This is a genomic window from Streptomyces sp. ISL-98, from assembly GCF_018614055.1.
Classification (GTDB): domain Bacteria; phylum Actinomycetota; class Actinomycetes; order Streptomycetales; family Streptomycetaceae; genus Streptomyces; species Streptomyces spiramyceticus.
The window spans coordinates 169185-225996 of record NZ_JAGGPB010000020.1 but is presented as its reverse complement, the minus strand read 5'-3'; the positions used below and the strand labels follow the sequence as shown (position 1 = coordinate 225996).

Genomic DNA, 56812 nt, shown 5'->3' with positions numbered 1-56812 from the left:
CGACGGCGAGGCGCTTCACCCGTCGGTTGACCTTGCCCAGGTCGACGCCGACCACGCGGGCCGCCTGCTCGATGTGGGGGGTGTCGTCGGCGACGATGATGCCCAACTCCTCGTACGAAGAGTCGAAGGTCGTCATCACTTCGGCCGTGGCGATCAGAGTCTTCGACGGCACGCAGTCGGTGAGCACCGACGCCCCGCCCAGACCGTCGCTGTCGACGACGGTCACCTCCGCGCCGAGCTGGGCGCCCACAAGGGCTGCCTCATAACCGCCGGGTCCGCCACCGATGATCACGATCCGGGTCACGAAAAAGTCCGCCTCGCATTGTCAATCCCGGCCCGCCTGCCCGCTCGGCCGGGGATCCGGGGATCGCCCGGGGGGAATGCAGTACGTACTTCATTGTCCCGCATGCTTCAAGATGCTTCGCCCCGGGGCCCTCCATCCGGCCGTGACCTCTTGAGGCCCCGTCGCACGGACCCCTCCCGTACCCTCGACCTCATGTCGCTCTACGCCGCGTACGCCGGCAACCTCGACGCGCGGCTGATGACGCGCCGCGCCCCGCACTCACCGCTGCGCGGCACCGGCTGGCTCAACGGCTGGCGGCTGACCTTCGGCGGCGAGTCGATGGGCTGGGAGGGCGCGCTCGCCACGATCGTGGAAGCCCCGCGTTCGCAGGTGTTCGTCGCGCTCTACGACATCGCTCCCATGGATGAGGACTCCATGGACCGCTGGGAAGGTGTCGGACTCGACATCTACCGCCGGATGCGGGTGCGGGTGCACACGCTGGAGGGCGAGGAGCCGGCCTGGGTGTACGTGCTGAACGGTTACGAGGGCGGGCTGCCCTCGGCCCGGTACCTGGGCGAAATCGCCGATGCGGCGGAGTCGGCGGGCGCGCCGCACGACTATGTGATGGAACTCCGCAAGCGCCCCTGCTGACCTGTCCGGACCATTCTGACCTCGGCCTTTCGGGGTATTCGTTCGATCCGCCAAGGCAACAATCAGAACACCGTAAGCAGTGACATCTACGCGCGTAGGGCAGGAGCGGTTACCCTCGTCGGCGTGAACGCATCTGTTACCCCTGCCCCCGCCGACGGCTTCGCCGACCCCCACGCGGCTGCCGACGCCGCCGCCGCCCGCCTGCGCGAGCTGACCGGCGCCGAGACCCACGACGTCGCCCTCGTAATGGGGTCGGGCTGGGTGCCCGCCGCCGAGGCGCTTGGCGCGCCCGAGCACGAGTTCGCCGTCACCGAGCTGCCCGGCTTCCCGCCGCCCGCGGTCGCGGGCCACGCCGGTACGGTCCGCTCGTACAAGATCGGCGACAAGCGCGCCCTGGTCTTCCTCGGCCGTACGCACTACTACGAGGGCCGCGGTGTCGCCGCCGTCGCGCACGGCGTACGCACCGCTGTCGCCGCCGGCTGCAAGACCATCGTCCTCACGAACGGCTGCGGCGGCCTGCGTCCCGGCATGCGCCCCGGCCAGCCGGTCCTGATCAGCGACCACCTCAACCTGACGGCCACGTCGCCGATCATCGGCGCGAACTTCGTCGACCTGACGGACCTGTACTCGCCGCGTCTGCGCGCCCTGTGCAAGGAGGTCGACGCCAGCCTGGAGGAGGGCGTCTACGTCCAGTTCCCCGGCCCGCACTACGAGACGCCGGCCGAGATCAACATGGTCCGTGCCATGGGCGGCGACCTCGTCGGCATGTCGACGGTCCTGGAGGCCATCGCCGCACGCGAGGCGGGTGCGGAGGTGCTCGGCATCTCCCTGGTCACCAACCTGGCCGCGGGCCTGACGGGCGAACCGCTCAACCACGAGGAAGTCCTCCAGGCCGGCCGCGACTCGGCCGCCCGCATGGGCGAACTCCTGGCTCAGGTCCTGCGCCGCATCTGACGAAGCCCGGGCGGAGCTTTTCCACACCCCGCCCCTTCCCAAGTGCTCCAACGCCGGACGGGCTGAAATACCAGCCCCTCCGGCGTTTGAGGAGCGGGGTCTGGGGCGGAGCCTCAGTTCGGGAAGGGGCAGGTTGCGCCGCAGGCACCGGTGCGGTGCCGACCGGGTACGGGGTAGTAACCCCGGAATATGGGCGGGCGGGTGGGAAAGCCCGCCGCTAGGCGAATCTGATCGCACCCACACGAGAGGTGGACCACATCGTGCAGCAGGAGCAGGACCTGGTCGCACGGGCGCAGGCCTGGCTGGCCGAGGACCCGGACAGCGAGACCCGGGACGAGCTCGGCAAGCTCATCGACGCCGGAGACCTGGACGAGCTCGCCGCGCGCTTCGCCGGCACCCTCCAGTTCGGCACGGCAGGCCTCCGGGGCGAACTCGGCGCCGGCCCGATGCGCATGAACCGCGCCGTCGTCATAAGGGCCGCCGCCGGCCTCGCCGCGTACCTGAGGGCGAAGGGCCAGGAGGGCGGCCTCGTCGTCATCGGCTACGACGCCCGCCACAAGAGCGCCGACTTCGCCCGCGACACCGCCGCCGTCATGACCGGCGCGGGGCTGCGCGCAGCCCTCCTGCCCCGCCCGCTGCCCACTCCCGTCCTGGCCTTCGCCATACGGCATCTGGGAGCCGTCGCCGGCGTCGAGGTCACCGCGAGCCACAACCCGCCCCGTGACAACGGCTACAAGGTCTACCTGGGCGACGGCTCGCAGATCGTGCCGCCCGCCGACGCCGAGATCGCCGCCGAGATCGACGCCGTACGGGCGCTCGCCGACGTACCGCGACCCGAGGACGGCTGGTTCACGCTCGACGAGGAGGTCCTGGAGGCCTATCTCGCGCGTACGGACGAGGTCCTGACCAACGGGTCCCCCCGCACCGCCCGCGTCGTCTACACGGCCATGCACGGCGTCGGCAAGGAGGTCCTGACGGCCGCCTTCGCCCGCGCCGGTTTCCCGGAGCCCGTGCTCGTCGCCGAGCAGGCCGAGCCCGACCCGGACTTCCCCACGGTCGCCTTCCCCAACCCGGAGGAGCCGGGGGCCATGGACCTGGCCTTCGCCACCGCCCGCCGCGCCGAGCCCGACCTGATCGTCGCGAACGACCCGGACGCGGACCGCTGCGCCGTCGCCGTCCCCGTGCCCGTGCCCGGCAGTGACGAGTGGCGGATGCTGCGCGGCGACGAGGTCGGCGCGCTGCTCGCCGCGCACCTCGTGCACAAGGGCGCTCGCGGCACGTTCGCCGAGTCGATCGTGTCGTCGTCGCTGCTGGGACGTATCGCCGAGGCGGCCGGTCTGCCGTACGAGGAGACCCTGACCGGCTTCAAGTGGATCGCCCGCGTCGAGGGCCTGCGCTACGGCTACGAGGAGGCGCTCGGCTACTGCGTCGACCCCGAGGGCGTACGCGACAAGGACGGCATCACGGCGGCGCTCCTGGTCACCGAGCTCGCGTCCGAGCTCAAGGAGCAGGGCCGCACGCTCCTCGACCTGCTCGACGACCTCGCCGTGGAGCACGGTCTGCACGCCACCGACCAGCTGTCGGTGCGTGTCGAGGACCTGACGGTGATCGCCAATGCGATGAGCCGGCTGCGCGAGCAGCCGCCCACCTCGCTCGCGGGGCTCAGGGTCACCGGCTCCGAGGACCTGACGCGGGGCACCGACCGACTGCCGCCCACGGACGGGCTTCGCTACCAGCTGGACGGTGCGGTGAAGGCCCGCGTGATCGTACGGCCGAGCGGCACCGAGCCGAAGCTCAAGTGCTACCTGGAGACCGTGGTTCCGGTCGCCGACGCGAGCGAGCTGGCACCCGCCCGTGAGCGGGCGGACGGGATCCTCGCGGCGATCAAGCGGGATCTGTCGGCCGCCGCAGGCATCTGACACCACTGGCATCACTGACACCACTGCATTCGTACGGGCGGGTCGCTTCCCAGGTCGGGAACCGGCCCGCCCGTACGAGTGATTTACATACGGCAGTCGCCGCAGCGCCCAGTGCCCTCCCCCGATCACACGGAGAAGGGTGGCCGGTATCCCCCGCCGAGTCCTGGAGCGCCGCAGTGCCCCCGACCGCACCCCCGGTGACCCGACGGCCCTGGCCGGCCGTCCCTGCCGACCGCCGCCCGCACCAAGGCGCGCGGGAGCGGATCGCGTACTCACTGCGGCGGGCGGCTCCCGCACTGGTCGGTTACGTCGCCGTACGGCTGCTGGGCGTGCTGGTGCTCGCCAAATGGGCCCACCTGAGGGGTCACGGCCTGTGGCCCGCGCTCGCCACGTCCTGGGACTCCCTCTGGTACCTCCAGATCGCCGACCGGGGATACGACTCCACCCTCGGCACCACCCGTAACAGCAACAGCCTGGCGTTCTTCCCGCTCTACCCGGTCATCGTCAAAGCCGTCGCCGGCGTCACGCCCGGCTCGCGCGCCAGCGTCGGACTGCTGCTCGCCATAGCTTTCTCGCTCGTCGCCGCCTGGGGCATCTTCGCCGTCGGCGACCGCCTCCACGGACGCCGGGTGGGCACCCTGCTGGTCGTGCTGTGGGGCTCGATGCCCGCCGCAGTGGTCCAGTGGATGGGCTACACGGAGTCGCTGTTCACCGCGCTGACGGCATGGGCGCTGTTCGCCGTCCTCACCGGCCGGTGGCTGTGGGCCGGTTCGCTGTCCGTACTGGCCGGGCTGACCCGCCCGACCGGCGTGGCACTCGCCGCGGCCGTGTCGGTGACGGCGGCGGTGACGCTGTGGCGGTCGTGGCGGCGCGGGCACAAGCTCGAACCCGCCGTGCTCGTGGCCGGGCTGGCCGCGCCACTGGGCTGGTGCGGTTACGTCGCCTGGGTGGGCCTGCGCCTCGGCCGCTGGGACGGCTATTTCGCCGTACAGAAGCTGTGGCTCAACGAGTGGGACGGCGGGGCCGACACCCTGCGCGAGATGCGGCGTCTCCTGCTCTACAAGTCGATGCCGCACCTGTTCCTGGTGGTGGTGACGGTGGTGCTGCTGGCATCCGTCGTCCTGTTCCTGCTGTGCGCCGCCGAGCGCCTGCCGCTGCCGCTGCTGGTCTTCACCGGCGTACTGCTGCTGGTCGTCCTGGGCAGCGGCGGCGTCTACTTCCCGCGCGCCCGCTTCCTGGTCCCCGGCTTCCCCCTGCTGCTGCCGGTCGCGCTCGCGGTGACGCGGGCGAGAAGGCGGCTCATCGGGGTGCTGGTGGTGGGCGGGGCGGTGATGTCGTCGGTGTGGTTCGGGGCGTACATGCTGCTGATCTGGCCGGGCCCGCCGTAGAGCCGGGCCCGCCGTGGATCAGCCCGATCAGCCGGCGGCCAGCAGCACGGTCAGCGCCACCGCGCCCACGACACACGGCGCGATGATTTCGTACGCCCAGCGGACCTCCGGGTCCCCCTGAGCCGTCGGCCGCGCCGCGCACCGTTCCGCCTGCTCGCGCAGGTCCTCGACGGTCTGGTCGGCGGGCGCCCTGCGGGCCTGTGCGTCGGTGACGTCGGCGGTCACGGACGTCCTGCCGTACGGGTCGTCGTGCGCCTGCTTGGCCTGCTGGCGGGCGACGCGCTTGCGCTGGCGCAGCGAGACGGGCACGGCCCACAGCTGGTACTTCTTGCCGCCCGCGAGCACCTCGCTGGAGTACCCGGCGCGCACGCCGTCGACCGCCGCCCAGGGCAGCGTGATCGTACGGAACGGGTTGCGGATCCGGAGCCGGTCGTCGTTGGCGAAGACGGCGGGCCGCAGTGTGTACGCGACGACCAGCGGCACGGCGAAGAACAGACCGGCCAGCGCCACCCACGGCGTACGCCCCTCCCCGCGGATCAGCGCGTCACCGCCGACCCAGGCGGCCAGCAGGAGCACCAGGACGCCGCCGGCGAGCGCGCCGGGCGAGCGGAAGACGCGGTCGGCGTAGGTCGGCTCGGTGGGCTCGCCGGGCTGCCGGCCGGGGCTGCTGCTTGTCATGGGCCCGATTCTGCCTCACGTCACACCGCCTTGTTCGGGGCCGGGGCTGTACAGGTCGCTACGCGCGTAGATATGCTGCAGTAGTGACCATGCCCACCACTGCATCCGCACCTGCACCCGCATTCGCCGACGCGACGGCGTCCGACGGTGCGCTGCGCCGCTTCCTGCACGGGCTGCCCGGCGTAGACACCGTCGGCCTCGAAGCACGCGCCGCGTCTCTCGGCACCCGTTCGATCAAGACCACGTCGAAGGCGTTCGCCATCGACCTGGCCATTTCCATGATCGACCTGACCACGCTCGAAGGCGCGGACACCCCGGACAAGGTCCGGGCGCTGTGCGCCAAGGGCGCCAACCCGGATCCGACCGACCGTACGACGCCCAGGGTCGCCGCGATCTGCGTCTATCCGGACATGGCGGCCACCGCCAAGGAAGCCCTGGCCGGTACGGGCATCAAGGTCGCCTCGGTCGCCACCGCCTTCCCGGCGGGCCGCGCGGCGCTGCCGGTGAAGCTCGCGGACGTCCGCGACGCCGTGGCCGCCGGGGCCGACGAGATCGACATGGTGATCGACCGGGGAGCCTTCCTGTCCGGTCATTACCTGAAGGTCTACGAGGAGATCGTGGCCGTGAAGGCCGAGTGCGGCGACAGGGCCCGCCTCAAGGTCATCTTCGAGACCGGCGAGCTGTCGACGTACGACAACATCCGGCGGGCCTCGTGGCTCGGGATGCTGGCGGGCGCGGACTTCATCAAGACCTCGACCGGCAAGGTGGGCGTGAACGCCACGCCTTCCAACACCCTGCTGATGCTCGAAGCCGTACGCGACTTCAAGGCGCAGACTGGAATCCAGATCGGCGTGAAGCCGGCCGGCGGGATCCGCACGACCAAGGACGCGATCAAGTTCCTGGTCCTGGTCAACGAGACCGTGGGCGAGGACTGGCTGGACAACCACTGGTTCCGCTTCGGCGCCTCCAGCCTGCTCAACGACCTGTTGATGCAGCGCCAGAAGCTGAGCACCGGCCGTTACTCCGGTCCCGACTACGTGACGGTGGACTGATCACCATGGCATCTGTTTTTGAGTACGCACCCGCACCCGAGTCGCGGTCCGTCGTCGACATCGCCCCGTCGTACGGCCTCTTCATCGACGGCGAGTTCACCGACGCGGCCGACGGCAAGGTCTTCAAGACCGTGTCGCCGTCCACCGAGGAGGTCCTCTCCGAGGTCGCCCGGGCGGGCACCGAGGACGTCGACCGTGCGGTGAAGGCCGCCCGCAAGGCCTTCCAGAAGTGGTCGGCGCTGCCCGGCGCCGAGCGCGCCAAGTACCTCTTCCGTATCGCCCGGATCATCCAGGAGCGCTCGCGCGAGCTGGCCGTCCTGGAGACCCTCGACAACGGCAAGCCGATCAAGGAGACGAGGGACGCCGACCTTCCCCTCGTCGCCGCGCACTTCTTCTACTACGCGGGCTGGGCCGACAAGCTCGACCACGCGGGGTACGGGCCGAACCCGGCGCCCCTCGGTGTCGCGGGCCAGGTCATCCCCTGGAACTTCCCGCTCCTCATGCTCGCGTGGAAGATCGCCCCGGCGCTCGCGACGGGCAACACGGTCGTCCTGAAGCCCGCCGAGACGACCCCGCTGTCCGCGCTCTTCTTCGCGGACATCTGCCGCCAGGCGGGCCTGCCCAAGGGCGTCGTCAACATCCTTCCCGGTTACGGGGACGCGGGCGCCGCACTCGTCGAGCACCCGGACGTCAACAAGGTCGCCTTCACCGGCTCCACGGCCGTCGGCAAGGCGATCGCCCGCCAGGTCGCAGGTACGTCGAAGAAGGTCACCCTCGAACTGGGCGGCAAGGGCGCGAACATCGTCTTCGACGACGCCCCCATCGACCAGGCCGTAGAGGGCATCGTCACCGGCATCTTCTTCAACCAGGGCCAGGTCTGCTGCGCGGGCTCGCGCCTGCTGGTCCAGGAGTCGATCCAGGACGAGCTGCTCGACTCGCTGAAGCGCCGCCTGTCGACGCTGCGTCTCGGCGACCCGCTGGACAAGAACACCGACATCGGCGCGATCAACTCGGCCGAGCAGCTGGCCCGTATCACCGCGCTCACCGAGACGGGCGAGGCGGAGGGCGCCGAGCGCTGGTCCGCGCCGTGCGATCTGCCGTCCTCCGGCTACTGGTTCGCGCCGACGCTCTTCACGAACGTCACGCAGGCGCACACCGTCGCGCGCGACGAGATCTTCGGCCCGGTGCTTTCGGTCCTGTCGTTCCGTACGCCCGACGAAGCCGTCGCCAAGGCCAACAACAGCCAGTACGGCCTGTCGGCAGGGATCTGGACGGAAAAGGGCTCCCGCATCCTGGCCGTTGCCAACAAGCTCCGGGCCGGTGTCGTCTGGGCCAACACGTTCAATAAGTTCGACCCGACCTCGCCCTTCGGCGGATACAAGGAATCGGGCTTCGGCCGCGAAGGCGGCCGCCATGGTCTGGAGGCCTACCTCGATGTCTGAGCGCAGTGTCGAAAAAAGCGGCTCCGCCGCCGGGCGTCTGAGCGTCTTCAAGACCTACAAGCTGTACGTCGGGGGAAAGTTCCCCCGCAGCGAGAGCGGCCGGGTGTACGAAGTGCAGGACCACAAGGGCAAGTGGCTGGCCAACGCCCCGCTCTCCTCCCGCAAGGACGCCCGTGACGCGGTTGTCGCGGCGCGCAAGGCGTTCGGCGGCTGGTCGGGCGCGACGGCGTACAACCGGGGCCAGATCCTCTACCGCGTCGCGGAGATGCTGGAGGGCCGCAAGGACCAGTTCGTACGCGAAGTGGCGGATGCCGAGGGCCTGTCCAAGTCGAAGGCGGCCGTGGTCGTCGACGCGGCGATCGACCGCTGGGTCTGGTACGCGGGCTGGACCGACAAGATCGCCCAGATCGTGGGCGGCGCGAACCCGGTCGCGGGCCCGTTCTTCAACCTCTCCACGCCGGAGCCCACCGGCGTCGTCACCGTGCTCGCCCCCCAGGAGTCGTCCTTCCTGGGCCTGGTCTCGGCGATCGCCCCGGTGATCGCGACGGGCAACACGGCCGTCGTCGTCGCTTCGGAGAAGTCCCCGCTGCCCGCGCTCTCCCTCGGCGAGGTCCTGGCCACGTCCGACCTGCCGGGCGGTGTGGTCAACATCCTGACCGGCCGTACGTCGGAGATCGCGGCCCCGCTCGCGTCCCACCAGGACGTCAACGCGATCGATCTCACCGGCGCGGACAGCGAGCTGTCCCGCGACCTGGAGATCGCAGCGGCGGACAACCTCAAGCGGGCCTTCCGTCCACAGCCTGTGGACTGGGCGGCCGACCCCGGCACCCACCGCCTGACCGCCTTCCTGGAGATGAAGACGGTCTGGCACCCGACGGGCTCACTGGGCGCGTCCGGCTCCGCGTACTGAGCGGAGTCCCCACCGACACGACCTCGCCGGCCGGGCCGTCCCCCGACCGGCGGGGTCGTCTCATGCCTTCCCGATGCCGCATGATTGTGTCCCGTGAGTTCATCCCCCATACCCACTCGCGTCGTCCTGCTCGCAGGTCCCTCCGGCTCCGGAAAGTCGTCGCTCGCCGCCCGCACGGGTCTGCCCGTGCTACGCCTCGACGACTTCTACAAGGAGGGCGACGACCCCACGCTTCCGCAGGTCGCGGGCAGTACGGACATCGACTGGGACTCTCCGCTGTCCTGGGACGCGGACGCCGCCGTCGCGTCGATCGAGGAACTGTGCCGTACGGGACGCACGACCGTCCCCGTGTACGACATTTCCGTCAGCGCCCGCGTGGACAGGGAATCGCTCGACATCGAGCGCACCCCGCTCTTCGTGGCCGAGGGGATCTTCGCGGCGGACATTGTGGCGCGCTGCGAGGAGCTCGGCGTGCTCGCGGACGCGCTGTGTCTGCGGGGGCGTCCGGCGACGACGTTCCGGCGGCGGTTGCTCCGGGATCTGCGGGAGGGCCGCAAATCCGTACCGTTCCTGCTGCGCAGGGGCTGGCGGCTGATGCGGGCAGAGCGCGGCATCGTGGAGCGTCAGGCGGCGCTCGGGGCGCACCCCTGCGCGAAGGAGGAGGCCCTGGGCCGCCTGGCGGCCGCAGCAGCTGGCCGCCACCGCACCCCGGCGACACACGAGCCGGCGTAGCGGCCTGGGGCACGTACGGCTGGAACATCCAGTCCGTACGGCGTGTGAGGACTTCGAGAAGGGGCGGGTAGGGGAAGCCCTGCGCAGCGGCCCGCACCGGCACCCCCCACCGCACCGCCCCGCGTAAACGCACTGCAGGGCCGAACAGGCCCCCCCGGCCCGTCCAGCCCTGCTGCGTTTTCCCCCGTACCGACCGCCGTCTCCCCCGAGACCGCGGCCGTTCCTCCCCCGTATCCCCCGTGTCCCCCCGTACCTTCAGGCCACCAGCTCGCCGAAGGACTCTTCCTCGTCACGGCCGAAGCTGAGGACCTCGTCCTCGCGCAGCCGGCGCAGTGACCGCCAGATGCTGCTCTTCACCGTGCCGACACTGATGTCGAGGATGTCCGCGATCTCCGGGTCGGTGCGGCCCTCGTAGTAGCGGAGGACCAGCATCGTGCGCTGGAGTTCGGGCAGCCGGGCGAGCGCCTGCCAGAGCACGGCGCGCAGTTCGGTGCCGCGCATCGCGTCCGTGTCGTTCGCCGTCTCCGGCAGTTCCTCGGTCGGGTACTCGTTGAGCTTGCGCCTGCGCCAGGCGCTGATGTGCAGGTTCGTCATAGTGCGGCGCAGATAGCCGCCGACCGCAGCTTTGTCGCTGATCCTGTCCCAGGCGCGGTACGTCGAGAAGAGGGCGCTCTGCAGCAGGTCCTCGGCCTCGAAGCGGTCGCCGGTCAGGTGGTAGGCGGTCGCGTACAGGGAGGCTCGGCGCTCCTGGACGTAGGCGGTGAATTCCGCCTCCGACACAGAAGTCCGTTCCCCGGTGACCTCCCCGTACGCCGTTCCCCCCTGGCCCCCGTGTCCCCCCACAGAAGCGTCGAGCACCGCAGCCACATGCATGGTCTGCGTGCGCTGACGCCCGGTGCCGCGAGCACACCCCCGCAGTCCCCCAAGCTCTCGGCTCCGCTCGAGCAGGGAGGTACCCCCTACCGCACCGGACTTCTCGGTGTTCCTCGTGACGTCGTGGAGACGCGTGACAACTGCGCTGGAGGTGGTGCTGTGCAGTGCGTTCATCTTGCGCCCCCCGTCGGTGGAATCCGTTGCTGTCCGTTGCTGTCCGTGTGCCAATGAGCTTGCCGGGGCAGTTTCATCGCGGTGTCCGCCGACTGTCACAGGCCTGTCACAGCAATGGGAGGGCTCCAACTGTCGAAGTACTCCTCCCCCATGGGCCAGAATGACCTCTGTGCCTTTCCTGTTGCTGATCGAGGACGACGACGCCATCCGCACGGCCCTCGAACTCTCGCTGTCACGCCAGGGCCACCGAGTGGCCACCGCGGCGACGGGAGAGGACGGCCTGAAACTGCTGCGCGAGCAGCGGCCGGATCTGATTGTGCTGGACGTGATGCTGCCCGGCATCGACGGATTCGAGGTGTGCCGGCGCATCAGGCGTACCGACCAATTGCCCATCATTCTGCTGACCGCGCGCAGCGACGACATCGACGTCGTGGTCGGCCTGGAGTCGGGCGCGGACGATTACGTCGTCAAGCCCGTGCAGGGCCGGGTGCTCGACGCCCGCATCCGCGCGGTGCTGCGTCGCGGCGAGCGGGAAGCCAACGACGCCGCGGTCTTCGGCAATGTGACCATCGACCGCTCCGCCATGACGGTCACCAAGAACGGCGAGGACCTGCAGCTCACGCCGACCGAGCTGCGGCTGCTCCTGGAGCTCAGCCGCAGACCCGGGCAGGCCCTGTCGCGGCAGCAGTTGCTGCGGCTGGTGTGGGAGCACGACTACCTCGGCGACTCGCGGCTGGTCGACGCCTGTGTGCAGCGGCTGCGGGCCAAGGTCGAGGACGTACCGTCGTCGCCGACTCTCATCCGTACCGTCCGGGGCGTCGGTTACCGGCTGGACACACCTTCGTGAGTGCCGCCCCCAGGCGGGCGCTGCTGGCGGGGCTGCGCTGGACCAGTCTGCGGCTGCGGCTCGTCGTCGTGTTCGCCCTCGTGGCGCTGACCGCCGCCGTCTCCGCGTCCGCCATCGCGTACTGGCTCAACCGCGAGGCGGTGCTGACGCGTACGCAGGACGCCGCGCTGAACGACTTCCGGCAGGAGATGCAGAACCGCGCTGCCACTCTGCCGATACGCCCGACGCAGTCCGAACTCCAGGCCGCGGCCGCGCAGATGGCGGCCAGCAGCGGCCCCGGTTACAGCGTGCTGCTCGTCGACGAGCGTGCGGCGGGCAAGCCGATCGTCGGCAACTCCGACATCGACGCCTTCACGCTCGAAGACGTACCGCAGGAGCTTCAGGATGCGGTGAACCGCAAGCAGAAGGTCACGGACGCGAACGACTATGCGTACCACCTGTACTGGCTGCGGATAAGCCCGAAGGACAAGCCGTTCCTGGTGGCCGGTACGAAGGTCATCGGTGGCGGGCCGACCGGTTACATGCTGACCTCCCTGGAGCAGGAGCGCGCCGACCTCAACTCGCTCGCCTGGTCCCTCGCGATCGCCACCGCGCTCGCGCTCCTCGGCTCCGCGCTGCTCGCGCAGGCTGCGGCGACGACGGTGCTCAAGCCCGTGCAGCGGCTCGGGGACGCGGCGCGGCGCCTCGGTGAGGGGAAGCTCGACACCCGGCTGCGGGTGTCGGGTACGGACGAACTGGCCGATCTGTCACGGACGTTCAACAGGACCGCCGAGTCGCTGGAGAAGAAGGTCGCCGACATGACCGCGCGGGAGGAGTCGAGCCGCCGCTTCGTCGCCGACATGTCGCACGAACTGCGGACGCCGCTCACCGCGATCACGGCGGTGGCGGAGGTCCTGGAGGACGAGGCGGACAACCTCGACCCGATGATCGCGCCCGCCGTGCATCTGGTGGTGAGCGAGACGCGGCGCCTGAACGACCTGGTGGAGAACCTGATGGAGGTGACCCGCTTCGACGCGGGTACGGCCCGTCTCGTCCTCGACGACGTCGATGTCGCCGACCAGGTGACCGCCTGCATCGACGCCCGCGCCTGGCTGGACGCGGTGGATCTCGACGCCGAGCGCGGCATCATGGCGCGGCTCGACCCGCGCCGGCTGGATGTGATCCTGGCGAATCTGATCGGGAACGCGCTGAAGCACGGCGGTTCGCCGGTACGGGTGTCGGTGCGGCCCGTCGATCACGAGCTGGTCATCGAGGTACGGGACCACGGCCCGGGCATCCCCGAGGACGTACTGCCGCATGTCTTCGACCGTTTCTACAAGGCGAGCGCGTCGCGGCCGCGTTCCGAGGGCAGTGGCCTCGGACTGTCCATCGCGATGGAGAACGCGCACATTCACGGCGGCGACATCACGGCGTCCAACTCGGAGGAGGGTGGCGCGGTGTTCGTACTGCGGCTGCCGCTCGATGTGTCGCAGACGGCGGACGAGGGAGAGGACGACGGCGTGAGAGAGGGGGAGGAATGCGAAGAGCAGTGACAGCCGCGGAGAGCGTGACGCGACGCAGGCGGCTGGGCTCCGTCACGGGCCTCGCCGTGCTCTGCGCCGCCCTGGCCGGCTGCGGCATCCGGACGACGTCGGTGCCGGTCGACGCGGGCGCTGCCCCGTCGAGGGTGCCGTGCGAGCTGGCGCCGGAGGACATCGCCACGCAGTCGACGCCGGGCATTCCGCTCGAGGTGTACCTCGTCTGCGGGGCGCAACTGGTCTCGGTGGACCGGGCGGTGCGGATACCCGAGGAAAAACTGATGTCGGACCGGGTGCGGGTCGCGCAGACGCTCCTCGACGAGCTCCAGAGGGATCCGTCGGCCGAGGAGAAGCAGGCCGGTTTCACCACGGTCGTACGGGACACACTGGCCGTTTCCGGTCCGCGCGAGGGCGATGCGAAGAACGCGCTGCGGCTGAGCAGCCAGCCGGAGGATCTGCCCACGCACGCGCTGGCGCAGATTGTCTGTACGTACGCGGACAGTGCGGCGTCCGGGTCCGACGGGGCCGTGGTCCTCGGCGGGCCTTCCGACGACCCTGCGCGCGGCTATCAGTGCACGTCGGCGCTCAAGGACCGGCCGGACGCCGTTCCGACGGTGGGTGAGATCCGCCCGTCGCGCTGAACGGCGGCACTGTGGCTCGGTGGCACCTCGCACTGTGGTTCCGCACGCCGTGGAAGATGGCGGAACCGATCCCGCCGGTAGACGCGTCTTGTGGGGCGTGCGTCATGGCTCGGACGGCAGCGCCGTCATCATTCGCTTCCGCGTCGCCGGAGGTCTCCTCCTCCTCGCGCATCTGCTGCTCGTCGGGTGGCTGACGCTTCGGCCCCTGGACGTTCCATGGATGACGGCGCCGAACTTCCATCCGCTGGCCGGTATAAAGGCGGACCTGGCGCTCGGCCCCGCCGAGGCCGCGCGCCGTATCTGCGAGGGGCTGCTGCTGCTCGCGCCGCTGGGCGTGCTGCTGCCGATGGCCGGGGGCAGGCTGTTCGTCTCGCCGGTGGCCTCACTGTTACGTACGGTCGCGGCCGGGACACTGGTCTCGCTCGGGATCGAGCTGCTCCAGACCGGAGTGCCGGGCCAGGTCGTCGACGTCGACTCGGTGCTGCTGAACGCGGCCGGGGTGGCGCTGGCGCACCTGACGGTCGTACCGGCGGGGCGGGCGCGGCTGCGGCGCCGACGCCGGCAGCGGCGGGGGCGAGGCCGGGCACTGAGGGCGGACGAGGTGTCTCAGGGGCGTACCCCGACGATTCCCAGGGTCGGGATCGCCCCGTAGAGCGACGCCCCGCGGAGGGTGCCGGGAGCAGTATTGAGGCATCGGGAGGCACACCGGAAGTGACCCCCGGACCAGCTCGCGAGGAGCCCGCCATGACCGCCCTTGTCCGCCCCCGTAACGGCCGAATGATCGGCGGAGTGTGCGCTGCGCTGGCACGGCGCTTCGGTACCTCCGCGAGCACGATGCGGGTCATCTTCCTGGTCTCGTGCCTGCTGCCCGGCCCGCAGTTCCTGCTGTACCTGGCGCTGTGGGTGTTCCTGCCGGGCGAGAAGACCGCGACGACCGCCTGGTAGTCCGTGCAGTCCGTGCGCAATCCCGCACTCCGACGCCGAGGGGCGCTCACCGGAATCCGGTGGGCGCCCCTTCTGCGTGCCGTGTACGGGTGACACCTGTGCGGTGAATCAGCCTCCGATGACGGGCAGCCCTTGGAAGGGAAGGCCGCCGACCAGGCCCGGCTCCTGCAGAGGAACAAGAGGAACGTGGGAGAGGCCCTGACCGAGCTTCTGCTGGCCGACCGCCAGGCCCTCGGCGGCGCCGGGGGGAAGAAGCTCGGTCACCATCCCGGCGGGCACCGTGCTGGTCACCGTGCTCAGTGCGTCCGGGACCGCCGGGGCGGCCGGGGCGGCGGTAGCGCTGCCGGCGGCGGCAGCGGCGAAGGCGGCACCCAGGGCGGCGACGCCGAGAGTCTTGGCAGCAGACTGCTTCATGGAAGAAATGTCCTTGCGACGGGGATTGTGAGCGACTCTGCAAGCTAGCCAGGCAATCATGCCGCCTGCAAACACAGAAAAGCGGCCAGGAAATGCACTTCCCGGCCGCTTTTCTATAGGTGCGATCAGCCTCCGAACGAGGAAGAACCGCTGGTCGTGGCGGTCTGACGGAACAGCCATTCGGATTTCAGCTCGGCATATCCGGGCTTAATCACGTCATTGATCATGGCGAGTCGTTCGTCGAAAGGAATGAATGCTGACTTCATCGCATTGACTGTGAACCACTGCATGTCGTCGAGCGTGTAACCGAAAGCATCGACCAGGTGCTCGAATTCGCGGCTCATGCTGGTACCGCTCATGAGCCGGTTGTCGGTGTTCACCGTGGTCCGGAAGTGCAGCTTGCGCAGCAGGCCGATCGGGTGGGCGGCGTACGAGTCCGCGGCGCCCGTCTGGAGGTTCGACGTGGGGCACATCTCCAGCGGGATGCGCTTGTCGCGCACGTACGAGGCGAGGCGGCCCAGCTGGACGCTGCCGTCCTCCGCGACCTCGATGTCGTCGATGATGCGTACGCCGTGGCCGAGCCGGTCGGCGCCGCACCACTGGAGCGCCTGCCAGATCGACGGCAGGCCGAAGGCCTCGCCCGCGTGGATCGTGAAGTGGTTGTTCTCGCGCTTGAGGTACTCGAAGGCGTCGAGGTGGCGGGTGGGCGGGAAGCCCGCCTCGGCGCCCGCGATGTCGAAGCCGGTGACGCCCTGGTCGCGGTAGCGGTTGGCCAGTTCGGCGATTTCGAGGGCGCGGGCGGCGTGCCGCATGGCGGTCAGCAGGGCGCCGACGCGGATGCGGTGGCCGTTCGCCTTCGCGCGGCGCTCGCCCTCCCTGAAGCCCTCGTTGACGGCCTCGACGACCTCTTCGAGGGTCAGACCCTTTTCGAGGTGCTGCTCGGGTGCGTACCGGATCTCGGCGTAGACGACACCGTCCTCGGCGAGGTCCTCGGCGCACTCCGCGGCGACGCGGATGAGCGCGTCACGCGTCTGCATGACGGCGCAGGTGTGCGCGAAGGTCTCCAGGTAGCGGGGCAGGGATCCGGAGTCGGCCGCCTCGCGGAACCAGATGCCGAGCTTGTCGGCGTCGGTCTCCGGGAGTGCCTCGTAACCCGCCTCGCGGGCGAGATCGATGATCGTGCCGGGCCGCAGACCACCGTCGAGGTGGTCGTGGAGCAGCACCTTCGGGGCGCGGCGGATCTGGTCCGCGGTCGGGGTGTTCGGGGTCTCGCTCGTCATCTGCGCACTCTAATGCCTACGCGCGTAGATCACCTCCTGTCGATACGTAACAGTGACCGTGCGGACGGGTGGAGTACACCTGGGCTTCTGAGACTGTTCTGTCATGGCACAGCAAGCAATCCCGCTTCCGGAGCCCCGCCTCGGACGGGCTTACGGGGCTGCCGGGGGCAACGGGAGCAGGGGCAGCGTCAACGCCGTAGTACTGCTGCTTCCCGCCGGCGAGTCCCTCTCGGCACGCAAGCCGTCCCCCTTCGCCTACGCCGGCGCACTGCCGCTCGCCAGGAGCCTGGCCGGGGCGGGACGCACGGACGGGCTGGCCGCGCATGTCGTGCGGTACCGCAGCCGGGGCTGGAACGGGGCGGACGCGCAGCTCGCCGCGGATGCGAAGTGGGCGGCGGACGAGGTCGTACGGCGCTACGGCGACGTACCTGTGTGCCTCGCGGGGATCGACATGGGCGGGCGGGCCGCACTGCACGCGGCGGGGCACCCGGCGGTCAACTCGGTGCTGGCGGTGGCGCCGTGGCTGCCGGAGGACGATGTCGCGGCGGAGCCGGAGCCGGTGAAGCAGCTTGCGGGGCGGCATGTGCTGATCGTGCACGGCACCAACGACGAACGTACGGACCCGGAGCTGTCGTACCGGCTGGCGGCGCGGGCCAAGAAGGTCAACCGCGACACGTGCCGCTTCGAGGTCCACTCGGACGGCCATGCGCTGCGCCAGCACCGGCCGGAAGTGCTGGCACTGGCGTCCGACTTCGTGCTGGGGGCGCTGTTCGGGCGCGGGTACGCACGGCCGGTGGCGGATGCGCTGGCGGCGCCGCCGCCGCTGGGGCTGCGGATGCCGCTGGCCGTGGGCTTCGGGCGGGCGCTGCAGCGGTAGGGGAACAGAAAGGCCCCTCACGCTCCGCCCGACAACTCCGCCACCCACCCGTACGGCAGCTCCTCGCCGTCCAAGGTGATCGCTTCGACCGTACGAGTCTCGGGGTCGATCTCCGCCTGCACCCCCTCCCCCTCGTAGCGCGGGTAGCCACTCTCGCCCGTCCTCCCCGTCGCCTCCACCACCGCCGTGCGCAGCGTTGCTCCGTGGTTGGGGTGGCCGTCGGCGTCGGCCGCGCGGGGCTTGATCTCCACCGTGTAGCGGTCCGGGTGCGAAGGAGGCGTAGTCGACATGGGTCGACGCTAGCGCCGCCGCGGTCATTCCGGGAGCAGGCGGCCCCTGCGGGACAGCAGGAACTGCTTGAAGGCCGCCACCGGAGGCGTGTCCGGGTGGCCGTCCAGCCAGGCGACGCCGATCTCCCGTACCGCGCGGGGAGCCGTCACCGTCAGCTCCACGACGCCCGGGCGGGCCACCGCCGGCGGCGGCAGCAGGGCCACCCCGAGCCCGGCCGCCACCAGGCCGCGCAGGGTCTCGGCCTCCTCGCCCTCGAAGGCCACCTTCGGCTTGAAGCCCGCCTCGGCGCACAGGTCGTCGGTGATACGGCGCAGTCCGTAGCCGGGTTCCAGCGTCACGAAGGTCTCGTCCGCGGCCTCGGCCAGCCGGACGCGTTTGCGGGTGGCGAGACGGTGGTCGTCGGGGACCACCAGGCGCAGCCGCTGTTCATCGAGGCGCCGGGCCACCAGGTCGGGGGCGTCGGGGACCGGCGAGGTCAGGCAGAGGTCGAGGTCACCGGCGCGCAGGCGCTCGATCATCGCTTCGCCGTAGTTCTGGACGAGCTGGAACCGTACGCGCGGATGATCGGCGCGGAAGGCCCGGATCAGTCCCGGAACAGTCTCGGAGCCCATGGTGTGCAGAAAGCCGAAGGCGACCTTGCCGGTCGCCGGGTCGGCGTCGGCGCGTACCGAATCCGCCGCCCTCTCGACCTCGGCCAGTGCGCGTTCGACGGTGGTGAGGAAGGTACGGCCGGCCGGGGTGAGCGAGACGGTGCGGCCCTTGCGCGCGAACAGGGCGACTCCCAGGTCCTCTTCCAGCCTGACCATGGCGCGCGAGAGAGTCGACTGCGGTACGCCGAGTTCGTGCGCCGCGCGCGTGACGTGCTCGTGGCGGGCGACCGCGGCGAAGTACGTGAGCCGCGGGGCGAGTACCTGCTGGATGTCTTCTTCGTAACTGCTGGGTGACAGGCGTTGCCGTGAGCTCGGGTTATGCACCATGGGAATGATTATTGCCGGTCTGTGCATTGGACGCATGACGCTGCCCGGCCTACGTTCGATGCATGCCTCCTGCCAGTACCAAGGCGTCCACCACCCACGTGGGCGCCGACTCCGTCATTGACGCCGACTCGCGTCTCGCCCCTTCCGCCCCCGGCTACCGCCGCATGAGCTTCGCGCTCTTCGTCGCCGGAGTGGCGACGTTCGCCCTCCTCTATTCCACCCAGGCCCTGCTGCCGCTGATCTCCGGCGACTTCGGTGTGAGCGCGAGCGCCGCCAGCTGGACCGTCTCGGCCGCGACGGGTGCGCTGGCCCTGTTCGTACTGCCTCTCAGCGCGCTCTCCGAACGCTTCGGGCGGGCCCGGATGATGACGGCCTCGCTGGTGATCGCCGTCGTGGTCGGAATGCTGGTGCCCTTCGCGCCCTCCCTGGAGTGGCTGGTGGCGCTGCGCGCCGTGCAGGGTGCGGCGCTGGCCGGTCTGCCGGCCTCGGCGATGGCGTATCTCGCGGAGGAAGTACGGCCGAAGGCGCTGGTCGGCGCGATCGGCCTGTTCGTCGCCGGCAACTCCATCGGCGGGATGAGCGGCCGCATCGTCACCGGCTGGGTGGCCCAGCTGTGGGGCTGGCGGGCGGCGCTCGCCGCGGTCGGCCTGATGGCCGTGGTGTGCGTGGTGGTGTTCCGGCTGATGCTGCCGAAGGCCCGTCATTTCGCGCCCGGTTCGCTGAACCCGCGGGCGCTGGCGAAGACGGTCCGCGGTCATCTGGCCGACCCGCTGCTGATGCGGCTGTATGCGATCGGCGCGCTGTTCATGACCGTCTTCGGCGCGGTCTACACGGTGATCGGCTACCGGCTGGTCGAGGCCCCCTTCAGCCTCCCGCAGGGCGTCGTCGGCTCGGTCTTCCTCGTCTACCTGGTCGGTACGGTCTCCTCCGCCGCGGCCGGAAAGCTGGTGGCCCGCATGGGCCGCCGCGGCGCGCTGTATCTCGCGGTGTCGACCACCGCGGCGGGGCTGCTCCTGTCCCTCTCGGACGCGCTGGCCCTGGTGCTCCTCGGCCTGGTCCTGATCACCGCCGGGTTCTTCGCGGGGCACGCGGTGGCGTCGTCCTCGGTGAGCCGTACGGCGAAGACCGGCCGCGCGCAGGCATCGGCGCTCTACCAGTCGGCGTACTACCTGGGCAGCAGCGCGGGCGGGACGCTCGGCGCGATCGCCTTCCACGCCGGGGGCTGGGCGGGCACGGTGCTGCTCGGTCTGGTCGCGGTGCTCGTATCGATCACGCTGTACGGGACCCGGGCGGCCAGGGTCGAGCGGCGGAGGCCGGTGCCGGCGCGGCGGCTCACTGAGGCGCGGCGGCTCGCTGAGAGCTGAGAGCCGCCCGTTCCCACTCCGATTGTCAGTGGCCTGCGGTAACTTCCGAAGGGCTGGTGGCAACGGCGAGTGGGGTGGACTCGATGAGCGATGTCGTAGAGACGCAGGACCTGGATTCCAGGCTGGAGAAGCACCGGGTCGAGCTGACCGGGTACTGCTACCGGATGCTGGGCTCCGCCTTCGAGGCGGACGACGCCGTGCAGGACACGATGGTGCGGGCGTGGCGCAGCTTCGACAAGTTCGAGGGCCGGTCGTCGCTGCGGTCCTGGCTCTACCGCATCGCGACGAACGTCTGCCTGGACATGCTGAACGCGGGCAACCGCAGGGCTCGGCCCATGGACCTCACCGCCGCGACGCCGGTGGCGCAGGCCGCGCTCAATTCCCGCCCCGAGATCACTTGGCTGGAGCCGGTGCCGGACGGGCGGGTGCTGCCGTCCGTGGCCGACCCGGCGGAAACCGCCGTGTCCCGCGAGACCGTGCGGCTCGCATTTGTCGCCGCGCTGCAGCATCTGCCGCCGAAGCAGCGCGCGGTGCTGATCCTGCGCGAGGTGCTGGCCTGGAAGGCGAGCGAGGTCGCGGAGCTGCTGGACACGACCGTCGCCTCGGTCAACAGCGCGCTGCAGCGGGCCCGTGCGACGATCGCCGAGCACGGCTCGCGCGAGACGGACACCGCCGACCCGCTCGACGAGGAGCAGCGCAAGCTCCTCGAGCGGTACGTCGCGGCGTTCGAGGGGTACGACATGGCGGCCCTGACGGCGCTGCTCCATGAGGACGCCACGCTGTCCATGCCGCCGTACGACCTGTGGCTGCAGGGCCACGACAACATCGTCGGCTGGATGCTGGGCGTCGGCGAGGTCTGCCGGGGCTCGAAGCTGGTCCCGGTCGTGGCGAACGGCACGCCCGCGTTCGCGCACTATCACCCGAGCCAGTCGGGCGACGGCAGCTTCGACCCTTGGGCGCTCATGGTCATCGAGATCGTGGACGGCAGGGTCAGCGGGATCACGTCGTTCCTGGACACGAAGCGCTGGTTCCCGCTCTTCGACCTTCCGGAGCGCCTCGAAGTCTAGGGGGGCACCCCCTAGACGTAGCGGTACAGCCGCGAGTGGTCGAGGAGCTGCGAGGGCGGCACGTTCCACGGCGGCATCGGATCGTTGAGGGCGAAGACGCGCCCTGCCTGGGGATCCGATGCCGGCAGCTTCTCGCGCGGCAGGTAGCCGGACTGGGGGTGGGCCTTCTGCCATCGGTCCCAGAGCAGGTCCATGAAAGCGTGGTGGAGCCAGAAGACCGGATCGTTGGGAGAGGTGCCGCCCAGCATCAGGCCGCCGACCCAGCGGTGCACCCGGTTGTGATTGAGCCACCTGGCGCCCCCGTCGCCCTCCCACCCCTCGATCTTGTTGCGGAAGCCCGTGGTGACGGTGGAGTCCCACGGCGCGGAGTCGTACAGCGGGTCGCGCAGCGCCGCGACCACGTCCGCCCTGGTGGGCAGCGTGACCGGGTCGGCGGGGCGGTTGCCGAAGTTGCGGGTGAGGAAGCGGTTGTCGGAGACGCGCGTCTCGATGTTCCACTTGCCGTTGGCGTGGGCGAACGGCCCCGTCATGACCTTCCGGTCGCCGGTCCGGCCGTCGCCCCCGAGGAAGTCGTCCGCCCACAGCGACGCGGCGGGGGTGTTGTCCGTCGTCCAGTCCCAGTACGGAACCGACACCCCCGAATCGACGGCCTGCAGCTCGCGTTCGAACTCGAGGAGGAATTTGCGGTGCCACGGGAAGAAGGAGGGGGTCATATGGGCGGCCCGCTGCCGTTCCTCGGCATCGGTGACGTAGTACCGGCCGTGGATCCTGACGAACTCGTCGTACCGTCCGGAGCGCTTGAGCTCCAGGATGGCGTTGACCAGGCGTCTCTTCTCCGTACGGGTGAGGTTCCGCTGGTTCTTTCGGGTGTACACCGGTGTTGCCCTCCCGGTTCAGAGGCTGTGCGTGGGAGACATCGACAGCTGGGCGTCGCCCAGGGCGTCGACGGCGGCGCGCGCGACGTCGTGCAGCGTCGGGAAGGACTCGTAATGGTTCACCACGCTCAGATAGCTGCCGTCGGCCCGCCTCATGACGTGCAGTGGCCGACCGTCGATGAGGACCTCGACGCTCGGCATCGCGGGGACAGCTCTGGCACGGCCGGACCGGCCGGAGCCGCCGGTCCTCCTCGCCGTCCCCTGGATGTGCCGGCCGCGGTACGTCTCGGCGAACCGCTCCAGCTCCGGCCCCGGCGCGGGATCCGATCCGTTCGCCGCGTCCGCTCCGGCACCCGGTCCCGCTCCGGCACCGAGCCCGGGCCACGACCGGGGCCCGGCTTCCGGATCCTTGGTGAGGATCGGCGCAAGCGCCCCGGCAGTGCCCGCGACCATGCCGATCGCGAAGACCGTGCGCAGCACTGTGCGGCGAGTCGAAAAGCCCCGTCGCCGCATGGTCGTGGCGCTGCTGTGCTTGATCAGGCCCATGCCGTACACCCCTGACGATCCGGTGCTGACAACGACACCGCGACGCTACAACTGGCTCAGTCCCGAAGCGGCGGTGTCCAGGTAGCCCTCTCCGAGCGGCTTGTTCATGGGGGCCTCGACGATGTGGTCCGGCAGCGCGTTGGTGGCGGACGGCACGGGGGGCAACGACGCGTGGTCGGGCAGCAGGCGGCTCGTCAGCGGCTGGCCGGCGGGCACCGACGTCTCGGCGGCGGCAGGGGTGGCCACAGCCGCCGCCATGCATGCCATGAGTGCCGCTACAGAACCGCGGGTGGTCAACTTCATTGCTACGTACGCCCTCTCTGATTCACGGATGCTCTTTCGCCCTGCAAGAACGAGCCGGATGGCTGAACCAGTGCAAAGTTCCCCCGTCCGCAGCAATGCGGCGCGGAGAAGGAGCAGAGAATCCGTACGGCTTGGGCCAGCATGGCCGTCCGGAATCCAGGAGGGTGAAAGCAATGAACATCCATGTGCAGGCGTCCGCGGGGCACATTGGGCGGGTGCGGGGTGTCGATCTCGCCGACCCGCTGTTCTGGCAGTTGCCGCGCCCCGAGCGTCTGGCGGCCTTCGCGCTGCTGCGCCGGCTCGACACCCCCATGCGTTTCGGGGAGGGCACGGGCTCCTCCCGCAGCGCGGGCAAGGGCTTCTATGCGCTGGTCAAGTACGCCGACGTAAGGGAGGCAAGCAGGCTGCCGCGGCATTTCGCGAGCGCACCAGGTGTCACCACGCCGGAGCCGGCCGCATGGGCCAAGGCGGTGTTCGGGAATTCCATGGTCAACATGGACGGCGCCGAGCATGCCACGATGCGCCGCATCGTCTCCCACGCCTTTACGCCGCGCCTGCTCGCCGCGGCGGAGGCGGACGTACGGGAAGTCGCCGGGCGCGTCGTGGACAAGATGATCGCCCAGCGGCCGCACGACTTCGTCGCTTCCGTCGCTTCTCGCATGTCGTTCGACGTCATCTGCAACCTGATGGGGGTCCCCGAGCGCTACCGCACGGAAATCGCCCACCGCGTCGACCACGCGTCCGAGAACATCGGCGTGAAGCGCGGCGTACGCGCCAGATTCCGGGTGCCGGGGCGCGGGTTGCGCGCCCTGGCCCATATGCAGCTCGTCATGGCGAAACTCGCCCGTGAGCGCCGCCGCAACCCCACGGACGATCTCATCTCGGCCCTGGTGTGCGCGGACGTCGACGGGCAGGCACTCTCGTCTCGCCAACTCGGCGCCTTCTTCTCGCTGTTGCTGGTCGCCGGTGTGGAGACGACGCGCAATGCTATGGCCCATGGGCTGGCACTGCTGACCGAACACCCGGAGCAGTGCGCCCTGTTGGCGTCCGAATTCGACAAGTACGCCGATGGTGCGATGGAGGAGATCGTCCGCCATTCGACGCCGATCATCCAGTTCCGCCGGACAGTCGTCGGCGAATGCACACTGGGCGGGCGGGTGTTCGTGCCGGGCGAGAAGGTAGTGCTCTTCTACACCTCGGCCAATCGCGATGAAACGGTGTTCGCGAATCCCGATGCTTTCGACATCACGCGGAACCCGAACCCGCATCTGGGATACGGCGGGGGCGGGCCGCATTACTGCCTGGGGTCACATCTGGCGCGGCAGGAGATGAAGGCCCTGTTCCACGAGCTGCTCACCAGGCCGCGCGATCTGCGGGCGGTGGGAATCCCGGACCTGGTCGACTCGAATTTCGACAACCGCGTCCGTGCGCTGCCGTTCACTTTCTCAACCGGTGCCGATCCGGACCTGCCCCCTCCGCGCCACAAAACGGTGCAGCCCAAGGCCTGACCGGCCTTGGGCTGCACCGCTGCGAAAACTCACTTCCATGCGACACAGGGATCAACGACGCCGCATGGTCTTTGTTACTCCGTGAGCTGCCCACGATTCACCCGAACGGCCCTGATGGATGCCTTCTGTGTCGCCAATGGCCTACTGACGAGCACTCAGGCGGCCCATTAATAGGACTTCCTGCCTACTGTCGTATAGGTCGGTACGAGCGACAGGTCCTAGGAGGAGTCATGCCCAGACGGCGCCGTCTCACCGGCACCTGCATCGGGACGGTTGTCGTGAGCGTCCTCGCTGCCGGTGGTGTTCTCGGTATGGCGGGCGCGACGCCTGCCGGGGCCGAGCCGCCACCCCCGGCTCCCGTTCCCACTCCCCCTGCCGGCCGTGAGCCCGCTTTCGGCGCGTACCTCGACTACGGACCCGCCGGCATCGAGCGGATGGCCGAGCTGTCGCGCTGGCTGGGCGGCACGGAGGTGAAGGTCGGTCACACCTACCTGCCCGGCGACCTCTGGTCGAACATCGAAGGCCTCCCCGGATTCCTGGACGCGTGGGCGGACTGGCGACGCGGTGCGGACGACCGGATGTTCGTACTCAATGTGCCCATGATGGAGCGGAACGAGGCCCGCGTCTCCGACGACGAGGTCCGCGACCTGCTGCAGTCGGGCTCCGAGGGCAGCTTCGACCACCACTTCCGGACACTGGCGACTCGCCTGGTGGATCTGGGCGTGCCGGACACGGTGATCGTCCTCGGCTGGGAGATGAACGGCACGACGTACACGCACCGCTGCGGGCCGGACCCCGAGGCGTGGAAGGCGTACTGGAAGCGCATCGTCAAGACCATGCGGTCTGTTCCCGGCCAGAAATTCCGCTTCGACTTCGCTCCGAGCCGGGGGCTGGACGCGGTGCCCTGGACCGATTGCTATCCCGGTGACGATGTCGTGGACATCATCGGCATGGACTCGTACGACCAGCCTCCCGGTAAGAACTTCGACGACCATGTGAAAGATCCGTACGGGCTGCAGAAGCAGGTCGACTTCGCCGCCGAGCACCACAAGGCGATCTCGTATCCGGAGTGGGGGCTCTTCCGCAACGGTGACAACCCCGAGTACATGCGCCGCATGCTCGACTGGATCGACCGGCACAAGCCGCTCTACCAGACGATCACGGACTACTGTCCGCACGGCGTCTGGCAGTGCGACGAGAACCCGGAGTCGTCGGAGGTGTTCCGCTCGAAGTTGTTCGCGTCGCCGACACCGACACTTCCGCCCGAGCCGACACGTCCGCCCACGCCGACTCTGCCCGTACCCAGTCCCCCTGGGACGAAGCCGGACAAGCCCAAGCCGGACAATCCCGCGCACAAGCCGAACCCCGACGAGTGGTGCGTGCCCGTGAAGCTCGACGACTGGCTCAAACAGTGGGTGACGGACTTCAAGTTCTGCGTGAAGCTCCGCTTGCCGGCCGGCCGGCCCTCCCCCTCCCAGTAGCCGCCCGCAGGTCGTTCAGGCGGCCACGCCAGTGGCGCGCGGCCGGGAACCAAGTAGTCACGCTCTCCGCGACCCGGTCGCGCGCGGTCACTTGCAACCGGCGCAGACGCATCAGGGGTTCGAGGCCGGATCGGGCCAGCAGCAGGCGCTGGTTGGTGACCGTCTCGGGCCGCCACTGGTTCTTGTACGGCTCGGAGCCCCGCAGCAGGCTCAGCACGCTGCGGCCGGTGCCGACGGCCAGGTGCGCCTCCTGGCGCAGCAGCATTGTCGACACGTCCACCTTCTTCTCCCTGAGCCCCGGGTCGGCGCCGTACAGATAGCCGCCGGTCAGCCGGCCCGACTGGAGCGTCATGCTGACGGCCACCACGTCGCCGGCCAGCCGGAACTCCGTGACCGCGGCGTCGCCGTCCCTCAGCATGCGCCGGGTGGCGCGCGCCAGGTGCTCCTCGAAGCGCGGCCTGAGGTGCTCGACGTTGACGCCACGGCCCCGCCACTGGAGCTTGTGCAACCGCAGCAGATTGGCGACGGCGCCGGGCACTTCGGCCTCCCGCACCGCATGGCTCTCGATCTTCAGCGCATCGATGTGGCGCAGCTTGGCCCGTACGCGCTGCGCCCGGTTCGTCTGCAACCGCTTGACGAGCTCGTCGATGGGCTCGGCCGGGAGTTCCAGGCAGACCGAGTCGGTGAGGCGGCGCCGGGCTCCGGCCCAGGTGTCGTACAGCAGCTCGGCGGCCGCGCCCGGCCGTACCTCCCGGAGGTCGATCACCGCCTGCCGGGCGGCGCGGTCCAGGCCGCGTTCCAGGGCGATGATCGCGCTCTTCGCGTCCTCGTCGTCGACGAGGACGTCGAAGAAGTCGGAGATCGCGCCGCCCATGGGGACGAGCAGCGGCATCGGGCGGTGTACGAGCATCAGCGGCGCCGCACCGATCAGGCGCCCGTTCCGGCGGGCCAGTACGACGCGCAGCAGCCCGTTCGTCCCGTAGGACAGCCACCACGAGTGCAGCCAGGCGTGGCTCTGGAACGGCGTGGCGGTGGCGCAGCGGCGGTGCAGCGCGTCCCACTCCGCCTGGAGCTCGGCGAAGCGCCGGGGGTCGCGGCAGAGCGTGACGGCGAGCCCTTCCTGACGTGCGGCCATCACACCAGCTCCCGCTCGGAGGAGGAGGCGTTGTTGTGTGCGTGGTGCTGGTCCTGGCCTTGGGCCGGTGCGGGTACCGAGGCCGGTGCGGTGCCGCGCGCGCGGTGCGTGCGGCGCGGCCGTACGAGGAGGACAAGGCCGCCGATGAGACCGCCGGCGCACGTACCCACGGCCGCGCCGATCGGGACGGACGGGGAGGCCGGCTCCGTCGGGGTGATGGCCGGGGAGAAGACCAGCAGCTTGACTCCGGTGTTTTTGGAGATGTGATTGCTGCTCACGTAGACGGCGTTGGCGACGGCGTTGGCGATGTGCGCCGCCTGGCGCGGTTTGGTGGATGTGCCGGTGATGGCGATCATCGGCGAATCGGGAGACGTCTCGGTCTGTACGTGCGTACGGAGCGTGTGCGTGTCCGGTACTCCGGCGGCGCCGCGCGCGTAGGCGATGGTCGAGTCGCTGGTGGCGATACGGCCGTAGGCCTGGGCGTACCCGAGGGCCGAGCCGGGCTCGGCGTTCTGGGCGGGCACGGCGACGACGTAGCTGGTGGCGGCGTACTCGGGCGCCTTGAGGACGCCGTACGAAACACCGCACGCCGCGCCGAGGACTGCGCACAGGGGCAGGGGGGTGATCCTCGCGAGGAGCCGGCTGATCCGTCCGGGGGCGGCGGCGGGCTGCTGCTCGGGCGACTCGGTCATTGGCATGCTCCCTTGGTTGAGGGGGTGGTCGTGCTGGCGAGCGCGTGCGCGTAGACCTCCATGAGGCGTTCGCTGCTGCGCGCGATGTCGTAGTGGCTGACGACGGGGGGCGGCGAAAACCGGCGTACGTCGCCCTCCGTCCGCATCTGCTGCCGCTGCTGCTGGAGGGCCGCCGTCAGCTCGCCGGCATCGCCGCCGATGCGCCGGGCTCCCGGCGACTGACCGGCGGGGAGGTCGTCGATGGCCGGACAGGCGCTGTGCAGTACGGGCAGCCCGGCGGCCAGCGCCTCCACGACGGCCAGCCCGAAGGCCTCTTCGCGGGACGCGGAGACGAAGGCATCCATCGCGGAGAGAAGCGCGGGGATGCGGGGGGACAGGGGGCGCGCGCGGGCGGCGCGGGGGATGCCGCTGCGGGGGGCGCTGCTGCCGGGGGCGGCGTCGGCACCAGTACCGTCGGCCGCTGCCGGGCCGGTTGCGACGCACGTATGGCTGTACGGGGCGGCCCTGTCCGGCGTACGGCTGCGCGGGGCACTGCTGCCGGAGGCGCCGACCACTGCGTCGCAACAGCCGCTGCACCGGTCGCTGTCGGCGCGAGTACCGTCGGCGGCCGCCTTACCGGGTGCGACGAGGGTGCCCATGTCGGGCGTGCGGCTGCGGACGGCACTGCTGCCCGGGGAGGCGTCGGCACCAGTACCGTCGGCCGCTGCCGGGCCGGTTGCGACGCACGTATGGCTGTACGGGGCGGCCCTGTCCGGCATACGGCTGCGCGGGGCACTGCTGCCTAGGGCGGCGCCCACTGCGTCGCAACAGCCGCCGCACCGGGCCGCGTCGGTGGGAGAACCGTCGGCGGATGCGGGGCCGGTGGTCCTGTCGGGCGTACGGGTGCCTGGCACTGTGCTTGTGGCCGTGCGGATGCCGCCGGCCCGGGTTCCTGCGGCGCGTGTACGGGCCGCCGGCAGGCCGACGCCGGATTCGCCGGCTGATGCGTCGCCCGTACGGTCGGCCGGCGCGTCGTCGGACCTCGCCCCCTCCCCCGCGTCGCATTCGCCCAGGAAGCGGATCCTGTGTGCCGCGCCGAGCCGGGTCGCCAGGGTTCGCAGCGCGGGGCCTTCCGGGCCCTCGCCTGCCAGGAGCAGCCATGCGTCGGGCAGGGCCGCCACCGCGCGTACCAGTACGTCGAAGCGCTTTCCGGGGACCAGTCGGCCCACCCCGCCGACCACGAAGGCATCGGCGGGGATGCCCAGTTGTGTGCGGGTGGAGCGGCGGAGCTCGGGGTCGTAGCGGAAGCTCGCTGCGTCGATTCCGTTCGGTACGACGTGGATTCGCTCCGCCGGTACGCCCCAGTCGCGCAGGCGGGCGGCGACCGTGGCGGAGACGGCGACGGTCGCCGAGCCGAGGCGTTCGGTGCCGAGGTACAGCGCGCGCGTGCCCGGCGTCAGCGGGCGGCCCTCGATCTCCGCCTCGCCCAGCGAGTGCTCGGTTGCGACGGTCGCGCGGACCCCGGCCAGCCTCGCGGCGATCCGTCCGTAGACGCACGCGCGGTACAGGTGCGTGTGCACGAGGTCGTACCGTCCCCGGCGGATGAGCCGGGTCAGCCGCGGCAGCGCCGTCACGTCACGGTTGCCGATCATTCCGAGGTGCGTGACCCGGACGCCGTCCGCGCGCAGCCCTACCGCCACCGCGCCCGGATTCGTCAGCGTCACCACGTCGCAGGGCAGCGGAAGATGCCGCAGCAGCAGCCTCAGCTGCCGTTCGGCGCCGCCGACGCCGAGACCCGTGATGATGTGCAGCGCCTTCACCGGGCGGTCCGGCGGGCGAAGCGGTGCCGCAGGTGCTTCACGCCGAGGCGGACGCTCCGGTCGGCGTGACTGATGTGCGTACGGGGCAGGGCGTACGGGCCGAGCAGCGGGCCGGGGTCGATGGCGAAGCCGTACGTGTACCCGGCGTCGCGCACCGCGTCGGCCGCCCGCCGGTCGACGGTGCCGTACGGATAGCAGAAGGTGTCGGGGACAGTGCCCGTGAGGTCGCGGATCAACTCCCGGCTGTGGTGCGTCTCCTGGCGCAGTACGTCGTCGGAGGCCTCGGTCAGGGACCGGTGGTACAGGCCGTGCGAGCCGATCTGCATGCCGGACTCGGCGACCGCCCTGATCTCGTCCCCGGTCAGCAGCGGCTTGCGCGGGCCGAGCGGGTCCCACTCGTTGGAGCCGCCGAGGCGGCCCGGCAGGACGAACACGGTCGCCGTGCAGTCGTGCCGCCGCAGCACCGGCAGCGCCTCGTGGAGGAAGTCGGCGTAACCGTCGTCGAAAGTGAGGCCGACCAGGCCGCGGGAGCGGCCGGCCGCGTGGGCGCGCAGGAGCGTACCGACGTCGACGCCGGTGAGTCTTCGGCGGCGCAGGCAGGCCAGCTGGTGGTCGAGCCGGTCCCGGGCGACGGTGATGCCGTACGGGTCGTCCGTCGGGTCGCCCACCGAGTGGTACATCAGGATCCACGGCGGGGCATTGTGCGGAGGGCCGGCCTCGGCGGGCCGGGACTGGGGGTTGAGCTTGGGGGATGCGGCGCTACGGGTCGCCGTTTCAGGAGCCATGACGGAACCTCTGTCGGGTGAGGGCCAGCGCTTGAACGACCTCAGGAGCTCTTACGGCAACTCCGGTGAGGACGAATGCGGTAGGAACGAGGAGGCAGCCGACGGCCACACTCAGCAGGGCGTCGGGGATCAGCGGGCCGGTCGTCCAGCCCACCGCGCCCGCCACCGCCGCCGCCGCGGTCAGCCGCCCGAGTGCGGCGCTGACGGACCGGACGTGGATGGAGACCACGCGCGAACCGAGACCGCTGAGCAGCAGCAGCGCCGTCGCGCTGATGCCGGCGGCGTTGGCCGCCGCGATGCCGAAGACGCCGAAGCGGCCGACCGCGGCCGCGCCGACGGCGACGGTGACCAGGAGTCCGGTGGCCATCGCGGCGACCGGGTACCAGGTGGGCCGTCCCGTGGAGAAGAACGGCCTGCTCAGGGCGCCCGTCAGGCAGTGTCCGAGCAGCCCGGCGGCGTAGACCCGCATGACGGTGGCGGTCGTCGTGGTGTCCTGCGCGTCGAACGCACCCCGCTCGAAGAGGACTTCGATGATCTGGGGCGCGTATCCCAGGACGAGTGCGGTGCCGAGCAGGACGACCGCGCCGGCCAGCGCCAGGTCGCGTTCGACCCTGCGGCGGGCCCTTTCCCGTTCGCCGTCGGCCATCGCCTGGGCGACGACGGGGAAGGTCACCGTACAGATCATGAGCGACAGCGTCATCGGCATCTGCGCGACCTTCTGCGCGTAGTTCAGATGGGAGATGGCGCCGGCGGGCAGTGAGGAGGCGAGGAAGCGCTCCACGAGGACCTGGGACTGGCGGCTGAGCGCGAAGAGTACGACCGGGGCGAGGACGGCTGCGCCGAGCAGGGGGGCGGGGGTGGTCCGGCGGGGGCGGCGCGGGCGGCCTGGGCGGCGGAGGTGGCGGAGGTGGTGGAGGTGGTGGAAGGCGCTTCGGCGGTGCTTCAGCCGCACGAGGCTGGCGAAGGTGGGCAGTTGGGTCAGGATCATCAGCAGGCTGCCCACGGCGACCCCGGCCGCGGCGGCGCGCACCCCCCACAGAGAGTGCAGGGCCAGCATCGTGCCGATGATCCCGACGTTGTACGCGGCGTAGACGCCGGCCGGCGGGACGAACCTGCCGTGCGCGCGCAGGGCGGCGCTGAAGTATCCGGTGATGCCGAAGGTGACCACGGTCACCGCCGTCAGGCGCGTGCAGTCCACGGCCAGCCGGGGGTCGCTGAACCCCGGCGCGAGGGCCCGTACGACCAAGGGCGCCGCCAGGATCAACAGCCCGGCGGCGCAGGCCAGCAGGGCGAACAGCCGGGGAAGGCTGGCGGCGACCAGCGCGCGTACGGGGTCCTGCGACGGGGAGTGGCCGCCCTGCGCGCGGTGGGCGAGGGCGTAGCTGAACGCGGGGACGAGCAGCAGCGCCATCGCGTCCTCGATGAGGAGCGTGGACGCCATCTCGGGCACGGTCCAGGCGATCAGGAACGCATCGCTGTCGACGCTGGCGCCGAAGAGGTGGGCGATCGCCTGATCCCGCACGAGCCCGAGCAGCGCCCCTACCGCGGTCAGCCCGGCGGTTACCGCGGCGGCCCGGACGAGGAAGCGCCCCAACTGCGGCGGAGCGGGGGTGGCTGCTTTGGTGCCTTTGGCGGGCGATGCGGTACGCGATGCGCTTCGCGGGAGCGGGGTGGGCATGGGCGATGCGGTACGCGATGTCCTACCCGGGGGCGGGGCGGGCGCCGGCTCGGTGGCTTCGGGGGCGGTGCCGCGCTGGGGCGACCCCATCTCGGATGCCGCACTCGCGCCGCACGGCCCCTGCGGGCCTCCCGGGCTTCGTACGGCTGCGCCGGACTCCGTCCGCCGAGCTGCCGGGCGTGGCGCGGTGCCTTCGGCGGCGGTGCCGCGCCCGGGCGTCTCCTCGGGTGCCGAACGGGCGGGGGGGTGTGTTTGTACGCCGCCCAAACTGTGTTCGACACCCTGCGGGGAGCGCCCCTGCACGTCCCCTCCCGGCGGCTTCGTGTCGGCAACGGCGGGGGGCTTGTCGCGGTCCGTTCGCGGGTTCGCCGTGCCCCGCGTCGTGGCCTCCGAAGGCTGTGCGCTTCGCGGGAACGTGGTGGGTACGGACGTCGTGCCGGGGGGCAGTGCCGCGCTGGGGCGTCTCCTCGCGGGTCGAACGGTCGCCTGTGCCGCCGCACTGTGTTCTGCGTCCGGCACCTCCGCCTGCGACACGCGCGGCTCGTCCTGGACTGCGCACAGCACCTTGCCGGGGTCCTCCTGCGTCATGGGGTGACCGCCTCGTCCGGCTCCGCCAGCGCCCACCATGCCGCCAGGCCCAGCACCACTCCGGTCAGGACCGTCGAGGCGCCGCCGATGTCGGCGTACAGGAAGTCGACGGTCTGCCAGATCATCAGGCCGACGGCCACCAGGCCGCAGTCCGTGGCTCGCCCGCGGGAGTGGGTCAGTCTGCGCAGGCCGACCAGCAGGACCGCCGCCAGGCTGCCCACGAACGTGGTGAGGCCGATCAGGCCCTGCTCGCTGAGCACCAGCAGGTACATGTTGTGCGGCGAGAGCAGCGGCTGCTTCTGGAAGGTCTGGCCCGCGCCCGCCGTGTCGCTGCCCGAGGAGAGGCCGATCGACGCGTGCCCGTCGCGGTGGGCGGGGAATCCCTTGAGGCCGACCCCGGTGGCGGGCTCCTCGCGCCACATGCGGGCCGCCGCCGCCCACATCATGTACCGGTCGTTGACCGACCGGTCGGGGGCGTCGGTCACCTGGGTGATGCTGGTGAGGCGCTGGGAGATCATCTCGGAGCCGATGCCCAGGCCTCCGACGAGGATGACGGCGACGGCGGCGAGTACGGCCAGCGCGCGTACCGCCTGGCGCAGGCCGGTCAGCAGGATCACGGCGAGGGCGGCGACCGCCGTGGCGATCCACGCGCCGCGGCTGAAGGACAGCACCAGCGGGACGACGAGGGCTGCGGCGGCCGCGAGTGCGCAGGGGCGCAGCCAGGGGGGCGGGTTCGCGGGCGTACGGAGTGTCAGGGCGATGGCGGCCAGGAGGCCGTAGGCGACCACCGTGGCCATCCCCATGACGTCGGACGGGCCGAAGGTGCCCACGGCCCGGACGTCCGCGCCCATGTACGACGCGCCGGTCCCGGTGACGTACTGGTAGACCCCCGTCGCGCCCTGGAAGAGCGCCAGCGCGACCACGCACCAGGTGACGATCCGGAAGTCGCGCGCATCGCGGACCAGGAACACGACGGCGGCCGGGACCAGGACGAAGACCTGGAGGTAGCGGACGAAGCCTGGGAGGGCGGCCGCCGGGTCGGCGGCGGTGACCGTCGCCACGGCGAAGCCCACGGCGGGGATGCCCAGGACGGCGGCGGCGGCCGGTGTCAGCGGCCGCGCCCTGCGGTGCACCGCGTACCCCACGCAGAAGGCCACCGCGACGACCGACGCGACGTCGGCCGGGGTGACACGGCCCGTCGCTCCGGCTCCCGGGGTCTCGACCGGGGCCGTCAGCAGCAGCACGATGGCGATCAGCGGGAGGAGCCGGAACGGTGGCCACCACCGGTTGGTGCGCTCCTGCGGTACGAGGGCCGGCGCCACGGTCCATGCGAAGGTCATGCTCAGCTGCCTCCGAGCCGGAACAGGGAAGCGGCGGTGCGCGCGAGGATGCACACGTCCTGCCAGGGCGACCAGGTCTCGATGTAGTGGTTGTCGAAGCGGGCGCGGTCCTCGATGGAGGTGTCGCCGCGCAGTCCGTGCACCTGGGCGAGACCGGTGATGCCGACGGGCATCCGGTGGCGGGCCCGGTAGCCGGGGTAGCTGTGGCTGAACTTGTTGACGAAGTAGGGACGTTCGGGCCGTGGACCGACCAGGCTCATGTCGCCGCGCAGCACGTTCCACAGCTGTGGCAGTTCGTCGAGGGAGGAGCGCCGCAGCAGACTGCCGACGTGGCTCATCCGCCGGTCGAGTGCGACGCTCCAGCGCGTCGCGGACTCGTGCTCGTTGGCCGGGCAGAGCGTACGGAACTTCAGCAGGATGAAGGGCCGGCCGTGCAGGCCGATGCGCTCCTGCCGGAAGATGACGCCGGGTCCGTCGGAGAGCCGTACGGCGAGTGCGCAGAGCCCCATGACGGGTGCTGCCGCGACCAGGGCGACGGCGGCCAGCAGGGCGTCCATGGCCCGCTTGCCCGCGCGTGCGAACGGCCGGTGGAGTCCGGTGCGGAGCGGCTGTACGGCGAATCCCCACAGGTGGTCGGTGTCCGCTGTACGGCTGGGGGTGACCGTCCCGGCGACTGTGCTGTCGACCAGCCACAGCCGGCAGCCGTGCTCGGCGAAGAGATCGACGAGCGCGGCCGTGTCGGGGGCCGATGCGGGCGGGTGGGTGAAGACGGCGTGGCGCACGGTGTTCTGGACGACCGCACGGCTGACGTCCTCCAGGGTGGCGAGGACGGGCAGCGGCGCGGCCTGGGCCTGTGCGGCCCGCGCGGCCGCGATGCGCGCGGGCCCGTGTGCCGGGACCTGCGCGGTCCCGACCTGGCCCACCGGGCGCAGCCCGTACTCGGCGCGCTCGTACAGCGCCGCCGTCACGCGCCGCGCGACCTGCCCGTGGCCCACGACGAGCGCCGACTGCGGCCGCCGGGCGCCCGACCTGCGCCGGGCCTCGCGGACCACGGCCCGCCCTGCACAGCCGACGAGCGCCTGCGCCGCGACCGCGCCGACCAGTGCGGTCCAGCCGATGGCATACCGGGAGTCGTACACCATAAGGGCCTCGGTGGCGGCGAACCACAGGACCAAGGCCAGGACGAAGAGTGTCGGCAGTTCGGCGATCGCCGACGGGGACAGGCGCGGCCGGTAGAGGCCCCGGCAGCTGTGCAGCACCAGCTGACCCGTCACGAGCAGGGCGAACGCGGTTACGGGCCAGGCCGGTCCGGGCACCAGCGCCAGCGCCAGGACCGGCGCGAGAGCGTCGGCCGCGAGCAGTCCCGTCACGGGTCCGTGCCGGCGGATGCCGCGCGCGGGGAGCGGGGCGGCCCTGTGGCGGGCGACGCTCCGTTGCGGACGGATCGAGGCGGCCGGGCGCGGCACGGCTGCGGCCTGGTCGGTGTGGGGCGCGAATGCACTCTCCGTCGTCATCGCTTGGTGCGCGTCCTCGTCTTGGGCTGGGGCAGGCTGAGAAGTTCCTGATAGAGACCGGAGACGGCTGCCGCTGTCGTCCGTACGTCGCAGGCCGCCCGTGTGTGGGCCTGGGCCCGGCGGCCCAGGTCGTCCCGCAGCTTCGGGTCGGCCAGCAGCCCGGCGAGCGCCGCCGCGAGCGCCGCCGGGTCTTCGGGCGGTACGAGACAGTGCGCCGCGTGGCCGGGCGGCAGGCTCTCCCTGGCGCCGCTGACGTCGGACAGCACGACGGGCCTGCCGCAGGCCATCGCTTCGAGCGGGGCGAGGGCCATGCCCTCCCAGCGCGAGGGCAGTACGACTACGTCCGCCGCGTGGAACCAGGGGCGGACGTCCCGGCTCGCCCCCGCGAACAGCACGCCGGGCGGGGCAAGGCTCTTCAGAAGCTCCTGTTCGGGCCCGTCTCCGACCAGCACAAGGCGGGCGCCGGTCACCGCCGATGCCACCCGCTGCCAGGCGCGCAGCAGGATGTCCTGGCCCTTCTGCCGGCACAGCCGTCCGACGCAGACCACCAGCGGCGCCCCGGCAGGCATCCCGGACAGCAGCGGCAGGGCGGCGCGGGCGGGCGCGCGGCTCGTGCCCTCGTCGGGGCGGAAGTGGCGGAGGTCGATGCCGTTACGGATCACCGACCAGTGGGCGGCGATTCCGGCCTCCTCCCCCGCCCGGCGTTCGCTCTCGCTGACGCACAGCGTGCGGGTGCTCCAACGGGCGCCGTACCGCTCCCACTTCAGCGCCATGCCAGCCTCGCGGCCCTGTACGGCGTCGAAGGACCAGGCGTGCGGCTGAAAGACCGTCGGGACACGTCCGCGTACGGCGAGGCGGCCGGCGAGCCCGGCCTTGGCGCTGTGGGCGTGCACGACGTGGGGGCGGGCTTCGCGGATCAGGCGGGCGGCGGTCATGACTTCCCTGGCCAGTTGGGGGCCGGGGGCGCGTACGGCGGGCCAGGTGTGTACGCGCGCTCCGGCCTGGGCGGCCTCGTACGCCAGCGCACCACCCGGGGGGCAGGCCACGACGGTCCGCAGACCTTCGCCGGCCTGCGCCCGGACAAGGTCGGTGACAACGCGTGCGACTCCCCCCTCGACCGGCTGGACCAGATGAAAAACCGTCAGTTGGCTGTTCTCAGTCCAACTTCTTTGCAGCACGTGCGGCTCTCTTCGTACGTGGACCATAGAACTGGCCGAGAAAGTAACCGCGGATTTCGGCATTGAATCAGGGCGACAAAATCAGGAGTGCACTTTGGCAGAAAGCTAGTTGGAAAATCACGCCGAACTCGCCCGTACGGCCATTTGGATCGCGCCCGGATATACCTCTGTCAGGGCGCTGACGTGCACGATCATCCGCTGTGCGCTTCTGCGGAAATAGCCAATCGGGTGATCGCCGCAAAAGAAGTACAGTCCGCTGAACGGCCCCTATGCGACTTCGCCGAGCCCAAGGAGTTCAAGCAGCACCAGCAGTTCCTGCGGGGCGCCGCGCAGTCGCATTCGACAGCCCGCTCTGCGCGCGGTGAGGCGCAGCCGGGCCACTGCTTCGACGGCGGTGAGATCCGCGTCGGCGAGCGCGCCGACGTCGCAGATCGCCTCGGTGGCCGCGGACCCGTGCAGCAGCTCGTCGAGTGCGTCGCACAGCCTGGGTACGTCGCCCGGCGTCAAGCGGCCGGAGACGACGAGAACGATCGGCATCGGGGCATCCACACCAGGGAGACCCGCGCGGCGGCCGTAACTCATCGCCGCGCGCTCCCCGGGAAAACAGGACGGGACCGGTGGAGTGATCCACCGGTCCCGTTCAGTGCGGCACGGAGCTGTACGAAGCCGTCAGGCGATGCGGCCCAGGACGATCGGGTTCGGGGTGAACTCCGTGCCCTCGGGGGCGGTCAGGACACCGCCGTCGAGCGCCTCGAGGGCGTACTCGAACTTCTCCGGCGTGTCCGTGTGCAGGGTCATCAGCGGCTGGCCGGCCGTGACCTTGTCGCCCGGCTTCGCGTGGAGTTCGATGCCCGCGCCCGCCTGGACCTTGTCCTCCTTGCGGGCGCGGCCCGCGCCGAGGCGCCAGGCGGCCACGCCGACCCCGTAGGCGTCGAGGGTGGTGAGGACGCCGGTCGAGGTGGCGCGCACGATGTGCTGCTCGCGGGCGACGGGGAGCGCCGCGTCCGGGTCGCCGCCCTGGGCCCTGATCATGCGGCGCCAGACGTCCATCGCGGAGCCGTCGGCGAGCGCCCTGGCCGGGTCGGCGTCCTTCAGGCCGGCCGCGTCGAGCATTTCGCGGGCCAGGGCGAGGGTCAGCTCCACGACGTCCTGGGGGCCGCCGCCGGCCAGCACCTCGACGGATTCGCGGACTTCGAGGGCGTTGCCCGCGGTGAGGCCGAGGGGGGTGCCCATGTCGGTGAGGAGGGCGACCGTGCGCACGCCGTGGTCGGTGCCGAGGCCGACCATCGTGGCGGCGAGCTCGCGGGCGTCCTCGATGTTCTTCATGAAGGCACCGGAGCCGACCTTGACGTCCAGGACGAGCGAGCCCGTACCCTCGGCGATCTTCTTCGACATGATGGAGGAGGCGATCAGCGGGATGGCTTCGACCGTGCCCGTGACGTCGCGCAGGGCGTAGAGCTTCTTGTCGGCAGGGGCCAGGCCGTCGCCCGCCGCGCAGATGACCGCGCCGGTGGACTCCAGGACGTTGAGCATCTCCTCGTTGGAGAGCAGTGCGCGCCAGCCGGGGATGGACTCCAGCTTGTCGAGCGTGCCGCCGGTGTGGCCGAGGCCGCGTCCGGAGAGCTGGGGCACGGCCGCGCCGCACGCGGCGACGAGGGGGGCCAGCGGCAGCGTGATCTTGTCGCCGACGCCGCCCGTGGAGTGCTTGTCGGCGGTGGGGCGGGAGAGCGAGTCGAAGTTCATGCGCTCGCCGGAGGCGATCATCGCCGCCGTCCAGCGGGCGATCTCGGTGCGGTTCATGCCGTTGAGCAGGATCGCCATGGCCAGGGCGGACATCTGCTCGTCGGCGACCTCGCCGCGCGTGTACGCGTCGATGACCCAGTCGATCTGCTCTGGGCTCAGTTCGCCCCGGTCACGCTTGGTTCGGATGACGGAGATGACGTCCATGGAGTGGGTTCCTTCCGGCGTACGGAGAGTGTTTCTACGCGCATAGAGATGAGAAAACGCAGCGGCCCTTCCGACCGGATGATGCCGTGTCGGAAGGGCCGGTTCGTCATGCCAGGTGCTGTGGCCCGAACGCGTCGGGAAGCATGTCGGCGAGCGTACGGATGCCCGTCGACGTCTCCAGGAGGAGTGCGGGGCCCCCGAATTCGTACAGCAGCTGACGACAGCGGCCGCACGGCATCAGGATGTCGCCCCGGCCGTCGACGCACACGAAGTGCGTCAGACGGCCGCCGCCCGTGGCGTTGAGCTGCGACACGAGGCCGCACTCGGCACACAGCGAGAGGCCGTACGACGCGTTCTCGACGTTGCAGCCGACGACCGTGCGGCCGTCGTCGACGAGGGCCGCGGCGCCGACCGGGTAGCCCGAGTAGGGGGCGTACGCATGGGACATCGCCTCGCGCGCCGCCTCCTTCAGGGCGTCCCAGTCGGCCTTGACCGCGGCGTCCGTCATTTGCCCTGGCCCTTGCGGTACGGCATGCCGTCCGCCTTCGGCATGCGGAGCCGTTGGGCGGAGAGTGCCAGGACGAGCAGCGTGGTGACGTACGGCGCGGCGTCCACGAACTGGCTCGGGACCTCGTCCGTCAGCGCGTACCAGGTGAACAGCACCCCGGCGACGACGGCGGAGATCAGGGCGGGCAGGTACTTCTTCTTGTACAGCTGCCAGAGCACGACGATCACCAGCAGGATCGCCAGCAGGAGCAGCATCGCGTGGACGTTCTCGGCGCCACCGCGCAGCTTGAGGCTGTCGGTGAAGCCGAAGAGTCCGGCGCCGAGCGCCATTCCGCCGGGCATCCAGTTACCGAAGATCATCGCGGCGAGACCGATGTAGCCGCGGCCGCCGGTCTGGCCCTCCTGGTAGATGCCGGTGGCGACGATGGCCAGGAAGGCGCCCGCGAGACCGGCGAGTCCGCCGGAGACGACGACGGCGATGTACTTGTACTTGTAGACGTTGACGCCGAGGGACTCGGCGGCCATCGGGTTCTCACCGCAGGAGCGCAGCCGCAGGCCGAAGGCCGTGTGCCAGAGGATCCAGATGGTGGCCGGGATCAGCAGCAGCGCAACGATGGTCAGCAGCGACAGGTTGGTCACCAGGCCGCCGAGGACGCCGGCGACGTCCGAGATGAAGAACCAGTGTTTGCCCTGCAGGTCCCGTAGCCAGTCCGACAACCCTGGAACGGTGACCGAGGTGATCGAGTCGATCCGTGGGGACTGCTTGGAGGAACCGCCCTCGACCTTGTCGAAGGTGAAGTTGGACAGGTAGCGGGTGGCGCCGACGGCGAGGATGTTGATGGCCACACCGGAGACGATGTGGTTCACGCCGAAGGTGACCGTGATGATCGCGTGCAGCAGACCGCCGATCGCGCCGCCGAGGATGCCGAAGGCGACACCCGTCCACGGACCCCACTGGTAGCCGGCGTAGGCGCCGAACCAGGTGCCGAGGATCATCATGCCTTCGAGGCCGATGTTGACGACGCCCGCGCGCTCGGCCCAGAGGCCGCCGAGACCGGCGAGGCCGATCGGGATGGCGAGCTGGAGCGCGCCGGAGACCTGGCCGACGGAGGTCAGGTCGTCGGCGCCGCTGATGATGCGGACCAGAGAGACCAGGGCGAGCCCGCCCGCGATGATCAGCAGGACGACAGGGGTGGACAGTTTGCGGCGGGCGCTCTTCTTGGGCGCCGCGCTCACGGCGGAGACAGTGCTTGTACTCATTACGCCGCCACCTCCTCACGGTTCTTGCGGGCGGCTGCGGCGAGCTCTTCGCCCACCTTCTGCTGCTGGCGTCGGAGCCCGTAGCGGCGGACGAGTTCGTAACTGACGACGACCGCGATCACGATCAGGCCCTGCATGATCGTGGCGATCTCCTTCTCGTAACCGTGCTGGTCGAGCGCGGCGGACGCCTTGTCCAGGAAGGCGATCAGGAGCGCGCTGAAGAAGATGCCGATCGGGTTGTTGCGGCCGAGCAGGGCGATGGTGATGCCCGTGAAGCCGATGCCGGTCGGGAAGCTGAGGCTGTACGTATGGGTGTCGCCCAGCAGTGTCGGCATACCGGCAAGACCGGCGACGCCGCCCGAGATCAGCATGGCGGTGAGGATCATCTTCTTGGCGTCGACACCGGAGGCCGCGGCGGCGGTCTGGCTGGCGCCGGTGGCGCGCAGGTCGAAGCCGAAGCGGGTGCGGTTGAGGATGAACCAGTAGACGACGCCGAGCGCGAAGGCCACGAACGTGAAGCCGTAGATCTCGCCGCCGGCGCCCGCGCTCACGCTCGGGAACCAGCCGGACTCCGAGATCTCGCCGGTGGTCAGGTCGTTGGAACCCGGGAGCTGCACGCCGAAGTTGTCCGTGAGGATCAGCCAGGCGATCAGGCTGGTGGCGATCGCGTTGAGCATGATCGTGGAGACGACCTCGCTCACCCCGCGCAGGGTCTTGAGAACACCCGCGATACCGGCCCAGAACGCACCGGTCAGCATCGCGACGATCACGATCAGCGCGATGTGCAGCGGGCCGGGCAGCTCGACGGCGGCGCCGGCCAGGGCCGCCATCATCGCGGCGAGACGGTACTGGCCGTCGACGCCGATGTTGAAGAGGTTCATGCGGAAGCCGACGGCCACGGCGAGCGCCGCGAGGTAGTACGTGCCGGCCTGGTTGAGGATCAGAACCTGGATGTCGGCGAACTGGGCGCTCTCGATCATCAGCGTGTACGGCTCGAACGGGTCGCGGCCCGATGCGAGCAGCACCACCGAGGTGAGCGCGATGGCGACGACCAGTGCGAGCACTGGGCCGGCGAGGCCCAGGATCAGCCGGTCCTTGTCGAATTTCTTCATCAGGCCTCGTCCTCCGGGGCTGCCTCAAGGTGGCCGGTGGCGGCACCGGTCATGGCCGAGCCCAGTTCCTCCGGGGTGATGGTGGCGGGGTCGGCGTCCGCGACCAGGCGGCCGCGGTACATGACCCGCAGGGTGTCGGAGAGCCCGATGAGCTCGTCCAGGTCGGCGGAGATCAGCAGTACGGCCAGTCCCTCGCGGCGTGCCTCGCGGATCTGGTCCCAGATCTGCGCCTGCGCGCCGACGTCCACACCGCGCGTGGGGTGTGCTGCGATCAGCAGCTTGGGGGCGTGGCTCATCTCGCGGCCGACGATCAGCTTCTGCTGGTTGCCGCCGGACAGGGAGGCCGCGGTGACCTCGATACCGGGCGTACGGACGTCGTACTCGCGCACGATCCGCTCGGTGTCGGTGCGGGCGGCCTTCAGGTCGAGCAGTCCGCGCTTGGAGTTGGGCTCCTCGGTGACGTGGCCGAGGATGCGGTTCTCCCACAGCGGGGCTTCGAGGAGCAGGCCGTGCCGGTGGCGGTCCTCGGGGATGTAGCCGATGCCGCTCTCGCGGCGCTTGCGGGTCGGCGCGTGCGAGATGTCGGCGGTGTCGAGCGTGATGACGCCGCCGTCCGGGTCGCGCAGGCCCATGATCGTCTCGACGAGCTCGGCCTGGCCGTTGCCCTCGACACCCGCGATGCCGAGGACTTCGCCCTTGTGGATGGTGAAGTCGATCCCGGCCAGCACCTCGCGCACGACGCCGTCGGGGTCGACGGCGTTCAGGCAGAGGTTCTGGATGCGGAGCATCGGCACGTCGGTGACCGTCGACTCGCGGGTCTCGGGCGACGGGAGCTCGGTGCCGACCATCAGCTCCGCGAGCTGCTTGGTGGTGGTCTTCTTCGGGTCGGCCGTGCCGACGGTCGTGCCGCGCCTGATGACGGTGATGTCGTCGGCGACCGACAGGACCTCGCCCAGCTTGTGCGAGATGAAGATGACCGTCAGGCCCTCGGACTTGAGCTCGCGGAGGTTGGCGAAGAGCGCGTCGACCTCCTGCGGTACGAGCACCGCGGTCGGCTCGTCGAGGATGAGGATGCGGGCGCCGCGGTAGAGGACCTTGAGGATCTCCACGCGCTGGCGGTCGGCGACACCGAGGTTCTCGACCAGGGCGTCGGGGCGCACATTCAGGCCGTACGCGTCCGAGATCTCCTTGATCTTCGTGCGGGCCCTGTTGCCGATGCCGTACAGCTTCTCGCCGCCGAGAACGACGTTCTCCAGGACGGTGAGGTTGTCGGCGAGCATGAAGTGCTGGTGCACCATGCCGATGCCGCGTGCGATGGCGTCGGCGGGGCTGTGGAAGCTGACCTGCTCCCCGTCGACGGTGATGGTGCCCTCGTCCGGCTTCTGCATGCCGTAAAGGATCTTCATCAGGGTCGACTTGCCGGCACCGTTCTCACCGACGAGGGCATGCACGGTGCCCTTGCGGATGGTGATGTCGATGTCGTGGTTGGCGACGACGCCGGGGAAGCGCTTGGTGATGCCGTGCAGTTCTACGGCGGGGGGCGGGCTGGACGCGTTGATGACGCACTCTCCTTGGCGGAAAGGAGCGGGAGGGCGGGAGCGGGGGCAGAAGGCAGGGCGCGGCGAAACTATCGTGCTGAGAGATTGTCTACGCGCGTAGCAATGCCAAATATCGAAAAGACTGAGCAGGGAATGCGGCCCAGGGGCCGGAGAGGCGGCGGGAACCGCCTCACCGGACCCCCGGGATCATGTCGTGACCAGCGGCCTTACGGCGCGGTCTTGACCTTGATCTTGCCGGCGATGATGTCGGCCTTCGCCTTGTCGACGGCGGCGACGAGGTCCGCCATCTTCTTGTACTCCGGGTTGGAGTCGGAGAGGCCGACGCCGTCCTTGTCGAGGCCGTAGCGGACCTCGCCGGACTGCGGCTTGCCGTCCACGACCGACTTGATCAGGTTGTAGACCGCGTCGGTGACGTCCTTGGTGACCGACGTAAGGATCTTGGCCTTGTACTTCGCCAGACCGGCCTGGTTGTACTGGTCCGAGTCGACGCCGATGGCCCACTTGCCTTCGGTGGCAGCCGCCTCGATCGAGCCGGAGCCCGCGAGACCCGCGGCGTGGTAGACCACGTCGGCGCCCTTGTCGAGCTGGCCCTGGGCAGCGGCCTTGCCGAGGTCGGGCTTGGAGAAGCCGTCGAAGTTCGGCGGCTGGGTCAGGTACTGCTTGAGCACCTGGACCTTGGGGTTGGTGTCCTTGACGCCCTGGGCGAAGCCCGCCTCGAACTTCTTGATCAGCGGGACCTCGACACCACCGATGAAGCCGACCTTGTTGGTCTTGGTGGCCTTGGCGGCGGCGACGCCGGCGAGGTACGAACCCTGCTCCTCGTTGAAGACCATGTTCGCGATGTTCTTACCGGTCACCGAGGTGTCGTCGATGATGCCGAAGGTGGTCTTCGGGAACTTCGGCGCGACCTTCTTTATGGCCGGGGCGTAGGCGAAACCGACACCGATCACCGGGTTGTTGCCGGAGCGGGCCAGCTCGGTGAGGCGCTGGACCTTGTCGGCGTCCGACTCGCCCTCGGAGGGCTCCTGGTCGTTGCCCTTGATGTCGAGGTCCTTCTCGGCCTTCGCCAGACCGGCGTAGGCCGCGTCATTGAAGGACTGGTCGCCGCGGCCGCCGATGTCGTACGCGATGGCGGCGCTGGCTTCCTTGGAGCCGGACGCGGAGTCCGACGTCTTGCCACACGCGGTGGCGGAAAGTGCAAGGGCCGTGGACGCAATGGCCACGGTGGCAATCCTGGTTACCCGGCGCAAGGGAGGGCTCCTTCAACCTGACCGAAGCGCCTCTGCCGGCGCTGGTTTCGCGGCGATCGTAACGCGCGTAGATGCCGGATAAGAGCCCGTACGACAGCTGTTATCGGATCGTCGTGAACGGAAGGCGCCGTGGCTGATTACGAACGGTGTCCGTCGAGTAGCGCGGCAGCGGTGAAGAGCTCGACCCCGGCCTCGATCGCGTGCTCATCCACGTCGAAATCACCACGATGCAGGTCACGCCGGGCTGTGTCACCCGGAGCCCGCACGCCGAGACGGGCCATTGCGCCGGGGACCTGTTCCAGGTACCAGGAGAAGTCCTCGCCGCCGAGGCTCTGCTCGGTGTCCTCGATTGCGTACGATCCGCGCCTGGCGGTCATGGCGGCGGCGAGCAGGTCGGTGACGGCCGGGTCATTGACAACGGGCGGGACGCCGCGGATGTAGTTGATCTGCGACTTCGCGCCGTGCAGGTTCGCGATCTCGTCGATCGCGGCATGGACCAGGTCGGGGGCCTCGCGCCAGGCCTGGAGGTCCAGGCAGCGAACGGTTCCGGACAGCTCGGCGCGCTGCGGGATCACGTTGCAGGCGTGGCCCGATTCGATACGCCCCCAGGTCACCGCGAGCCCCGCGCGCGCGTCGACGCGGCGGGCGATCAGGGCCGGGACGTCGGTGACGACCCTGGCGGCCGCGGTGACCATGTCGGTGGTGAGGTGCGGGCGGGCGGTGTGGCCGCCGGGGCCGTCGAGCGAGACCTCCAGGCGGTCGCAGGCCGAGGTGATCGCTCCCGGCCGCAGACCGATGCGGCCCGCGTCCACCTTGGGGTCGCAGTGCACCGCGATGATCCTGCCCACCCCTTCCAGCACCCCGGCCTCGATCGCGTCGGTGGCACCGCCGGGCAGCACTTCCTCGGCGGGCTGGAAGATCAGCCGTACAGGATGTGGCAGCAGGCCCCGGCTGTGCAGGTCGGCGAGGACGAGACCGGCGCCGAGGACCGCGGCGGTGTGCACGTCGTGGCCGCAGGCGTGGGCGCGGTCGGGGACGGTGGAGCGGTACGGGACGCCCGTCTTCGTGTCGGGGATGGGGAGTGCGTCGATGTCGGCGCGGATGGCCAGCAGGGGGCGTACGCCGTCCCAGTCGCCGATGTCGCACATCAGGCCCGTGCCGGTGGAGAGCACACGCGGCTCCAGGCCGGCCTCTTCGAGCCGGGCCTTGATCGCGGCGGTCGTGCGGAACTCCTGGTTGCCGAGCTCGGGATGCATGTGCAAGTCCCGGCGGAAGGCGATCAGTTCGACACGCAGGCTCATGGGCAGAGCGCCGGGCAGCGGAGCCTCCTCCGGCCGGTCTGCTTCTGGCCGGTCTGCTTCTTCGGACGCGCGGGACATCAGCTGGTTCACCCCTGGAAGAGTAGGCCCATTCGGGGTGCAACTAACCAGCGATCAACAAAAGTTCAGCCGCATAGGGGAAAACAAACTGGCCGTGCTGCGCATGGGCGTTACCCACGAAGGGTAAACCACGGGGTTGCTTCGAGGCCGGTTACTCCAAGGCCGTCAGTTCAGGGCCGGGAGGCGCTGCACGTCGCGGGCCGTCGTCGTGACGCCCGACAGGAAGCCCTGGGCGCGAGGCGAGGCCGTGTCCCGCAGCCACTGCGGTGAGACGTCGCAGACCGCGACGCGTACACCCGTGCCCGCGAGGGCGAGCGGGAGTGTGTGCACGACCGTGGACGGGAAGCTCAGGATCGTACGGCCGATGGGGCCGCGCCGTGCGATGAGCTCCAGCGGCAGCTCGGGGCGGACGATCTCCAGGCCCGTCTCGACGGCCAGGCGGTGCAGCTTTTCGGTGCTCTCGCGGCGGTGGGCGAAGTAGCGGGTGGCACCGTGGGTGCGGGCGAGGGTGGTGACCGCCTCGACGTACCGGTCGGGGTCCACGACGCCGGTCTCGACCAGCGAGGTCCCGACCAGGTCGGCGCCGCGCGTGATGCGGGGCGGGCCGAAGCGGCTGCGGGTCCACGCGAAGTCGTTCGCGGTGACGGTGATCCCGGGGGCCGCCTCCTCCAGCGGCATCGAGGTGAAGACCTCGACGGTCCGTGCGGAGGACGGGGTGAGGCGGCGGCGGGCGGCCGCCGACACCGGTCCGAAGACGAGGTCGCGCGGCCCGCGACGGCCGCCGCGCCGGTGCCAGCGCACCAGGCGCTCACCCCCGGCGAGCTGCGCGATGAACTCCATCGTGGCCGTGCCGTCGTCGACGACGACCAGGTCCCGGGCCCGCGTGATGGTCAGCAGCAGCTGTACGTACCGCGAGAACGGGTCGCCGATGACGATGCGGCGGGCCCGGCGCAGGGCGCCCGCGAGCCCGCCGATGGTGTGGAACGGCGCCCCCGCCCCACCGCGCGCCTCCTCCCACCGCACCCGCATGCCTGCTTCGCGGGCCAGTTCCGCCATGCGCCGCAGCTGGCCGCGGGTCATGGGGTCGGTGGGTGACAGGACGACGACCGTGAGGTCGCTCGTCCTGTTGTGGGCCCACTCCAGGACGTTCAGGAGCTGGACCGGACTCTCGACGAACGCGAGAGTGTCGGGCACGGGGGTGGCGGGGGTGCCGTTCACGGCGACTCGACCGGCTTCCGTTTTCCGTCAGACCGCTCAGACCGCTGCGGGCTCGCGGTCGGGGTCCGCCGGGGCAGACGCAGCGACGACGCCCGCGACGCGGCGCAGCTTCTTCATCGGGCCGAGCTCGGACTCGTACACCTTCTTGACGCCGTCGCCGAGCGAGGCCTCGATGGTGCGGATGTCGCGGACCAGGCGGGTCAGGCCGCCGGGCTCGACGGACGCAGCCTGGTCGGAGCCCCACATGGCGCGGTCGAGGGTGATGTGGCGCTCGACGAACGCGGCGCCGAGGGCGACGGCGGCGAGGGTCGTCTGCAGGCCGGTCTCGTGGCCGCTGTAGCCGATCGGGACGTTGGGGTACTCGGCCTGGAGGGTGTTGATGACCCGCAGGTTGAGCTCCTCGGCCTTCGCCGGGTACGTCGACGTGGCGTGGCAGAGCAGGATGTTGTCGCTGCCGAGCACCTCCACGGCGTGGCGGATCTGGCGCGGCGTCGACATGCCGGTGGACAGGATGACCGTGCGGCCGGTGGCGCGCAGGGCGCGGAGCAGCTCGTCGTCCGTGAGGGACGCGGAGGCGACCTTGTGGGCCGGCAGGTCGAACTTCTCCAGGAAGGCGACGGCCTCGGTGTCCCACGGCGATGCGAACCAGTCGATGCCGCGCTTCTTGCAGTGCTCGTCGATGGCGCGGTACTCGTCCTCGCCGAACTCGACGCGGTGGCGGTAGTCGATGTACGTCATCCGGCCCCAGGGCGTGTCGCGCTCGATGTCCCACTGGTCGCGCGGCGTGCAGATCTCCGGGGTCCGCTTCTGGAACTTGACCGCGTCGCAGCCGGCGTCGGCGGCGACGTCGATCAGCGCGATGGCGTTCTCCAGGTCACCGTTGTGGTTGATGCCGATCTCGCCGGTGACGTAGACGGGGTTGCCGGGGCCTGCGGTCTTCGAACCGAGGGCGCGGAGGCGGGAGTTGCTGCTCATGTGGGCTTTCCTAACGGGGGGAGTAACTGGGGGGTTACGAGGGGGAGTTACGGGTGGGGGTGGGGATCTTGAGGAGTGGTGGACAGTGACGGGCCGAGGACCCAGGCGGCGATCTCGCGGATCGCGCCGTCGCCCCCGGGCACGGTCGTGACGGCGCGTGCGGCGCCACGGACCGTGTCGTGGGCATTGGCGACCGCCACCGGCCAGCCGACGAGGGCCAGGCAGGCGAGGTCGTTGACGTCGTTGCCGGCGTAGAGGACGCGCTCGGGGGCGACGCCCTGTTCCTCGCACCACTGCTTGAGCGCGAGGTCCTTGCGGTCGATGCCGTGGAGTACGGGGATACGCAGCTTGCGGGCCCGTGCGGCGACGACCGGGTTCTGTTCCGTGGACAGGATCAGCAGCTTGAGCCCCGCGTTGCGCAGGGCCGCGATGCCGAGTCCGTCGCCGCGGTGCACGGCGACGAGTTCGCGTCCTTCGGAGTCGATCAGCACCCTGTCGTCGGTCTGGGTGCCGTCGAAGTCGATGACGACGGCGTCGATGTCGTCGCGCGTCGGGAGGGCGGTGGCCTGTGCGTCGAAGAGCGGCGCGAGAGCGCGGGCCCGTGCCAGGTCGTGCGGGTCGTCGATCTCCAGGACCCGGGCGGGGTCGGTGCGTACGAGCGCGGTACGCCCGAAGAAGCGGTGCCCTGCCTCGCGGAATCCGGCGGCGTCCATGGCGTACGCGGCGCCGGTCTCCAGGAAGTCCTGGGGGCGGTCCTGGCGGCGGGGGCGGAAGGCCTTGTCGTGGTTGACGCCTTGGCTGTCCGGTGCGTCCTCCCGCCAGACGAAGCCGTGGAAGGGGGCCACTGTGTGCGCCGTGTCCGCGCCGTCCTCGATCACCGCCGCGCAGACGCCTTCGATGTCCTCGCTCGTCAGGAACGGGCTGGTGCACTGCACCAGCAGGACCACGTCCGCCGCCGCGCCCCGGATTGCCTCGTGGGCGTCCATTGCGTGCAGTACGGCCGCCTCGCTGGTCGCCGTGTCGCCCGCGATGTCCGCCGGGCGCAGCACCACTTCGGCACCCGCGCCGCGTGCCACCTCCGCGATCGCGGCGTCGTCCGTCGAGACCACGACGTCCGTGACATGCCCGGCGCCCCGGCACGCCCGGACGGCGCGCGCGACGAGCGGCACGCCCCCGACGGCGGCGAGGTTCTTGGCGGGTACGCCCTTGGATCCGCCGCGTGCGGGGATTACGGCGAGTACGCGGCGTACGGTCGCGGACGCGGTCGTGGTCGCGGCTTCGAGGGGCTGCGGCTGGCTGCTCATAGTTCTCCCATGCGGCGGATGACGGGGGCCACGCGCTGCACCCCGTGGCGGTACGCCCCGCGCGCCACTTCCCGTACGGCGTCGCGCACGACGCGGCGTACGCCCGTGATGTCGGTGGTGGCCGCCGCGCCGTCGAGGCGGTGGCGGGCGAGGATGCCGGGGAGGTAGCCCGGCGCGGTGGCGGGGGTGTAATAGGGGGCCAGGGGCGGGAGTCCGGGGCGCTCCAGGAGTGCGGTGACCCGTTTGCGTACGGCGTCGAAGGCCGTTTCGTACGAGCCGTCCGCCGCCACGCCCTGACGCGCGAGCCACTCCTCGTCGGCCTGCGGCCGGTGCCCGGCGTCGAGCCGGTCCCAGGACGTCAGGCATCCGGAGCCGAGGAAGTGGTGGTTGCCGAGGACTTCGCGCACGCCCAGGTCGGTGAGGACGGCGGTCGGGATGCGGCGGTGCAGCGACTCCAGGGCGGCGGTCGAGCTGACCGTGACAAGGAGGTCGGTGCGGTCCAGGACCTCGCCCATGTGCCCGTAGACGAGGCGGAAGTTGCTCGGTACGCCGCCTTCCATGCGGGCGGCGAGCTTCTGGTAGGGCAGTTCCTCGATGTGCGTGGTGTGCTCGCCCGGCTTGCTGCGCAGCTTGAGGAGGACTACGCGGCCGGGGTGCAGCCTGGCGTGCTGGACCAGGCGGCGCAGCAGGTACGTACGGTCGGCGCGGGACTGCGGGACGGAGGGCTGGGCGGCGAAGACGACGGTGGCGGTGTCCGCTGCCGTGGCGGTGTCCGCTCCCTCGTAAGGGGCTCCCCCGAGGAACGGTAGCGCCGCCTCCGTCACGGCCGAAGCATCCGCGCCCACGCCCTCGTACACCGCACGGAAACGCTCCGCGTCGTGGCGGGAGTTGGCGAGCACGATGTCCGCGCCGTGGCGCAGCAGCAGCCCGTCGGCGAGCTTCTCGTACACGACACCGACATAGCCGGTGCCGATGACGGGACGTCTCGCGGCCTGGGGCCACAGCGGCGCCAGGCCGTGCAGCATCGCCTGTACGGCTCCGCCGACGAGGGCGAGCAGGACGACGTCGTACGACTCGTGCTCGATCTCGCCGATGAATTCCGCGGCGGTCACTTCCCGCACTCCGTCCACCGGTACGCCGACTTCGGCGAGCTGGCGGGGTGTGGGGGTGGCGCGGCCGCGCAGCAGGAATCCGCTGAGTTCGGCTTCCGGCGCGATGCGGCGGGCGGTGAGTGCGCCCCATTTCCATCGCGTGTCGGAATCGGCGATCACGGCGATCCGCAGGGCTTTGCTGGTACTTGCTGGCACATCGATGAAACTAGGGAGGCATTCCGATTCACGGCCCAACTCAGCCGCAACAAAGGGTTAACAGCACATCGACGATCGGAGTCGGCGCCCGGAAAACAGGCTGGTTAACCATTCCGCCATTCTTCGTTCACCCAGCATCTCTCCAGGTGTCGCAACGAATGCCGGAGTACGCCCTAGCGTCGCGGGGGTGGTCAAGCTCTCCGTCATCGTGCCGTTCTTCAACGTGCAGACATACGCCCCCGACACCCTTCGAAGTCTCCGCGCGAACGCGCGTGACGACTTCGAATTCATTCTCGTCGACGACTGTTCGACGGACGGTACGCCGGAGATCCTCCAGCGTGCGGAACAGGACCTTCCGGGGGCGGTCCTGGTCAGACATGAGCGCAATGGCGGCCTGGCCACCGCCCGCAACACGGGCCTCGACGCGGCGAGCGGCGAGTACCTGACCTTCCTCGACGGCGACGACTGGCTGGCCCCCGGCCACTACACCGGGCTGCTTGCCACCATGGAGACGCTGGGCTGCGACTTCGTCCGTACGGACCATGTGCAGTGCACGGGCCGTTCCCGTACGGTCCACCGCGTCCCGCACGGCCGGCGCGGCATCGTCATGTCGCCGCGCGAGGCGATCCTGCCCGCCGACCGGTCGACGTCCGTGGACTACGCGTACGCCTGGGCCGGCATGTACCACCGGCGGCTCGCCGACCGGGGGCTGCTGCACTTCACGGACGGCCTGCGGACGGCCGAGGACCGGCCGTGGATCTGGCGGCTGCACCGGGAGGCGGAATCCTTCGCCACCGTCGCCTCGCTGGGCGTCTTCTACCGGCGGGGTGTCTCCTCCTCGCTCACACAGATCGGTGATGTACGGCAGCTCGATTTCATCCGCGCGTTCGATCAGGTCATCGAGGAAACGGCGAAAGACCCGGATGCGGACCGTCTTCTGCCGAAAGCGGTACGCACGTACTGCGCCATCATTTCCCACCACTTGGGAAGTATCGAAAGGTTCGAACCGGCCGTGGCACGGAAATTGCGGACGATGAGTGCGGCGGCCCTCAAGGGGATGCCGCAGGACATTCTGAAGGACGCACTGGATTCGATGGACATGAAGCGTTCGGTGCGCCTGCGCCGCCTTCTGCGCCGTCGTTCCGTGATCGCGGCGGGGGCAGCGGCCTGATGCCCACGACACAGATCTTCTTCGCCTCCACGCTGTACGGCGCCGCGACGCTGGCCGCCGCGATCGACAGCGACTGCTTCGGCCGGGCCGACCGGCGGCTGCTCCTCGTCAGCAACAACGCCACGACGCCCGAGACGACCCCCTCGCTCGACGAGATGCCCGGCTTCGAGCGGCTGCGCGGCCGCTTCGACGGGCTGCTGTCCTGGAACGAGACCATCGCCCCCTTCCACCCCGGCGCGTGGGCGCCGCGGGCCGACGACATCCCGCTGTGGGAACGCCACTTGAGGCTGCTGTGGGGTCTCGGCGACGACACGGTGGAGCTGATCGTCGAGTCCATCCAGGTCAACCCGGCACTCGCGCTCACCCAGCTGTTCACGGACGCCCCGCTGGACGTCTACGCCGACGGCCTGATGAGCTACGGCCCGACCCGGAACAAGATCGACCCGCTGGTGGGCACGCGGGTTCGCCGCCTGCTCCATCTGGACCTGGTGCCGGGCCTGGAACCGCTGCTGCTGGGCGAGTACGGCGTCACGCCGGAGGTCGTGCCGACGGAGGCGTTCCTGAAGGTCCTCACGGAACTCTCCGACGCCGAGCGGGAGTTGGACCTGCCGGCGGACGCGGCGCTGCTCCTTGGCCAGTACCTGTCGGCGCTCTCGATCCTCACCGCCGAGGAGGAAGAGGAGCTGCACGTCACGATGTTGCGCGGCGCCGCCGCCCGGGGCCACCGCCGGATCGTGTTCAAGCCGCACCCGACGGCCCCGGCCCGCTGGTCGCGCATGCTGGAGCGCGAGGCGGAGTCCCTCGGTGTCGAACTGACCGTCCTGGACCACCCGTTGCTGGCCGAGGTGCTCTACCAGCGGATCCGGCCGGCGCTCGTGGTCGGCTGCTTCTCGACGGCGCTGCTGACGGCGAGCACGTTCTACTCGATCCCGGTGGCCCGGACCGGCACCGACCGGCTCCTGGAGCGCCTGGCGCCGTACCAGAACAGCAACCGCGTCCCGGTCACGATCGTCGACGCCCTGGTCCCGGACCTGGCGGAGGAGGGCCCGGAGGTGGGCGACCACACCGCCCCGGCCGACCTGGCGGGCCTCGTCCGGGCGGTCGGCTTCGCGATGCAGCCGCAGATCCGCGCCGACCTGCGGCCGGCGGCCGAACGCTATCTCGCCGAGCATCTGGGCGGCAGCACCTGGCGCTACTTCAAGCGCCGCCGTCTGACGACGCTCGCCCTGCCGGGCGCGATCCCGAAGCAGTTCGCGTTCGTCCCGCGCAATGCGACGCTGCGGCGGGTGGCGCGCAGGGCCCGGTCCTTCAAGAGGGCCGCGCTCAAGAGGGCGGCACTCGGCTGACGGCCGGTCTCGTAGTACGACGCCGAGGGCGGGCCACTGACCAGTGGCCCGCCCTCACTGCCTAGGGGGTGTCCGGTCGAACGGCCTGGCTCAAACGGCCGGGCTGCCGAGAATCACCCGCAGATCCGCCGCATTGGCCTCGGTCACCTTCCACAGCTCCTGCTGCCGGCCGTGCACATCGGCCACAGCCGCGGCATGGTCGTCCAGCAGCCCGAGCGCCTTCTCGGTGAGCTGCGCCCCCAGGTCCTTGTCGTGGACGGAGATGCCCCACTCGGGCCGCTCGATGTCGGACAGGAAGTACGCCATCTTGGGGTGCGAGATCAGGCTGATGATCGGCGTTCCGCAGCCGAACGGGATCATCCCCGCGTGCCCGCGCATGCCGATCACCAGCTTGGTACGGGCGTACGTGTCCCTGATCGCTTCGTTGTCGAAGTCGTACATCGGGATCACCGGCAGTGAGACGCCGTGCTCGCGCCGCAGGTCGAAGGCGATCCGCTCGTCGTCGAGCGAGTGCGCCACGCACTTCACCTCGGCGTGGGCGCCGAGCGCCCGTACCGCCTTCGCCATCTCGGCGAGGAAGTGCCCGTAGTCGTGGCCGAAGCGCAGGCCCGCCCGGTCGTACGCCGCGTTGACCAGCACCGTGTTCTCACGGTGGAGGGGGTCGGCCCAGCCGTCCACGAGCTGCCGGGTCACGGTGGTCGGGCAGGGCTGGAAGCGCACCTTGTCGTGCAGCTCGGCGGGGAGCAGCGCGCGTACCTTCTCGATCGAGCCGTGGTTGCGGAGCCCGAAGAAGGAGGCGCGCTCGACGAGGGCGCGCAGGGCGGCGTTGAAGCGTCCGGCCCGGTAGGACTGGCCGTCGAAGGCGTTGAAGCCGACCGCGTACACCATGACGGGGACGTCGATGCGGTTCAGAAGCGCGTCCGGGACGTTCCACTGCCAGGCGCTGTTGCCGTTGGGCGCGGTGTCGGGGATGAACAGTCCGCCGCCGCCGATGACCAGGCCGCGCCGGGCGTTGACCCGCTCCAGGGCGGCCTCGTCGAAGAGCCGGTGGGCGTGGACGGAGTGCCATTTCCGCGGGCCGGGGTCGGCGTCGAAAGCCAGCCGTACGCTCTCGGGCAGCAGCTTGTCGCCCGCGTTGCCCTGGCGCTCCATGTAGAAGGCGACGTGCGCCAACTGCTCTTCGGCAACGCCCTCCTGCTGAGCCTGCGGACCCTCCGTACGACGCTGCATCAGGCGGCTGGCCCGGTGCGTCGGGTCGACCCGGAGCCCGTCCAGGGCGTGCTGCTGCGCCGCCTCGTCGTCGCCGTGGATCCAGGCGATCTGGGCGAGCCGACCGAAGGCGGTGGCGGCCCGGTTCGGCGCGGCGGTGGCGAGCAGCAGCTGCGCCCTGGCCTCCTCGTAACGGGACACGCTCATCAGCGCGTGGCCCAGCACCTCGTGCGGCCAGGCCGAATCCACCGGGATACGTACGCGGCCGAGCAGATCCACCGCTTGCTGGTACTCGCCCGCGGCGATGTGGGCCGCGGCGACCTTGCGGGCGCTCTCCACGTCGCCGGTGCGCTCGACGTGCGGGGTGCCGAAGTGGACGAGCAGGTCGTGGTGCATGCCCTTGGACAGCGCAAGGTAGGCGGCGTGGAACTGCGCGTCGGAAAGCTCGTACTCGCGCCAGCGCTCCTCGGCCTTCCCGTATCCCGCCTCGCCGCCCTGCCAGGGCTTGTGCCGCCCGGTGAAGTGCAGGATCGCGGTGTCGTCGGGCACGGGCAGGTCGCCGGACAGCCGCCGCTTGACGAAGTTGTAGCGGGCGTCGAGCTGGACGAAGTCCCCGTCCAGTACGGCGTTGAGGATGCCCTGGTCGTGCTTGTCGAGTTCGTAGTCGCCGCTGCGGCCGGTGGCATCGATGCGCGCGCAGAACTCGTCGCTCAGGTACTCGCGCTGGATGACGAGGAGACCGCTGTTGAGCTTGTGCTGTCCGTAGAAGAACTGCGGTACGGCCGCCAGCCCTTCGCGCAATTTCAGCAGTTCGCCCAGATCACCGAGGACCACCATGTCGGTGTCCAGCGTGATCACGGTGTCGTAGTCGCGTATGCGGAAGACGTCGAGGATGAAGTACGCCTTGCGGACCAGGTAGTTGTCCTGGTCGCCCTTGGCGTACGAGTCGTAGTGGGCGGCGTCCACACGGCGCAGCTCGATGCGCGGGTGCAGTGCGCGTATCCGGGCGACGGAGGAGGGCTTCAGGTCGTCGTGCAGGACGATGAAGTCCTCGCACAGCCCCGGATTCGACAGGGCGAGGCTGCGCAGCAGTACGAGAAAGCCGGGCAGGTAGTTCTCGTCGACGAAGCTGGCGAAGGCGATGCGGCGCTTGCCGGTGAGCGCGTTGGCGGGTCTGACGGCCGGGGTGGTGGATGTCATCGCAGGGAGATCCTCATGTCGCTGACGCTCTGGGCGCGTTCCATGACCCACGCCTTTTCGCTGGTGTATTCGTGCACGGAGGTGATGGGCATGCGCATCGCCTCCTGGAGGCGGTAGGCGCCGCTCTCGTAGAAGTCGAAGCCGATGAGGTCGAGCGTCGGGCTGACATCGAGGAAATCCAGCAGCCACAGCATGTTGAAGCCGCTGGTGGGGATGGACGACCACACGTCCGAGCCCACCTTGCCGATATTGCGCAGGGGCCAGCGCAGCGACTCGTCGCCGAGGTACTTCTGGGCGCCGGGCACGAGCCGGTTGCGCAGCGAGTGCTTCCAGTCCCCGGAGACGCCGCCGAAGACGAGCCTCGTGGTCACCGGCTGGTCCCAGTTGAAGCCGTGCTTGTGGATGGTGGCGTGGAGGTCGGTGCGGCTGCCGGTCGCGGTCGCGTCGATCTTGTACGAGTTGAAGCGGACGACGAGGTCGTACGCGTCGATCTCGCGCCCCAACGAACTACGCCCCACCCGCTGCGAGTTGGCGATGAGGCAGATGGACTTGCCGGCGATCTGATTGCGGAACTCGCCGAGGCTGATCCAGTCGACCCCGCCGAAGGTCGGGTCGGGGACCGGACCCCGCATCCGGTTCCTGCGCTGCTCGGCGTAGAGCGTGATGATCTCGCGCAGCCCGGCGGCTTCGCCCCCGTCGGCCGAGATCCGCAGGTCGAGGTACTGGCTTACGGTCTCCTGGAGATCCTGGACAGGGCTTTCGCTCCGCTCCATGGCGAGCAGTGCGCCCACGAGCCGGGCCTCGGCCTGCGCCCACTCCCCGCGCGCGTGAAGCGCGAGCCCCTCGGCCCAGACATCGGTGGCGGGCCCGGCGGAGTATTTTGCCGCTTCCGGGCACTCGCGCTCCAGCAGCCGCAGCAGCTCCTCCTGCGTCCGGCCGCCCGCCCGCATACCGGCGATCTTGGGCGCCACCCCGAACCCGTCGTCGTCCGTCAGCGCGAGGTAGCGCTCGTACGCCTCGATGGTGGCGGCCTCGTCCCCGATGGCCTCCAGCGTCCGGGCGCGGAGCCGCCAGCCGGCGCGCGAGTTCTTGCGCCGGGTCAGCACGGTGTCGCTGATGAGCAGGGCGAGCCTCAGCTCGTCGTCGTACCCGCACTCGAGCGCCTTGCTGCCGACAGCCAGCAGCGCGTCGAGCAGCTCACCGCCCAGTGCGTCGCCGGGCCCGGCGGCGCCTTTGGTGGCACGCCGGATCAGGGCCGTGGCACCGGAGGCGGCCGGAACGGGCGCCGGGTTCTGCGCCATGGCCTGTGTGGCGAGCAACTGCCGCAGCTTCTCGGCGAGTTCGATGCGCCTGCGGTCGAGACCGGCGAC

Annotated in this window: 52 protein-coding genes and 1 pseudogene (2 of these 53 only partly in view); 20 read left to right on the top strand and 33 right to left on the bottom strand. The window is 70.5% G+C overall.

Features of this window, described 5'->3' with window-relative positions; all coding sequences use genetic code 11:
- Positions 1 to 304 carry the 5' end (the start) of an NAD(P)H-quinone dehydrogenase gene (locus J7I98_RS15680; protein ID WP_214921298.1) on the bottom strand. 1136 nt of this gene lie to the left of the window's left edge, so the window shows 304 of its 1440 coding nt (coding positions 1-304); it begins with the start codon at positions 302 to 304; its stop codon lies off the left edge, out of view.
- 192 nt (positions 305 to 496) lie between these two features.
- Here J7I98_RS15680 and J7I98_RS15675 point away from each other — a divergent pair, with 192 nt between their 5' ends.
- The 4 genes from J7I98_RS15675 (at position 497) to J7I98_RS15660 (ending at position 5195) form a co-directional block, all read left to right on the top strand.
- A complete protein-coding gene (locus J7I98_RS15675) occupies positions 497 to 934 on the top strand; it encodes a gamma-glutamylcyclotransferase (protein WP_214921297.1) in 438 nt (145 codons plus the stop codon).
- A 123-nt stretch (positions 935 to 1057) separates the two neighbouring features.
- On the top strand, positions 1058 to 1888 hold the full coding sequence (locus J7I98_RS15670) for a purine-nucleoside phosphorylase (protein WP_214921296.1): 831 nt from the start codon (positions 1058 to 1060) through the stop codon (positions 1886 to 1888).
- 260 nt (positions 1889 to 2148) lie between these two features.
- The gene (locus tag J7I98_RS15665) at positions 2149 to 3807 is read left to right on the top strand and encodes a phospho-sugar mutase (RefSeq protein ID WP_214921295.1); all 1659 of its coding nucleotides are present in this window, start codon (positions 2149 to 2151) and stop codon (positions 3805 to 3807) included.
- A gap of 197 nt (positions 3808 to 4004) precedes the next feature.
- Positions 4005 to 5195 carry a hypothetical protein gene (locus J7I98_RS15660; RefSeq protein WP_308377814.1) on the top strand — a complete coding sequence of 397 codons (1191 nt, stop codon included), beginning with the start codon at positions 4005 to 4007 and terminating at the stop codon, positions 5193 to 5195.
- Between the two features lie 27 nt (positions 5196 to 5222).
- Here the strand turns inward: J7I98_RS15660 and J7I98_RS15655 are convergent, their stop codons facing one another.
- Positions 5223 to 5873, bottom strand: coding sequence for a PH domain-containing protein (locus tag J7I98_RS15655; RefSeq protein WP_214921294.1), 651 nt, complete (start codon positions 5871 to 5873; stop codon positions 5223 to 5225).
- Positions 5874 to 5962: 89 nt separating this feature from the next.
- Between J7I98_RS15655 and deoC the strand changes: the two genes are divergently transcribed.
- The 4 genes from deoC (at position 5963) to J7I98_RS15635 (ending at position 10009) form a co-directional block, all read left to right on the top strand.
- Positions 5963 to 6925, top strand: a complete 963-nt coding sequence (deoC, locus tag J7I98_RS15650) for a deoxyribose-phosphate aldolase (protein WP_214921293.1) — start codon at positions 5963 to 5965, stop codon at positions 6923 to 6925.
- Positions 6926 to 6930: 5 nt separating this feature from the next.
- The gene (locus J7I98_RS15645; protein WP_214921292.1) at positions 6931 to 8367 is read left to right on the top strand and encodes an aldehyde dehydrogenase family protein; all 1437 of its coding nucleotides are present in this window, start codon (positions 6931 to 6933) and stop codon (positions 8365 to 8367) included.
- Positions 8360 to 9277, top strand: coding sequence for an aldehyde dehydrogenase (locus J7I98_RS15640; protein ID WP_214921291.1), 918 nt, complete (start codon positions 8360 to 8362; stop codon positions 9275 to 9277). The genes J7I98_RS15645 and J7I98_RS15640 overlap by 8 nt, the downstream gene beginning before the upstream one ends.
- 93 nt (positions 9278 to 9370) lie before the next feature.
- The gene (locus J7I98_RS15635; RefSeq protein WP_214921290.1) at positions 9371 to 10009 is read left to right on the top strand and encodes a uridine kinase; all 639 of its coding nucleotides are present in this window, start codon (positions 9371 to 9373) and stop codon (positions 10007 to 10009) included.
- A gap of 255 nt (positions 10010 to 10264) precedes the next feature.
- Here J7I98_RS15635 and J7I98_RS15630 read toward each other — a convergent pair whose 3' ends face one another.
- The gene (locus J7I98_RS15630; RefSeq protein WP_214921289.1) at positions 10265 to 11056 is read right to left on the bottom strand and encodes a SigE family RNA polymerase sigma factor; all 792 of its coding nucleotides are present in this window, start codon (positions 11054 to 11056) and stop codon (positions 10265 to 10267) included.
- Between the two features lie 169 nt (positions 11057 to 11225).
- Between J7I98_RS15630 and afsQ1 the strand changes: the two genes are divergently transcribed.
- The 5 genes from afsQ1 to J7I98_RS15605 all read left to right on the top strand — a co-directional run bounded on the left by afsQ1 (position 11226) and on the right by J7I98_RS15605 (position 15006).
- Positions 11226 to 11903 carry a two-component system response regulator AfsQ1 gene (afsQ1, locus tag J7I98_RS15625; protein WP_214921288.1) on the top strand — a complete coding sequence of 226 codons (678 nt, stop codon included), beginning with the start codon at positions 11226 to 11228 and terminating at the stop codon, positions 11901 to 11903.
- Positions 11900 to 13435 carry a HAMP domain-containing sensor histidine kinase gene (locus J7I98_RS15620; RefSeq protein ID WP_214921287.1) on the top strand — a complete coding sequence of 512 codons (1536 nt, stop codon included), beginning with the start codon at positions 11900 to 11902 and terminating at the stop codon, positions 13433 to 13435. Before afsQ1 ends, J7I98_RS15620 begins: the two co-directional genes overlap by 4 nt.
- Positions 13420 to 14061 (top strand): hypothetical protein, encoded by a 642-nt coding sequence (locus tag J7I98_RS15615; protein ID WP_251020659.1) that lies wholly within the window; start codon positions 13420 to 13422, stop codon positions 14059 to 14061. Before J7I98_RS15620 ends, J7I98_RS15615 begins: the two co-directional genes overlap by 16 nt.
- Positions 14062 to 14158: 97 nt before the next feature.
- Positions 14159 to 14713, top strand: coding sequence for a VanZ family protein (locus J7I98_RS15610; RefSeq protein WP_214921285.1), 555 nt, complete (start codon positions 14159 to 14161; stop codon positions 14711 to 14713).
- A 92-nt stretch (positions 14714 to 14805) separates the two neighbouring features.
- Complete coding sequence (locus J7I98_RS15605) at positions 14806 to 15006, top strand: PspC domain-containing protein (RefSeq protein WP_214921284.1); 201 nt, start codon at positions 14806 to 14808, stop codon at positions 15004 to 15006.
- Between the two features lie 108 nt (positions 15007 to 15114).
- Here the strand turns inward: J7I98_RS15605 and J7I98_RS15600 are convergent, their stop codons facing one another.
- The gene (locus J7I98_RS15600; RefSeq protein WP_251020658.1) at positions 15115 to 15420 is read right to left on the bottom strand and encodes an ATP-binding protein; all 306 of its coding nucleotides are present in this window, start codon (positions 15418 to 15420) and stop codon (positions 15115 to 15117) included.
- A 125-nt stretch (positions 15421 to 15545) separates the two neighbouring features.
- Complete coding sequence (locus tag J7I98_RS15595; RefSeq protein ID WP_214921283.1) at positions 15546 to 16700, bottom strand: adenosine deaminase; 1155 nt, start codon at positions 16698 to 16700, stop codon at positions 15546 to 15548.
- 103 nt (positions 16701 to 16803) lie between these two features.
- Here J7I98_RS15595 and J7I98_RS15590 point away from each other — a divergent pair, with 103 nt between their 5' ends.
- The gene (locus tag J7I98_RS15590; RefSeq protein WP_214921282.1) at positions 16804 to 17577 is read left to right on the top strand and encodes an alpha/beta hydrolase; all 774 of its coding nucleotides are present in this window, start codon (positions 16804 to 16806) and stop codon (positions 17575 to 17577) included.
- 17 nt (positions 17578 to 17594) lie between these two features.
- On the opposite strand, the gene J7I98_RS15585 is transcribed toward J7I98_RS15590, so the two are convergent.
- Entirely contained in the window at positions 17595 to 17867 is a 273-nt protein-coding gene (locus J7I98_RS15585) for a hypothetical protein (protein ID WP_214921281.1), read from the bottom strand.
- 24 nt (positions 17868 to 17891) lie between these two features.
- Positions 17892 to 18845 carry a LysR family transcriptional regulator gene (locus J7I98_RS15580; RefSeq protein ID WP_214921280.1) on the bottom strand — a complete coding sequence of 318 codons (954 nt, stop codon included), beginning with the start codon at positions 18843 to 18845 and terminating at the stop codon, positions 17892 to 17894.
- Positions 18846 to 18907: 62 nt separating this feature from the next.
- Here J7I98_RS15580 and J7I98_RS15575 point away from each other — a divergent pair, with 62 nt between their 5' ends.
- A complete protein-coding gene (locus tag J7I98_RS15575) occupies positions 18908 to 20209 on the top strand; it encodes an MFS transporter (protein WP_214921279.1) in 1302 nt (433 codons plus the stop codon).
- Between the two features lie 83 nt (positions 20210 to 20292).
- Complete coding sequence (locus J7I98_RS15570; protein WP_214921278.1) at positions 20293 to 21276, top strand: sigma-70 family RNA polymerase sigma factor; 984 nt, start codon at positions 20293 to 20295, stop codon at positions 21274 to 21276.
- Between the two features lie 11 nt (positions 21277 to 21287).
- Here the strand turns inward: J7I98_RS15570 and J7I98_RS15565 are convergent, their stop codons facing one another.
- Genes J7I98_RS15565 through J7I98_RS15555 form a run of 3 tightly spaced genes read right to left on the bottom strand, consistent with a single transcriptional unit; the run spans position 21288 to position 22955 of the window.
- Positions 21288 to 22151 carry a tyrosinase family protein gene (locus J7I98_RS15565; protein ID WP_214921277.1) on the bottom strand — a complete coding sequence of 288 codons (864 nt, stop codon included), beginning with the start codon at positions 22149 to 22151 and terminating at the stop codon, positions 21288 to 21290.
- Between the two features lie 18 nt (positions 22152 to 22169).
- Positions 22170 to 22697: a tyrosinase cofactor gene (locus J7I98_RS15560; protein ID WP_251020657.1), complete on the bottom strand. Its 528-nt coding sequence runs from the start codon at positions 22695 to 22697 to the stop codon at positions 22170 to 22172.
- Positions 22698 to 22742: 45 nt separating this feature from the next.
- A complete protein-coding gene (locus tag J7I98_RS15555; RefSeq protein ID WP_214921276.1) occupies positions 22743 to 22955 on the bottom strand; it encodes a hypothetical protein in 213 nt (70 codons plus the stop codon).
- A 218-nt stretch (positions 22956 to 23173) separates the two neighbouring features.
- Between J7I98_RS15555 and J7I98_RS15550 the strand changes: the two genes are divergently transcribed.
- Both J7I98_RS15550 and J7I98_RS15545 read left to right on the top strand, forming a co-directional pair.
- Positions 23174 to 24508 (top strand): cytochrome P450, encoded by a 1335-nt coding sequence (locus J7I98_RS15550; protein WP_214921275.1) that lies wholly within the window; start codon positions 23174 to 23176, stop codon positions 24506 to 24508.
- A gap of 230 nt (positions 24509 to 24738) precedes the next feature.
- Entirely contained in the window at positions 24739 to 25989 is a 1251-nt protein-coding gene (locus J7I98_RS15545; RefSeq protein ID WP_214921274.1) for a glycoside hydrolase family 26 protein, read from the top strand.
- Here the strand turns inward: J7I98_RS15545 and J7I98_RS15540 are convergent.
- From J7I98_RS15540 to J7I98_RS15440, 21 genes and pseudogenes are all read right to left on the bottom strand, one after another.
- A complete protein-coding gene (locus tag J7I98_RS15540) occupies positions 25934 to 27124 on the bottom strand; it encodes a GNAT family N-acetyltransferase (RefSeq protein ID WP_214921273.1) in 1191 nt (396 codons plus the stop codon). The two genes, J7I98_RS15545 and J7I98_RS15540, sit on opposite strands and share 56 nt — an antisense overlap.
- Entirely contained in the window at positions 27124 to 27816 is a 693-nt protein-coding gene (locus J7I98_RS15535; RefSeq protein ID WP_214921272.1) for a lipopolysaccharide biosynthesis protein, read from the bottom strand. Before J7I98_RS15535 ends, J7I98_RS15540 begins: the two co-directional genes overlap by 1 nt.
- Positions 27813 to 28160, bottom strand: a complete 348-nt coding sequence (locus tag J7I98_RS41030) for a glycosyltransferase (RefSeq protein ID WP_374225129.1) — start codon at positions 28158 to 28160, stop codon at positions 27813 to 27815. Before J7I98_RS41030 ends, J7I98_RS15535 begins: the two co-directional genes overlap by 4 nt.
- A 585-nt stretch (positions 28161 to 28745) precedes the next feature.
- Positions 28746 to 29615, bottom strand: a pseudogene (locus tag J7I98_RS15525) (glycosyltransferase); the annotation flags it as partial.
- Entirely contained in the window at positions 29612 to 30295 is a 684-nt protein-coding gene (locus J7I98_RS15520) for a polysaccharide deacetylase family protein (protein ID WP_251020689.1), read from the bottom strand. The pseudogene J7I98_RS15525 and the gene J7I98_RS15520, both read right to left, overlap by 4 nt.
- Positions 30296 to 30389: 94 nt before the next feature.
- Positions 30390 to 32078 (bottom strand): lipid II flippase MurJ, encoded by a 1689-nt coding sequence (locus tag J7I98_RS15515; protein WP_308377807.1) that lies wholly within the window; start codon positions 32076 to 32078, stop codon positions 30390 to 30392.
- Between the two features lie 584 nt (positions 32079 to 32662).
- Positions 32663 to 34006, bottom strand: coding sequence for an O-antigen ligase (locus tag J7I98_RS15510; protein ID WP_214921269.1), 1344 nt, complete (start codon positions 34004 to 34006; stop codon positions 32663 to 32665).
- 2 nt (positions 34007 to 34008) lie between these two features.
- Entirely contained in the window at positions 34009 to 35520 is a 1512-nt protein-coding gene (locus J7I98_RS15505; RefSeq protein WP_214921268.1) for an exopolysaccharide biosynthesis polyprenyl glycosylphosphotransferase, read from the bottom strand.
- On the bottom strand, positions 35517 to 36725 hold the full coding sequence (locus tag J7I98_RS15500) for a glycosyltransferase (protein ID WP_214921267.1): 1209 nt from the start codon (positions 36723 to 36725) through the stop codon (positions 35517 to 35519). The genes J7I98_RS15505 and J7I98_RS15500 overlap by 4 nt, the downstream gene beginning before the upstream one ends.
- A 240-nt stretch (positions 36726 to 36965) precedes the next feature.
- Positions 36966 to 37235, bottom strand: a complete 270-nt coding sequence (locus J7I98_RS15495) for an STAS domain-containing protein (protein WP_308377803.1) — start codon at positions 37233 to 37235, stop codon at positions 36966 to 36968.
- A gap of 132 nt (positions 37236 to 37367) precedes the next feature.
- Entirely contained in the window at positions 37368 to 38645 is a 1278-nt protein-coding gene (locus J7I98_RS15490) for a thymidine phosphorylase (protein WP_214921265.1), read from the bottom strand.
- 106 nt (positions 38646 to 38751) lie between these two features.
- Positions 38752 to 39153 (bottom strand): cytidine deaminase, encoded by a 402-nt coding sequence (locus J7I98_RS15485; RefSeq protein ID WP_214921264.1) that lies wholly within the window; start codon positions 39151 to 39153, stop codon positions 38752 to 38754.
- Positions 39150 to 40412 carry an ABC transporter permease gene (locus tag J7I98_RS15480; protein ID WP_214921263.1) on the bottom strand — a complete coding sequence of 421 codons (1263 nt, stop codon included), beginning with the start codon at positions 40410 to 40412 and terminating at the stop codon, positions 39150 to 39152. The genes J7I98_RS15485 and J7I98_RS15480 overlap by 4 nt, the downstream gene beginning before the upstream one ends.
- Entirely contained in the window at positions 40412 to 41524 is a 1113-nt protein-coding gene (locus J7I98_RS15475) for an ABC transporter permease (RefSeq protein ID WP_214921262.1), read from the bottom strand. Before J7I98_RS15475 ends, J7I98_RS15480 begins: the two co-directional genes overlap by 1 nt.
- The gene (locus J7I98_RS15470) at positions 41524 to 43050 is read right to left on the bottom strand and encodes an ABC transporter ATP-binding protein (protein WP_214921321.1); all 1527 of its coding nucleotides are present in this window, start codon (positions 43048 to 43050) and stop codon (positions 41524 to 41526) included. The genes J7I98_RS15475 and J7I98_RS15470 overlap by 1 nt, the downstream gene beginning before the upstream one ends.
- 239 nt (positions 43051 to 43289) lie before the next feature.
- Entirely contained in the window at positions 43290 to 44333 is a 1044-nt protein-coding gene (locus tag J7I98_RS15465; protein ID WP_214921261.1) for a BMP family protein, read from the bottom strand.
- Positions 44334 to 44470: 137 nt separating this feature from the next.
- Entirely contained in the window at positions 44471 to 45712 is a 1242-nt protein-coding gene (locus tag J7I98_RS15460; RefSeq protein WP_214921320.1) for an amidohydrolase, read from the bottom strand.
- A 165-nt stretch (positions 45713 to 45877) separates the two neighbouring features.
- A complete protein-coding gene (locus J7I98_RS15455) occupies positions 45878 to 46930 on the bottom strand; it encodes a hypothetical protein (protein WP_214921260.1) in 1053 nt (350 codons plus the stop codon).
- Between the two features lie 36 nt (positions 46931 to 46966).
- Positions 46967 to 47905: an N-acetylneuraminate synthase family protein gene (locus J7I98_RS15450; protein WP_214921259.1), complete on the bottom strand. Its 939-nt coding sequence runs from the start codon at positions 47903 to 47905 to the stop codon at positions 46967 to 46969.
- A 47-nt stretch (positions 47906 to 47952) separates the two neighbouring features.
- Positions 47953 to 49209 (bottom strand): acylneuraminate cytidylyltransferase, encoded by a 1257-nt coding sequence (locus J7I98_RS15445; RefSeq protein ID WP_214921258.1) that lies wholly within the window; start codon positions 49207 to 49209, stop codon positions 47953 to 47955.
- A complete protein-coding gene (locus J7I98_RS15440; protein ID WP_214921257.1) occupies positions 49206 to 50516 on the bottom strand; it encodes a DUF6716 putative glycosyltransferase in 1311 nt (436 codons plus the stop codon). The genes J7I98_RS15445 and J7I98_RS15440 overlap by 4 nt, the downstream gene beginning before the upstream one ends.
- Before the next feature lie 187 nt (positions 50517 to 50703).
- On the opposite strand from J7I98_RS15440, the gene J7I98_RS15435 reads away from it, so the two are divergent.
- Together J7I98_RS15435 and J7I98_RS15430 are read left to right on the top strand one after the other, a co-directional pair.
- A complete protein-coding gene (locus J7I98_RS15435; RefSeq protein ID WP_214921256.1) occupies positions 50704 to 51687 on the top strand; it encodes a glycosyltransferase family 2 protein in 984 nt (327 codons plus the stop codon).
- On the top strand, positions 51687 to 53033 hold the full coding sequence (locus J7I98_RS15430) for an alpha-2,8-polysialyltransferase family protein (RefSeq protein WP_214921255.1): 1347 nt from the start codon (positions 51687 to 51689) through the stop codon (positions 53031 to 53033). Before J7I98_RS15435 ends, J7I98_RS15430 begins: the two co-directional genes overlap by 1 nt.
- A gap of 90 nt (positions 53034 to 53123) precedes the next feature.
- On the opposite strand, the gene J7I98_RS15425 is transcribed toward J7I98_RS15430, so the two are convergent.
- The gene (locus tag J7I98_RS15425; RefSeq protein ID WP_214921254.1) at positions 53124 to 55442 is read right to left on the bottom strand and encodes a glycosyltransferase; all 2319 of its coding nucleotides are present in this window, start codon (positions 55440 to 55442) and stop codon (positions 53124 to 53126) included.
- On the bottom strand, positions 55439 to 56812 hold the 3' portion of the coding sequence (locus J7I98_RS15420) for a glycosyltransferase family 29 protein (protein WP_214921253.1). 135 nt of this gene lie beyond the right edge of the window; only the last 1374 of its 1509 coding nucleotides appear in the window; its start codon lies off the right edge, out of view — the gene reads right to left on this strand; it ends in the stop codon at positions 55439 to 55441. Before J7I98_RS15420 ends, J7I98_RS15425 begins: the two co-directional genes overlap by 4 nt.

Coding starts and splice junctions, on each gene's coding strand:
- J7I98_RS15615 (WP_251020659.1), top strand. CDS start 13,420: ATGCGAAGAGCAGTGACAGCCGCGGAGAGCGTGACGCGACGCAGGCGG.
- J7I98_RS15480 (WP_214921263.1), bottom strand. CDS start 40,412: ATGAGTACAAGCACTGTCTCCGCCGTGAGCGCGGCGCCCAAGAAGAGC.
- J7I98_RS15450 (WP_214921259.1), bottom strand. CDS start 47,905: ATGAGCAGCAACTCCCGCCTCCGCGCCCTCGGTTCGAAGACCGCAGGC.
- J7I98_RS15500 (WP_214921267.1), bottom strand. CDS start 36,725: ATGGTCCACGTACGAAGAGAGCCGCACGTGCTGCAAAGAAGTTGGACT.
- J7I98_RS15570 (WP_214921278.1), top strand. CDS start 20,293: ATGAGCGATGTCGTAGAGACGCAGGACCTGGATTCCAGGCTGGAGAAG.
- J7I98_RS15560 (WP_251020657.1), bottom strand. CDS start 22,697: ATGGGCCTGATCAAGCACAGCAGCGCCACGACCATGCGGCGACGGGGC.
- J7I98_RS15430 (WP_214921255.1), top strand. CDS start 51,687: ATGCCCACGACACAGATCTTCTTCGCCTCCACGCTGTACGGCGCCGCG.
- J7I98_RS15600 (WP_251020658.1), bottom strand. CDS start 15,420: ATGAAGCAGTCTGCTGCCAAGACTCTCGGCGTCGCCGCCCTGGGTGCC.
- J7I98_RS15590 (WP_214921282.1), top strand. CDS start 16,804: ATGGCACAGCAAGCAATCCCGCTTCCGGAGCCCCGCCTCGGACGGGCT.
- J7I98_RS15545 (WP_214921274.1), top strand. CDS start 24,739: ATGCCCAGACGGCGCCGTCTCACCGGCACCTGCATCGGGACGGTTGTC.
- J7I98_RS15675 (WP_214921297.1), top strand. CDS start 497: ATGTCGCTCTACGCCGCGTACGCCGGCAACCTCGACGCGCGGCTGATG.
- J7I98_RS15495 (WP_308377803.1), bottom strand. CDS start 37,235: ATGCCGATCGTTCTCGTCGTCTCCGGCCGCTTGACGCCGGGCGACGTA.
- J7I98_RS15445 (WP_214921258.1), bottom strand. CDS start 49,209: ATGAGCAGCCAGCCGCAGCCCCTCGAAGCCGCGACCACGACCGCGTCC.
- J7I98_RS15655 (WP_214921294.1), bottom strand. CDS start 5,873: ATGACAAGCAGCAGCCCCGGCCGGCAGCCCGGCGAGCCCACCGAGCCG.
- J7I98_RS15505 (WP_214921268.1), bottom strand. CDS start 35,520: ATGACGACGGAGAGTGCATTCGCGCCCCACACCGACCAGGCCGCAGCC.
- J7I98_RS15460 (WP_214921320.1), bottom strand. CDS start 45,712: ATGTCCCGCGCGTCCGAAGAAGCAGACCGGCCAGAAGCAGACCGGCCG.
- J7I98_RS15555 (WP_214921276.1), bottom strand. CDS start 22,955: ATGGCGGCGGCTGTGGCCACCCCTGCCGCCGCCGAGACGTCGGTGCCC.
- J7I98_RS15585 (WP_214921281.1), bottom strand. CDS start 17,867: ATGTCGACTACGCCTCCTTCGCACCCGGACCGCTACACGGTGGAGATC.
- J7I98_RS15515 (WP_308377807.1), bottom strand. CDS start 32,078: ATGCCCACCCCGCTCCCGCGAAGCGCATCGCGTACCGCATCGCCCGCC.
- J7I98_RS15510 (WP_214921269.1), bottom strand. CDS start 34,006: ATGACCTTCGCATGGACCGTGGCGCCGGCCCTCGTACCGCAGGAGCGC.
- J7I98_RS15605 (WP_214921284.1), top strand. CDS start 14,806: ATGACCGCCCTTGTCCGCCCCCGTAACGGCCGAATGATCGGCGGAGTG.
- J7I98_RS15640 (WP_214921291.1), top strand. CDS start 8,360: ATGTCTGAGCGCAGTGTCGAAAAAAGCGGCTCCGCCGCCGGGCGTCTG.
- J7I98_RS15490 (WP_214921265.1), bottom strand. CDS start 38,645: ATGGACGTCATCTCCGTCATCCGAACCAAGCGTGACCGGGGCGAACTG.
- J7I98_RS15540 (WP_214921273.1), bottom strand. CDS start 27,124: ATGGCCGCACGTCAGGAAGGGCTCGCCGTCACGCTCTGCCGCGACCCC.
- J7I98_RS15580 (WP_214921280.1), bottom strand. CDS start 18,845: ATGGTGCATAACCCGAGCTCACGGCAACGCCTGTCACCCAGCAGTTAC.
- J7I98_RS15550 (WP_214921275.1), top strand. CDS start 23,174: ATGAACATCCATGTGCAGGCGTCCGCGGGGCACATTGGGCGGGTGCGG.
- J7I98_RS15595 (WP_214921283.1), bottom strand. CDS start 16,700: ATGACGAGCGAGACCCCGAACACCCCGACCGCGGACCAGATCCGCCGC.
- J7I98_RS15535 (WP_214921272.1), bottom strand. CDS start 27,816: ATGACCGAGTCGCCCGAGCAGCAGCCCGCCGCCGCCCCCGGACGGATC.
- J7I98_RS15475 (WP_214921262.1), bottom strand. CDS start 41,524: ATGAAGAAATTCGACAAGGACCGGCTGATCCTGGGCCTCGCCGGCCCA.
- J7I98_RS15425 (WP_214921254.1), bottom strand. CDS start 55,442: ATGACATCCACCACCCCGGCCGTCAGACCCGCCAACGCGCTCACCGGC.
- J7I98_RS15575 (WP_214921279.1), top strand. CDS start 18,908: ATGCCTCCTGCCAGTACCAAGGCGTCCACCACCCACGTGGGCGCCGAC.
- J7I98_RS41030 (WP_374225129.1), bottom strand. CDS start 28,160: ATGGATGCCTTCGTCTCCGCGTCCCGCGAAGAGGCCTTCGGGCTGGCC.
- J7I98_RS15645 (WP_214921292.1), top strand. CDS start 6,931: ATGGCATCTGTTTTTGAGTACGCACCCGCACCCGAGTCGCGGTCCGTC.
- J7I98_RS15520 (WP_251020689.1), bottom strand. CDS start 30,295: ATGTACCACTCGGTGGGCGACCCGACGGACGACCCGTACGGCATCACC.
- deoC (WP_214921293.1), top strand. CDS start 5,963: ATGCCCACCACTGCATCCGCACCTGCACCCGCATTCGCCGACGCGACG.
- J7I98_RS15485 (WP_214921264.1), bottom strand. CDS start 39,153: ATGACGGACGCCGCGGTCAAGGCCGACTGGGACGCCCTGAAGGAGGCG.
- J7I98_RS15630 (WP_214921289.1), bottom strand. CDS start 11,056: ATGAACGCACTGCACAGCACCACCTCCAGCGCAGTTGTCACGCGTCTC.